This window comes from Halorubrum laminariae, from assembly GCF_024494655.1.
GTDB lineage: Archaea > Halobacteriota > Halobacteria > Halobacteriales > Haloferacaceae > Halorubrum > Halorubrum laminariae.
In genome coordinates, this window is the sequence record NZ_JANHDL010000017.1 from 1 (window position 1) to 42372 (window position 42372).

The window sequence follows — 42372 nt, forward strand, 5'->3', positions numbered from 1 at the left end:
TGAGCCGACGCATAATTCGAGTTGAGGAGTCGTCGTTGTACACAGACACGACTTCCTCATTCCTTCCGAAAGATGCCTCGATAAGCCGCCGCTGTCACGCGGTTTCTCGCTTAACTAAAGACGGATGGTTCGGGGCTTCCCGTCAGGAGTGTTTACCGAAGTCGTTGCAGAGGTTGCAGTCGAACGGTGGGAGATCGAACGTGACGGAGCGACACTTACAGTTCGGTGGTTCGCTGGAGAAGCGAGTGAGAGCAAGTCGGAGTTTTCGTTTCACTACAGTGATAGTGAGACCGACTTTGGCTGGCACCACGAGCCGAACCCGCACGTCGACGGATGGGGGCACTTTCAGGAGCGAAGTGAGACTGGTGAGGAGGACTACTCCTACGAGACGTTCACTTTTCCGTCTGAGAATCCGTCGCGACTTGTCTGGGAGATCATGAGCCACCTTTCGACACGACTTGGGTCCAAAAAATTGTGAACTTAATTAACGCGAGCGGAATTCACTCGATGTCGACGCCCCAAGCTTCGTTGTCGCTGGTCACATCGGTCGGCTCCGTACCGGCGTAGCCGTCGAAGTCAGCGAACGTACCCGCTTGCTGTTGAATGACACGCACGCGGATACTCCCGTCGTCTTCTAGGTGCCACCGGAGATGATCTCCATCTTCGATATCGAGTCCACGCCGAATCTGGGCAGGGATGCTTGCTTGGTTCCCAGATACCTTGCTCTCAGCGTCAATCCTATCGCTGCTCATGTCTCTCAGTAGAAAACCGTGCGTAAAAATCTCGTGTGCCGTCACACTACCCACAGAACAGAGTGGTGTGCTATGGGTGGTTTGAGCACTCCGCCGACGGACAGCCGCCGTTGTGAAGGTAGATCAGCAAGTTGGTCTCGGTCTGGCAATCCAGACACAGCGCCGTGGCATCAACCTCAATCCTCGGTGCAGGTCCCTCGACATCGCCTCGTTGGATCAATTGGGTAGCTGTCCCCCGAGAGACCTTCACTACGCGAGCGTGGAGTTTGCGGAGGTCGTCGATGCGTTGGGACTTGGTCTTGACAGAGTCCGGCTTCTCAACTTCCCGGATCTCTCTCAGGTACGTATGCACGGATTGGTAAGAGACGAGATCGTGCTTGACCTCGCTCAGATCGACATCACGATCGCCGAACTCTGTCTCTGTGAAGCGTGCGTCATCTGTCTGGAGTTTTTCGGCAATCGATTCGACGACTTCACGATCAAGGATGATGCCGGCGTTCCGGAGGGCAATATCGACAATCTGGAAGTTGAAGTACGCTGCGAGTTCGCGAACCGATTTATCTGGACCGTCTCCGATCCAGTAGGCGACCAGTTCGTCTCCAATCTCTTCGACGCCGTATTTCTGTGCAATACGTTCGATCTTCTGCTGTTGTGGTGTCTCACTCATGGATGTGTACGAGTACGGCCACCGCGAGCGCTCGTACACACACCCATTGGAGCCCATCTGTTCTATCTGTCCTGCGCACAAACCCATCAATATACATATGTATGAGGCGATGGTCGATGTCAAGATCGCTGCGGACCGCGTTTGTGATGCTTGATTGGTGGGCCCTTTTCGCCCGCGTGAAAAATGAATAAACACGATCAGGACATTGATGACCTTGAGCAGTCGCCCACACCCTCACTGCTTTCCCGGGCAGTGATCGCAGACGCCGGCTTCGAGCTGTCTCTCGAGCCAGCAACGGGCCCTGCACGCAAACTTCGCGTGCGGCCACATACAGAAAATCGGAGTTGGTGGCTTGTCGAACATACCCAGAATACAGACGGGTGCTGGCGCGTCGCTGGTGTTGAACCGCTCGCAAATGCCGGCCTCACCGCCCTTGCAGCAACTCACGAAGATACCAATGAGTGACACGTTATCCCGTGATCAGTTTCAGCTCCCATCAGATGAAAACATCTACCAGCTGCTCTCTGGTGCCCGCCGCCGCCAAACGATCTGGTGTCTCGCAATTGCCGATACGTGGGAGATGCCACTGCGGCAAATGGCTTTACACGTGGCTGCGCACAACCAAAACGAATCTACGGCTGAACTTCCACGAAGCGAGGTCACGGAGATGTACCACAGTCTGAAACGCGATCACATCGGACATCTAGTGTCACTTGACGTACTTACCATTCAAGAGGACAACATCATCAGTCCCGGTCCGGCCTTCTTCGACATCCTTCCGGTTCTCATCCGTACTCAAACGTGGGAGTGGAAATATAATCGCTAGCTGGACTACCACCCACTCTTGACAACAGTGGAGCAACTGAGCGTAGAGGGAATATCCAGCCGTGCCATCGAATGGTGGACTGTGACAGGTAGTGGTGGATTCATCCACGCCCTAAAGCGGGAGGCTTTCTCCTCGATTCTCCGTAAGTTGCTCAATGGCTTCCACTATGCGTTGCTTTTGCACTCCGGCGATGGACACCCACCATTCTTGAGGTAGCGCAACAGGTCTGTTGTGGTGTTACAGGCTGGGCACATCGCGGTGACATCGATGTTGATGTTCGGTGCAGGGCTATCGACATCGTCCCGCGCAATGAGCGTGGACACTGTCTGGGAATCGACGACTTCCACGCGACCCCGAAGCTTCCTGACATCGTTGATTATCTGCGCTGTATTTCGGACTTCCTCCGTGTACTCCTCATTCCGGATGTCACAGAGGTAGTTATGGACGGACTGGTAGGTCACCAGATCGTCTCCAACCGCCCTTAGGTCAACGTCACGGTTCATGAATGCCGATGCTGTGATCGAGCTTGGATCATCTGCAAGCTGTTCAGCGACCGACTTGACGACATCACGATCAAGGATGACACCGGCCTCGCGAAGTGCGGCATCTGTGACTTGCAAATTGAAGTATGCTGCGAGCTCTCGGATGGATTTGTCCGACTGCTTCGATCCCCAATTGTCGACTAACTCGTTTTCAATTCCATCAAGATTGTATTTCTGTGCAACGCGTTCGATTTTATGTTGCGATGTTTGACTACTCATGAATCGTGCGAGCGATGTCGTGAGCGGCTCGCTCGCACAGATATTCTTTGGGCCCTTTGTGCCCTATCTGTCCTGCGCACAATTCTGTCATAGTACAAATATGAATCAGTTTGATGAGGAAGGATGCAGCGACTAGAGTCAAACTCGTACAAGCCTCTGTGAAACGTCACAATCTCTCCCTCGGGGGGATTCACACCAGCTACTGTCGGCGATTTCAACACCGAGCTCGTTTGTCGTGAACCGTGAATTTCCAGAGAATTAATTAACCAACAAGATTGGCAATAACGACTTCTTGTTGGTTAATACTGGACCGATTCTTGTTCCAAACTGTCCCGTCGCGACAGACAGTCGTCCCGACAATGAATGTCCAGTATGTAGTTACGGAGAATCAAGGAGAAAGCCTCGCGGTTCAGCGCGGGGATGAATCCGACAATTCTCTACAGCAACCACGATCTTCTGGTCGGGTGTTTTATGTGAGTGTTTGTCGTACCAATAGTTATCCGAGGCGGTCTATCCGCCCACTTAATCGGACAATATCGGGATTCCCGACCACACACAGAAAGCACCCTTTCTGTTGTAGTGTTCGGGTACAGTAAGAAGTACCTCTGAATCCCATGCCGAGATAGGAGTAACAGCTGACTGGCACAGCCAGTAGCCGTCACCGGGACAGCTACAAACCGTAAACACCCCAACCCAGCGGTGCGGGGCCGTGGGAATCTTCGCCCTTCAGGGCGGAGAGGATGTCAAGAGTTTCATCACGCTGGTGGGCTACCAGACGAACCTCATGGTGTATGGCTCCGGTGGGTATGCGTTCACCGACTTACTGCGGGTGGACGACCCGCTCCAACTACTCCCCGCCGTCGCCGCAACGGCGGGTATCGCCGTCATCTGGGGCGTCTAAGTGAGACATGTGACTGCATACGCGCCTCAAGCGCGGGAGTAGTCCATGAGCGTAAGACGACTCACATCGATGAAACGGGTGAATGGCGTCTAGACGGAGCAGCACGGAACACACAAGCCGAAAAGTATTCCCGGAGTGGCGCTGGTAGGTGTTTTAGGGACAGTTGGTCCCTGACAGAGGTGGCAGACATCCCCTGCCTGCATGCGACCACCTCTGTGCTCCCTTTCCATCCTTCAGCTCGTGGTGTCGACTGTCAACGTAATTCTGGCTCAATGACTGCGATCTGCGCTACTTCCCCTTACGGAGAGAGGATGTCACAATATCGACGCTAGTTCACGTCGGGTACTCACTGACAGACGCTTGTGGGTGTGACTGTCCCAGAAACGGCAGTACAGTCAGAAACGGTGGCTGCACTCTGTGTTTTAATCGTCACATCACCCTCAATGGTTGCATCGTCGAGTATGATATCCACTTCACTCTGCGTCTCAACCGTCACATCTCCAGTGAGTGTTGCCCCACGCATGTCGATGGTCACATTACTTTGAGTGTCGATAGTGAGATCGCCGTCGAGTTCTGAATTCTCGACAGAAACACTCACCGCACTCTGCGTGTCAATATTCACATCCGATCCCACAATAGAACTCTCGGAAACGTCCAGATCGACTTGGCTGTTGTTCGCCACCTGAATGCCTCTGGAGTTGCTATCAGTTAGGGTGATTGCAACTTGACCACCAGCGTCAACAACAGCAATCTCACCATCGATCGTGGCTCCTCCTCCTGCTGAAATATTCACCTGACCAGAGGAATCGACGGTAAGGGGGCCGACTGTTGAGTTTTGATCTGTATTGAAGTCTACTTGACCAGAGGCCGTTATCGATATTGGGCCGCTGACTGACGCACCAGCCACCCTATTAAACTTGACTTGCCCCTTAGAATCCACGCTGATTGCCCCCGTCGTTGCCGACAATTCATTGAACCCCACTTGATTTGAGGCCTTGATGGAGATGTCTCCAACTGAAGATTCGTTGACTTCGTTAAATTTGACCTGTCCTTTCGCATCGATAGTCAACGGTCCCGTTGTGGAATCGACCAACTCCGCAACTGTCACTTGATCTGTTGAAGTGACCGACACTGCACCGTCAAGCTCTGCGCCTGTTGCTGATAGTGTGACCTGCCCTGCGTCGCTGATGCACACGCCATTGGAGATCGTACTACTCACTTCACAATCAACTGCTGAGGATGAACTTAGTGTGACCCCATTTTCAATGGCTGTGTTATTCTTCACAGACAGGTCAATTTGACTTGGTGTGTCGATTTTGAGATACTCACGGATCAGTGCATTGCCGCGGAGCCTGACTCTAGCTTGGCTCTTCGAGCGGAATTCAACGGCACCGCCGATCGTCGTGTTTCCAGCAAGTGTCTCGTTAATCTGGCCAGATCGATCGATGACGACACTACAGTCGCTCTGTCTCTTCGGTAGTGAATTGATGACACAGCCAGATGGCAACTGTCGTTCGGCACAGACACCCGCTGTCTGACACTCAACCTGAACCGATCGGGTGAGTGCAACATCTTGGTTTGGCCCTGATGCTGTTACGGTGATATCAACTGTACCGCTGCTATCACAGGCGAGTGTGGCCGTTACATCACCCGTTTCACCGACACTAAGCCGCTCTGGTGCGTCAACACTGCCCGGTTGTACCGGTCCAGATGAGCTGGCAATCTGTGCAGACAGTGATGTTAGGGGCTCGTCAAACTGGTTTGTGAGTTGTACCAACGTAACGGTGTCTCCATCAGCACCCCGCACGGAACCAGTCGCCACGCCTAAAAATGCACGTTCATCACGCACAGAAGAGACCGCAAACTCACGACTCGCATCAACCACATCAAATGCGCCCGTACCCTGAAGCCCTGCAGCACTGAGTCCCCCAGCAGCGAGCACACCGAGAATGGTCCGGCGACTCACGATACTGCCTGAGTTGCCACGCGTCCGGTCCCGATTACGTTTGCGTCCCATGTAGCTCACCCTGCGTCTGATATGAGTTACCCCCCGTTATCCCACTCATGCGCAGTAGGGGATCTGGATCAGATAGACGTTAATACGAGTACATGTAGCTCTGGTCATGGCTTGTATGTTGTGCTACTCTGTAGCAAGTCCAGCCGCCTTGAGTGCTGCCTCCCAACTCCCAAAGTTCGCGATGTAGGTTCCGGGACTGTATGGCCCCTGTTGTTGCATCTCTGTTGTTGTCGGGCGCCCATCAACGCTGTCTGCGAGGCGTTGAAGCTCTAAACACAGCGTTGCATGGCCAATCTGTTGCCCGTTCGTTCGTGGCTCAAAGCCGGCTGCTTCGAGCGCAGCGTTCCACGACTCAAATGTGTTCAGATAGGTGCTTTGTGAGACAGCCCCATACTCGGTCATGTCGTTTGTGGTCGGCTTTCGCCCACATTGCTCGGCGACACGCTTGATCTCGGCGATAAGCTCTGATCGCGTATATGCATCGCGAGCAGGGCGTGGGTCATACCCCGCTGCCTCAATCGCTGCATTCCACGATTCAAACCGACGAACATACACCCAGATGCTGTATTCGCCTTCGGCGTTCATGTCTTGATATGATGGGGGTTTGTCCAACTCTGCGTTGAGACGGTGGATCTCATCCAGCAACTCTTGTGTTGAGGGTGTATCGCCGGTCATGAAGGGCTCTTAACCGAATCTGTATCAGCAGACGAATTGGTTCTTATTACTCTATTCAGGGATGGCTTAGCTCTGGGTAGTCTCAGCCGTTATCTCAAGTGTGTACTCTGTGGTTCCGCCCGGAAGTTCATATAATTCATTCAACAAATTAATCACCATCCCAAACGTGAATGACTCGCCGGGGGCAAGCGTTCCATCACTAATTCCCGTCGAACCCAAAATATCGGTTCCGTTACTCGGAGTTCCAGAATTCTCATCCGTGTCACTCACTGTGAAACCAAAGGTTGATTCCACCTCACCTGCGGTTAAACTACTGACACTCCCATTTTGATATTGGCTGTCATTTATGTTACCCGTGTCTAGGTTGGTCACTGCCATAGAGAGTGTGAGGCTATTCACATTTTGGGTTCCATTATTCGTCACAGTCACTAGATTCTCGAACGTGGTTTTGGCGCGCTGATTGAGTCCGGTACCTGCATCATCAGCATCCTCATCGTCACCGCCATCGAGATTGATTACAATTGTCCCGTCAGTCTGCTGGACGTATTCGTTCTGATTTACCTGATCTTCATCGCCTATATTCGAGGGACTATCATCAGTATCATCAGTGCGGTCAGCCGCTTGCAGCGATAAAAATGCAGATGCGTCACCACTGGTTGCGACATTCACGGTCCGCTCTGCTGACACAGATGTGAATGCACCCGTCCCAAGGAGTGCACCGCCACCAGCAACTAAGCCACCAAGTCCGATCAGGACGCTACGTCGGTTTGCCATAACGGTTCCACATCATACCCCTGTCTACTTTGTATTGGGGTGGTTTCAGTTGTTCAAGCAGAGCCAGAACAAGGAGATGGCACTGCTTGAAACCGATAGAACGCGGGTAGGATCCCCGTGGATTTGTCTGAATGCGGGTGATGGCATCGAACCACACAACCTTGCTGGGCATGAAGCTGGCCCCGTGTTCACCGAAAGGCCTCACTAGCAAACCTGACACCGACACACCGTGCTGCGTCGCCATGCGCGTGATCAACGGATCATTGGTGCCCACCATGAGTCACGTACATCGTTTCGTGGTCGATACCCCCGAGGTCTGTGCGGGTGGATCTGTGGCCGACTACGTGTCGGTGTGTGAACAGCTGGCTTGGTGGATACGTATTCTCGCTTGCCACACGATTGATTGTGCAGTCGGTTCCAGATTCGCCGGAACTGGACGGTGCTGGTCTGTCTCGCCGTCGAGTGCTGTCGCTATCCGTCCCTGAGCCTGCCACCAATTCGCTGTGTCGCCGTGACAACACCGGCTACGGACGCTGGTCGGAGATCTGTTTCGGGTGGGAGTCTTCGGGTGTCGATACGTCTCCAGTTGGGCGGTGGCGTGTCCCCTGTTCGATGGCCACATCGCGGGTGGCATCCACGCCGTGGGGTGCGTGGACGCGTCGTCAACGATCCACCGTCGGTGGCCGTTCTCTTGGACGGCACAGACTCGATCGAGTGCCTGAACAGCACTGAGTCTGCGGTCGTAGCTACTCGCAGAGATACCGGCTTGCTCGATCAACTCGGAGCGCCCAAGCGGCCCGCCAGCCGTGAGGAGTGTGGCGTACAATTTGGTTGCTGTCGGCACGAGATCAGGCCGAAAGCGCGTGGGTGAGAGGGTCGCCGCCGCCTGTTCGACGACGGCCGGCGTCGGTGTTCGAGACATGGGTATCGCTCGGAGGAGGCTATCCACGACATCGTATGGACACGCCCGCCGTGAGGACTCTGACGGCCCGAACGAGCGCAGACACAGCCGCACAAGCTGCTGTCGGTCCTTCGGTGTCCACTGGACATCGTGAGCCACCGCAATCTCGTCGATCACCTCCCGAATGGCGGGATATGTCGTCCCGTCGATGACGGGGATCTCGAGAGTCGGTGCGGCTTCGGTACCATCCGCGATTGCCTCACGGACAGCTGTGAGTTCGTTTGTAAGTGCTGTGGTGATGTCGTCGTGGAGCGCTGTGGCTGTCGGCCCAGCAAGCACCCACGACATGGTGAGATCGAACTGTGCCTCTTCCTCGACGTCGTAGGGGAGCCGACGGCGCAACTTTTCCGGTCGGTCTTCGAACAACATCCGATACCCAGAGTGGATCCCGTACACAGACTGTTTGGGAACCGTCTTGGCGAGGAACTGACAGAGGTCCCGAAGCTGTGTGGGGTTCCGTGTGAGGGTGTCGGTATCCGGAAGTCTGATCGTGGTTGTGAGGTCGATACCTGCCGCGTCGTACAGGTGGGTGGCTGACGCGAGGAGCCCGTGGAGATCTTCAAAGAGCGCGGCTCGAGCGGCTGTATCGGTGGAGTGTACGAGTTCTGCGAGCCGGCGCAGATGGGTATCACGAACAGCTTCGACGCGCTGACGCCACGCCTCGTAGGTCGTGTCGTCATCACTCAACCAGCCGACTTGATGACCTCGACGAAGCGTCCGACCCGGATCATGGTCGGTGACACCGTCGTGGATCGCGGCGAATTCGTGGCCGACTTGCGACGGGGTCAGGATCTTACTCAGCGCTTTCTCGCTGAGTAAGGTAGCCGCGAGACGTCCCAATGTGGCGAGGGGGCCGCCCCACTGCCCGATGACGAGTACCTCATCGTCGTGGTGGCTCAGGTACGTGACACGGCCGTCGTCGAACGGCTCGGAGCGATCATCAACGAGTGTGACCCCATCGTCCCGGGCTGCGGCGGCAAACCGCTGGTGGATCGCCTGTGTCTCGTTGGAGCCGTCGGGTGGCTGTAGCCATTGGACGTAGTCGGCATCGGCTTCTGGATCACCGGTCGCTGCGACCCACGCATCGATGTGGGTGGGTGTGTCCCCCCCATGACCCCCCCGGTGGGGAGACACTGTACTTGTGAACTCGTGAGGGGCCTCGGTAAGACCCGTATCGAGCTGGCACTGATTCGGATGCACAAGCTCGTCGTCTGCGTCGAGAAACTGGGTGACTGCCGTTTCGCCACGGTCGGAGAGTCGAACCGTGTTGTACTGCCCGCGACGATCGACGGTGACGAGGCCACGGTTTTCAAGATCGAGGACGTACCGACTGACGGTCCCCGCCTCGATGTCGATTGCGTGATCGTGTGCGAGATCCCGGTAGCGTCGGCCATGCGTGGCGGTGAGGTTGCCGAGGAGACGCCGTTTCCCCGGCGTTGCGGCGAGCCCATCGAGTGCCGTCCACGCCGGGTGTGCGTCTGTGGGCGCTTGGTGATCGCGACGACGGCGGCCACCACGGTGGGACCGATCCCGGTCACCAGTAAGATCGAGGTGGATCGCACTCCACCGGGGATAGCGACGCGTCAGCTCCCGCTGGAGCGCCGGCGACGCGACGACGCGCACGTCGAAGCCGTCGCCGAGGACGGCGATCGCCGCGAGCGCGCGGACACCGGTCCGGCGATCAGTGAGGTCCGTCCATGCCTCCCCATCGAGCAGCAGGGTGAGCGGCTGCGGGTCGTCATCGAGGTCACGATGGAGCGCAACTGGCCCCTTCGCGAGCGCGCCAAGGTCGCCGTTGACCGGGCCACGGCCGGTGCCCACGGACTCGACGGTGTCAGTGAGGTCGGCGTAGCGCTGTCGGTGGTACGCCGACAGCGCGTCGGGGTCGTCGTCGACGTACGTGAGCGCAAGCGCCGCGATCGCACGTGTGTAAGCGACCGCCTCGGCGGTGTCGTCACTCCACGTGTCCGTGGTGGTGGTCCACTCCGGACATATCCCGGAGAGGATCGCCGAGCTTGCCCGAAACGGGTCGTCACGGGTCGCGTGCTGGCGGACAGTCTGCTGGCTCCGTGGCCGGAGGGCTGTGAGCAGCTCCGGTATCCACTCGGTCAGTCGTGGTGAGACCGCTGAACAGACGATCCCGTCGGTGGACGCGTCCGAGTCGTTGGTGATGAGTCGAACCCCTCGCTCAGGGGCTGCAGATTGCCGTGTCGTCACCAGCGATCACCGCAGTGTGTGGTCCGTCCTTGGCGGTGAGACACGGCTGTTGCGGCGAGTCGCCATCACTCGTGGCCTCCGTCTGGTCGCCCGCCATCAGAACGGGCGTGGCCCCAAAGCGCCGTCAGAAACGGTGTTGGCTCCTGCTGTCTCGTGTGTTCGGGCTCCCGATCGGTAGGTGCGTCCGGATGGACGTGTGGGTCAGCTGTCGTCGTCGGGCTAGTGGCGACGACAGTCGGACCGAGAAGGACGTACGACGTCGATTGCATTTGGGTGTCTGCACACGTCCCGATGTGTCCCGTGACGACGTGTTCGCGAACGCCACGCGTGAAGACGGTCGGATGCGTGTGGCGATCGTCTTCACACATGAGGTAGCCAATCTCGTAGGCAGGGTCACCTGCTGCCCGGTAGGCGTACACGGTGACGTCGTCGCCCTCGTGAAAGGACCGACCACAGACTTGGCACGCGAGGTACGTCGTATCGAGTACACTACGCGTGAGTTGCTGCAGGTTGGTAGCCAGCCTATTGCTGTTGATTCCCATCAGTTGTGTCCTCCCTCTGTTGGGATGACATGGACACCCCCCTGCCACGCATGTCGCGCGGCGAGGGTGCGATCCATCGACTCGGTAGGGAGATACTCGACGGTGTGTGGCCCCTCAGTATATGTGATGACAGTATGACCGGCGAGACTACGGTATTGATCGTCGTCGCTACTGGTGCCGATCAAAAACGCGGCGGAGCGGGATGTTGACGGCAGCACCGAACCCGTTAGCCACGTTGTGAAATGGTTGTTACCCTCATTGCGACCGTTCAACTCGGCAGCCGTCTCGCAGGGCTTAAGCCCCGTAGTTGCGAGCATTCGCATGGTTCTGTGGATGGACACAGAACCCGACCCGGTCGGGTGTTGGCGCACCGCGGCCGGGGTTCCTACAGTGTCTCACTAGCCAAGCAGATGTCACTCGGGTTCCGTATTACCACTTTTTAGCGCCAGTAACATATAGGTTACTATTATATATGTTATAAAAATCGAGGAATATATATGTGCTAACCATCCTTGATTTAGGCGATGGTAGCGAATATGAGCGTTATGAGGCATTCGGGCAAATGGATGACATCGCTTGACGATCGGATTTTAGAGTTTCTTCATGAGACCAAACCAACAACCCCGACAAAGATGACTAACGAAGCATCACTGCCATATTCCCGACAGCATGTCGATCGGCGGTGTAAAAAATTAGATGAAGAAGGGCTTGTAGAAGGGTTGGGGAACGGTGTTTATCGGATTACTGATGATGGTGAAGCCTATCTCGAAGGTCGGTTAAATACAGAGACATGGGAATACATTGACAAGAAAGGCAACGATACCAACGGCAACTGAATTTATTCGAGATGCTTGAGGCCACGTTTTCCGATATTTTGGCGTTTTCAAGACGCCTCTAGAGTGTTTGCGGCGGAAATGTGGTGTGTATCAATCAGACTCGACTCTGTTGGAAGAATCTCTGTGAGTCACACACCCCCATTTCGAAATGAAATCGGAAATGAGGCCATAGAAAGATAACCCCCACACCGCCTTCGATATGAAATTGGTTCTGCCTCAGAGGCTCTGTTGAAATCGTCAGAAGGTGATACATTTTGATCCGGTTGCAGTCAATACAGGTAATTACTCTAGCACCCGTTCGCTCTCGGCCTTCGGCCGTTCCAGTTCTTCCGTTTCGATGAGTTGATCGAGATGTCGCTCAAATGCTTCGTCGTCGATTTCGCCCTCCGCATATCGCCGTCGAAGCGTTTCGATCGGTGTCTCGTTTGCGTCGTCCACCTGCCGATCGTCCCACGGACCGGATGCTGGAGCCGCGTTCGCCTGCCGGACGACCCCTCGTGTCAATTGGCCCGAAATTCCGAGCGTCACCGTACTGAGCAAGAGAAACAAGAGACCTGCCGCAACGTTTCCACCCAGTCCGATGAGTCCGAGCACGAATGCCGGGACGCCGACCAGACAGCCGACGATAGCAATCGCGGTTCGACCAGCAGGGCTCTGGGGGGCATAGCGGTGGACCAATTCGTACATGGTCGCTCTATGACTATTTTGCAACTTAAAAACCGCGGAATTGGAGACTGAAATCCCTCCAAGAGATGGATATCTGCCCGATTAGCGAGACGGAACAGTAGCCGGTTCGCAGTTCTCAATAACCGGCTGTTTCAGGTGAGAATCTGTCTGGAGAATAGGATTTCAACAGAGTCAGAATTACCCATACTAATTACTAGATTGGTGGGTAACTTTTGTTTATTCTACGAGTGCTGTAGATTATGACCAACTTCGATATTCACATTCCAAACGACGATACTGTGTCACCCGCTGATATTCAGCCCGGGGCTGACCTCCGTGGTGCAGACCTTTCAAATGCCGACCTTGATCATGCAAACCTATCAGGGGCGTACCTTACTGGTGCCAACCTGTCTGAGGCCGATCTCCCCTATGCCGACTTGTCAGAGGCATATCTCGATGGTGCGAATCTGTCCGGTGCGAACTTGCTCCATGCTGACTTATCAGACGCAAATGTGTTTAATTCTGACCTGTCCAGAGTAAACATCGGCAGTGGTGACTTGTCGGGAGCCGATATTCGTCGTACAGATTTACGGGGAGCGAATCTCGCAGAGACTACGCTTGCCGGGGCAGTGCTTTCCCGAGAGACCGATATTAGCCCTCCAGACGAAAGAATCAAGCGGGAGTTTGAAGATGCCAATCGAATATCTGAACAAGAATGGCAAGATGTGATCGCACGAGCAAACAGAGAACTACGAACTTGCTATAGTGAAAATGGGCTACTTGGACGCGCACGAAAAGCCCGAGTTCGGGAACGGCTTGCCCGCCGAAGAGAGGCAAAAGCAGAAAACACGTGGCGGGGAAATGTAGCGTGGGCTGGCAATCTGTTGTCAGGTGTTTTCACTGGGTACGGGGTCCAGCTAATGCCAGTCGTTGGATGGATGGGGCTACTGTACCTGCTGTCAGCTGGTATCTACTGGTATTCGGGTGGAATGGCGCTGGATAGGAGTCTGTACTACAGTGTGGTGACGTTTACAACAGCGCCCCCAAAGGCACCACCCTCCGGTCTTTCAAGTGTTGTCGCAGGATTCCAGACGCTTGCAGGGACAGTAGCCATCGTGTTTCTAGGGTATGTCCTTGGTTCTCGTGAACAAGTCTGAACGAGTGGTGTATAAAACACGACAGACGAGATCTGTCTACGGTTGAGCAGCTCAACAAAGCTAGAAAATCAGACGGGAGTGAAAAAATTAACCAACACAATTGCTACAGAGGATCTATTGTTGGTTAAGAGCGCACACATTCGGTAGAGCTACAGAAAATATCCGGTCGCTGTTCATAGCGAGCGAGGATGTCACCAACTAAGTGGTAAGAATGGTTTGAGAATATATATGACTCTGCGCACCGACGGAAGGGGAGTTTCCCTACCGTCGCTCGACTCGACATTTTCTCACAATGAGGTGTCGATGACGCTTACTCGATGTGGCCTTCTCGTCGATCGAGCAGAGACGCTCGCTCGGCTGTACGCCCACCATCGGGATTGGACAGTCGTTGAAGAGAAATGGATCGACGAGCGAGTCGACCAACGGAGTACGCGCGGCAGTTCGAAAGGGATCTACCGCGCCCTCAGCTCCCGGTTCAAGACGGCTGGTAGTGAACTCCCGTCGATCGTCCAACTACCTTCTGTGCTTGACCAGTGTGAAACAGTGCGCGACAAAGCACAGGTACTGTATTTCTACTTGCTCGAAGATGACTCGCTCGTACAGTACACCATCCATCGGTACGTCGATCGGCTTCCGGAATCTGGTGTCGCCGGGCTGGACTTCGAGCAAGAGACGATTGAACGACTCCTGAACGAGTTTCATTATGGCGACGGGAGTGAGTTTGGCTATGCAGAGTCGACAACACGTCGCTGGGGAGAAGGGATCCGATCAGTAATGCGAGAGATCGGTGTGCTCGACTCACAACAGACCCAGCAGGGACAAATTCCCAATCTTGGATCGACACCATTACTCGTGGCGTCAGGATACTCGTGGGAAACTCATGGCGATGACTGGCTCTCTCAACCGACTGGCTGGCTCTACCTCTTCCAGCCGGACCAGTACTGGGACTCCTTGGCCGAACGTCTGAGCGACGATTCAAACTGGGAAGCGAGCGGCATTCACGGTGAACTGAGACTCCAGCCGATTGATGACACATACAGTTGGGCTGACCCGTGGGAGGGCGAAATATGACGGACGAAGACTGGTTCGCCGCCGATGTCGGGAGCGATTTCGAGGAGTCTGTCCGTATCGACCGGGAAGACGACGGTAGTGATCACCGACTGGAATCGATCGACACCTACCACGTGACCGACGAGTCTGAGGAGTTCCTGTCCGACTTCTTCTCACGACTGCTCGGTCGTTCCGAGGACATGCGGTCGGGCGCGAACTACTGGCTCTACGGATACTACGGGAGCGGAAAAAGCCACCTCCTCAGCGTGCTCCGCGGGCTGTTGGATAGTGACTGGCTGCGGTCGCGAGACGATGTCTGGGGACAGCTCACCGACGGCCGTGAACTGGATACGCTTCAGTCCACGTGGTCATCGATCCACAATGAATACGAAGTCATCCCAATCTCGGTGAACCTCCTGAAGCATCAGGGCCAGAAGAAACTGAGCTTCAGCGAGATCGTCCTCCGCGGTGCTCACACATCGGAACGGCTTACGGGCGTTGAGGGTGGGCTCTCGCCGCAACTTGATGTCGCATTCTTCGAGGACTGGTACCGGACGACCGGCGCGTGGGATGACCGAATTACCAACATCCAAACGGCACTCCGGAGTACGGTCGCCACTCCCGAAAAGTACGACTGGGACGACGTTCAGCAGTATAATGCTCTTGCAGACGCTGTGCTTCCCACACTATTCGAAGAAGAAACCGGCACGGCGGACGGTCTAGATGATCTGATGCCGTCGGATCTCGACCCACAAGCGATGGTCGAGCGTCTCGAACAGTTGCGGAGCGACCGCGAAGATGAACTTGGCCGCCCAATCAAACTCGTACTGTTGCTCGACGAGGTCAGCCTCTTCATCGGAACAGATTTCGACCGACTCACCGAGTTGCAGACGCTCGCAGAGAGCGTCGACGAGACGGGCGACGGCGACATCCAACTGGTGGCAACTGCACAAGCTAAAATCGAAGACGTCCAGCCACAGTTCGCAGCTCGCGGGGCTGACTTCAGTATCGTCAAGGATCGATTCCCACACCGGTTTGGCCTTCCAAGCCGCCACGTCGGCGAAATATCGAGACAACGCCTACTCAAAAAGTCGGGATCAGGGAGAGAGAACACCGAAGACGTCCTCGAGCGAACCAGCAACGAACCTCAGACACTACTGGTGTACTCGGGTATCGAGCAGAATACCGAACCGCCACTCGACGACATCGACCACGAGCGCCTTGTCGAGTTCTATCCGTTCCTCCCGTATCAGCCACCGCTGTTCCTCGAGATCCTCTCAAACCTCCGGCAGGAAGCGCATGACCCGGCGAAGTCGATTTTCTCGGGAACTGCACGGGCAATTCTGGCCCTCGTCCATGGACTGCTTGAAGAGTGGATCGCAGCCTGTAACAGGACGCACGTCATTTCGCTGGTCGACTTCTACGACCTCATCGAACCGGAACTCGATGACATCACGCCACAGGATGTGGGAGTTATCGAGGAGATTGAGGAACGGCACGAGGCAGGCGAACTAGAGAAGCTCGATGTTGACGTTGCAAAGGCCGTGTTGCTCCTCCAGCACATCCCGGATACGATTCCGATGTCCGAGCGGAATCTCGCAGTCGCCGTATTAAGCGACCTTGACGGCCCGACGCAGTTCCAGATGGAGAACCGCGTCGAGGACTCACTCCAACGGCTTCGAAAATTCATCCGCCCGACGCACGACGAAACAGGGGCGAAGTACGCGTTCACCCATCCCGAAGAACGTGAGATCATCGAGGCCTCTGAACAGAACTTCGAGAGCCCGGATTGGCAGTCCATTATTGAGGCTGTGGACGGGTATCTCTGGGCGGACATCGTTCGTGACCTCTCGCTCCCAACCTCGGCCGAGTACCCGGATACCGATGAACAGTATCCTGTTCGCTACGAATTCCGTATCGACGGAGTCGAACTCGAGACGACGGTCGACGCTGCGGACGCTCTTGATGTCGAAGTCGCCGTCGGTGGGATTTCTCCCACGACAACTGGTGTCGACTCCGACGGCGACCCGCTCGAATGGATGATCGGGCAGGACGGACTCGATGATCTCCGAGAGAGTCTCATCGAGTGGTGGTCGCTCAGGGATGCTGTCGGAGACAACACACTTCCACAGTCTGTTGAGCGTGATCTTTCCGATCGCGCAGCACGCGTGCAGAGCAAACTCGTCGAGGCGCTCAAAAGCGGGACGTTCGACGTCACGGATCGCGGCGATCAGATCGGGGGCATGGTCTCAGGAGTCGAAGAGTACCTCGACGTCAACTACCCCGACGACTTCCACCCCGTAATGCTGCAAGTTGGCGACGAGCACTTACAGGAACTCCGAGGACTCTCTGCACAGGATCCGCTCCCGACGTGGGGCCAGCAGATCGATGTCGCAACCGAAGATCCGGAAACGCACGGGGGGTCGATCCAGAACAATGTGCGCGCCTTCACGGGCCAACAGTTGACACAACGCGGCGGGAACCTCGCGATGGCGACAATCCTCGACGGCATCGTCGAGAGAAAACCGATCTACGAGGACGCTCGCCCCGCGCTGTGTGCAATTATCTGGGGCCTCTGCCGGAAAGGAGACTTCCTGCCCGTCGACGAGACAGGAGACTCGCTTGAACTCGACGCCGTCATCGACCTGACCAAGCTGACGACGACGCGTCTGACGATTGCGAAAGGCGACGGCGTCGGAACGATTCTTCGCGAAGGCGGGTTTATGGACTCGACAGAGACGATTCCGGACGGTATCGTCAGACTCCAGTCTGCGAACGACACACTCGCGGGGCGATTCGGGAGTCTCGTGGAAGACGTCACCTTGGTCGCCGAAAGTGACATTCAATCACGCGCCGTCCATGGCCTGCTTGAGTCGTTTGGTGAGGCGCTCGAGGCTGCCCAGCAGAACGCGATCGAGCGGCGTGAGGAAGTCAAATCACGTGACACCGAGTGGAAAGACATCGTCGAGGCAACCAACGCCGCCCGAGAGTGGTACGACGAAGCCAAAGAAGTGTGGAGTTTGCGCCTCGCCGCGCTCACACGAATAGACTCACAGCTGACGCTCGCCCAGCAGTCGTACGGCTGGCTGACCGAGGAGTGCGAAACAGCCAGCCAGACGCTTCGCGAGAGCATCACCTCCTATGAGGGAGACTGGTGGACACATGATGGGTGGGATCGGTTTAACGACGCTCAAACAACCACACCGGCGCTCGATACCGCGATCGATGCCGCATGGGACTCGTTCCACACAGAAACAGAGATCGATGCGGTCATCGACGAGGTACAGGACCATCCATGGATTCGTCCCGCGAGCGAGTTCGGGTCGAACGTTCGACCAGCCTTTGAGAGCACCTACATCACACCGCTTCGTCGGGCTGTCTCGTGGTATGACGGCGTCTCGAACGCAGTGTCGACAGTAACCAGCGGAACGACCAACACCGAGGCTGACGAGTATATTCGCGCAACGAACACACTACTCGACAGCGAACCGCTCGCTGTGGATGCTGGTCACGTCAATGAATTACGAGAGACATTCGACGAGCTCCAGACACTGGTTGGGGACCACTCGCCCACAGATATCACGGCGATTGGGATGCTCCCGTCAGATCGCGAATCACTGGACGCAGAACTGGACCGACTCAGTGATCGTCATGACCTCAGTATCGAGCGAACTGAGACGGGGGTGATCATCCGATGACGACAGACCGTCCCTTCCATGACTTCACAGAGCGGCTCGCACAATTTGCCGACGGGCGACGCGGCATCAGAAACCCGTTCGTGATCGTTCCCGTCAAGCCGGAATACGAGCGACGGATCGCCGAACGGCTCACTGAGTGGGCAACGAACCCGCATCGAACAGAGGAGTTCCCTGATGACGGAACCGTCCAAGTCCTCCAATTGGACGAGTTGTTCGTTGAGTCCGGCGTCTTCGAACTCGCGGTCGATCTCGGCACGAATAGCCACCCAGCGACCATCACCGAAACGATGCAAGACCGATTAGCCGAGGAACTCGTTGCGGTGATGGTCGAGCAAATCGATGCGCCAGCTCAGCAGCGTCACGTTGTGCTTCTCACGAACCTTGGGAGCCTCTACCCGTTCACGCGAGCATCGGAACTCCTCGACGAACTCGACCGCCGTAACGTTCAGTCGACGATCGGGATCCCGTTCCCCGGCGACATCGTCGGTGGGAAACTGAGCTTCTTCGGCGAGGAATCGCGCAACTACTATCCAGCCCACCAGATCGACGGCCGGGTTGAAGGGGTGCACCTCCAATGAGCGACGCATACATTCACGACATCTTCCAGCAGTCACCGACCCGCGAACTCGAGGAAGTCCAGAAGGTCAATGCCAGAGCGCAGGCCGAAAACGATGTCCGTGAGTTCTACGAGACCGACAGCGCTCGCGACGTACTCACCACGCTCGGGACCCTCGTCGATAAGTATCCACAGGAAGAGCCACGCTTCCTCTATATTGCCGCGACCTTCGGGTCGGGGAAGACGCACCTCCTGAAGCTCATTGGATTCGCTGCTGACATCGATTCAGAGTTTGCTGACCTCGGCGAAGAGTTAGCGAACAGATGGCCGGGCTTCCAGTCGTTCCGGCAAAGCGTTGCCAAGTCTCACGTTGACCGGCTGAAGCCCGTCTTCTTGAATCTCCTCAACCGGGACGCCTCACAAGAACCGCCACTCCCATACCTCATTTACGAGGCAATCGGTCGCGAACTCGGGTATCCCACCGACCCGAATTGGCTGCTCGAGTGGGCGTGGCAACTCGATATGAATCACGGTGACTGTTGGGAACAGCTACAGACCATCGAGCACGACGGGCAGACGTTCGAGGAGGTGTACGACGAACGAGCATCGCTACGAAGTTGGCTCTACGACGCCGTTCCGACACTCGATGACTCACCGTTCCCATCTCGGGAGAAGGTCAAGCAGTCGATCGACGACGCCATTGAGGAGGTCGACCCCGACGAGTTCGACCCGGACGAACTTGTCGACCGTGTCGAAGCAGCGCAAGAGTCGCTGAGCACGCCTGAGACCGAGACGGAATTGCTGATCGGGCTCGACGAGGTGGCGCTGTTCATTGGCGATGGCCGGCATCGCTACAGAGAGTTCCAAGAGACGATGGAAGCGCTGACGGAGTTGGGCGTCGGGCCCAACCCGCCAGTCATCGGGACTGGACAGTATCCGATCGAGCGCATCCACGGCGAGTTCGACGATACCGCAGTCACGGAGCAGCCGTGGTACGGCGCTCAAGAACCGCTCGAGGGTGCTGACACCGAGATCATCGTCCGGAAGCGGTGGCTACAGAAGGAGACCGAGGGTGGACAGGCCGTCGAATCCGCGCTCCGGGAAATGCCCGACCTGACGCTCGATGCATACACCGACATTGCCGGCGCTGACCCGGACGCAATCGAGTCGTACCCGTTTCGCAAGTACGATCTCGGGCTGCTCAGGACGGTGATTCAACAACTGATGCCACGGGGACGCGTGACTGAAGAGGAGTACGTACAGGGTCGGGCGTTGCTCATCCTCGTCCGTTCACTGTTCACGCGGTTCGAGTGGGGTGACAAGCAGGTCGGAGCGCTCGTCACGTGGGACGAGTTGTACGACCTGTTGGTCGAAGAGACGACCTACATCCCGCTATGGGTGCAGGAGATGGTCGAGAACAAGCTCATTCCCTCGGCCGGTGGCGACGAGGATGCGTTCTCGGTTCGCGTTGCGAAGGCGCTGTACCTGCTGAATCAGGTGCGTTCCGAAGTGCCGTCGACGCCGGCGAACCTCGCCCGACTGATGGTCAAGTCGACGTCCGAGTCGTTCGACTCCGTCCGAAGCGACGTCGAATCGGCACTCTCCGATCTTCTCGAGGATCGGAAGGTGCTAACGGAGACGAACGACCGCGGTGACGAGGAGTACCTGCTGGTCTCCGAAGAGCAGGAGGACATTCTGACGCGGGCGAAGACCCGCGCACAGCAGATTCCGTCGCATCGACTTTCGGCCAAGTTGGAGAACTCCCTTCGAGAGGGAAGCGACCTCCTGCTCTCTGAGGGCAGTCGACACGAGGTGGATCTCGAGAGTGAGCGAAAAGTCCCACTCCGGTTCGGCTACTCCGTCCTCGATCCTATCGAGCAAGCACCGACGCCGGAGTTTGACGCCGTGCGTGTTCGTCTGGTTGCGGGCCGCGACGAGGATATTAGTGATCAGGTTGACGCATGGCAGTCGACGAACAAAGGCCGAGACGGGGGCGAGCACGTCCTCGTCGCCGTCGAGCTACAGGGATCGACGATCGGCCGCTTGCGAGACGTGATGGGCATGCAGGAGGTGCTGTCAGAAGAGACGGAAACGTATCCGGACTTGGAGTCCGACCACCGTGACGAACAGCGGGCGCTCGAGTCGGCAATTCGCGAGCAACTTGAGGAAGCGGATGTCTACGTCCGAACTGGTGGGACAAACGGGCGATACGGGGATGTGTTCGAGCAGATCGTGGAAACGCAAGTCCAGTCCGTGTTCAGTGGGACGCGTTTCGTCCTAACCAACGGAATCACCGAAGTCGAGGACACCAAGCAGATGGCGAGGTTCTTCCGGGGTGTCGACGACTGGCCGCTCTCGAACGAGGACGCAGTCACGCTGGGTGTGGATACCGACCGGGCAGAGCTAACCGACGGCTGGTGTCAAGAATTCCTCGATGAGTACGAAGACATCCAGTCGCTCCGTGCCGAAGACCTGCTTGCCCAGACCGTCCAGCGCGGGGGCACGTATCGCGGGACACCGCAGGAATCGATCTCGGCACTCTTGATTACGCTCGCAACGGCTAACAAAATCACGCTTCGCCGTGACGACGAGTACATTACCGAACCGGACGAGGTTGGACGAGCGGTCAGAAACAAGACGAACCTGACCGACGTACAGATCCGTTTCGAGTCGATCGTAGATCCCAATCCAGAGCAGATTCGGGAAACCGTCGAGACGCTGATCGACAAAGAGACAGAGGGAACCGATCCCGATGCGTGGCTCTCTGAGTTAGCAGAGTGGATAGATGAGAACAGCGTGTTGGTGAAACGCGTTTTCCGAGGCGTCAGCAGAGAGTTCGGCGAAGGCGCTTCGCTAGACGAGCTCGAAACGGCTCTCCAGCCCGGACTCGGTGGCGAATCTATCGAAACAAATGATTTCACATCCGACCAGATCGAACAACAGTCCGAACGTTTCGCTCGGGCGAGAGGACTCTTCCGGTCGGTCGAGGATGGTGACTCCCTCTGGGAGCAGTTCAGCCGGCGAACGACGGAGATGCAGCGGCTCTACCCCGGCGCGGACATCACGGGAGAGATGCAAACGATCGTCGGCGGGGGCGAAGTGCCAGATGCCGACCGACTTCGAGCAACGATTGACGAAGCCGACGATCATAGACGAACCGTCGTCCGCGAGCAGTACGAACGCATCACGGGAGAGTCGCCGCCGGACGAAGAGCCCGAGAGCGTGGTTTCCAGTCTTGCGACGTGGCTCTACGCTCACGATGGGAGCAGCAAGGAAACTGCCGACCGCGTCGCAGTCGAGTTCGACGGTGTAATCATCGATGATCTCTACGAACTCTTCGAGACGGCGTGGAACGGTGACTCGTTCTCGGAGGAAGACCTCGTCGACTCGACGGTCGTTCAGCAAGCCAAGCGGTACGAACGGGCACGGCAGCTCCTCGAAGCATCCAATAACGAGGCCTCACTCTGGTCGCAGCTTCGAGAGGCATCGGAACGGCTGGAGAAAGAATACCCGAACCACCCAGTTACGACCGATGTGAGCGAGATGCGCAGTCGGTCGCAGCCGCCGAGTGTCGAGGATGTTGAACAGTTCCTTGACGAGGCGGAGAACCCATTCGAGGTCGACAAGCGACTCGAAGAACTCGCTAGTGAGCTACAGTCCGAGTATCCCAACCACGATCTCACGAAAGAAGTTGTTGGAGCAGTAGAGGGAACCACCCCACCGCGTGAAGAACGCGTAGGTGACCTAATCGAAGAGGCCGGGCAGTTGCTCGACGGTGTTGACGAGCAGTTGCGGCGGATTCGGGAGATCATGGATGAACTACCGGATAGCTCAGTGGTGATGATCGAGCCGGGCGACTGACGCTTTGGTGTTGCATAATGGCGAACTCATTCATATTCAGTTCGCAAATACGCAACATAGTATGGATTCACTTCGGGTTCAGCTCCCCGGAACAACCATCTTGTACTAACGGTCCACTGAAGCAGAGCTTCAGGCGTTAGGAGCACTTCATGAAAACCGGACGGTATCGTGACTTGGTGAGGAACTCACCCTCGCTGCAGAACGAGCAGGCCAATCTGGAGGCTGCTAGTGGATTAGATCAGCCCCTCTCTCATCATCCAGCTTCGTGATTGTCTCATCGTCGGCGAGGCCATTGGTGACGACTTCGGGACGCGCTGAGAGTGAATACCGATAGTGCCGGCCACCGCGTTGTCCGCGATTGATTTCTTCCATCTTCGCGACACCGTTGATGACAAGATCGTTCAAAAGGTCTCGAACCGTTCGTGCAGTGACCGCATCAGTATCAGCGAGGCGCACAGCATGTTCGTACCACGCGTAGAAGGCATCCATCTTCGCGGGGAGTTCACCTTCGGCATCCAGCGCTAGTAGAGTGTATGCGACAATTTTTCCCTGCGGTGATAGCGACGCGATCTCACTTACGATCGCGCCCTGTTGGATTTCTTCTTCGGCCCGACGGACATGATCCTCAGTTACTAAGTTGGTGTCGCTGCTGCGAGCCAGATCGCCCGCAGTATACAGCAGATTGAGAGCCGTTCGGGCGTATCCGGAACGCTTCGCAGCGAACGCCGCAGTGATTGGGACTACGTCATCGGTGAGTACGCCATCATGGAACGCGTCAGAAGCACGATCTTCAAGAATTGTTCGGAGCTCGTTCGCATCATACGGCGGGAAGTGGATTTCGTGCTCACAGAGCGTCGATTTGACGCGAGGATCGAGCGAATCGCGAAACGTCGAATCGTTCGTAATGCCGATCAGGCCAACTTTCGTCTCATCGGGATCGACGAATTTAGCCGAGTTGCGGTTGTTACAACGGCCGAGTTTGTAGAGGACGTTGTCACTCGTCCCAATATTGTCGATTTCGTCGAGTGCAATCAGGACGTGCGTGGAGTCAATCTCTCGGAGTTCCTCGAACAGCATGTCGTATACGTCGCCTTCGGGGTACCCTGTCGTCGAGATACTCGATCGTGGCGTCGGCTCGCGAAGAACATTCACGAGGTTAACAGCTACCTGATAGCTCGTGTTGAGGTCTCGACACTCCATCTGGACGGCCGCTACGTCGACACCGTCGATGCCCTCAGCATCCTCTTGGACACGATCGAGCACAAGGTGAGTACCGACGGTCTTCCCGACACCAGTCGGACCGTACACGAACACATTGCGCGGTCGTTTTCCACGAATCACCTCGGAAAACATCTGGAGGTAGCGATTCAACACGTCGTCGCGTTCCAGAATCCGATTTGGGTCGTAGTCGTCCCGAAGCACATCCTCATCAAGGAAGATTCCGTCTTCGGGTGTGAGGTGACCGAGATTACCCATATTGTCTTTACACACAGTTTGTATATAAAACCGGGGCTTCAACTGTTTCGAATGACCCCACACAGACACTCCACTGTTTCGAGTGTTCCGGAGAGAATTGGGGTGGGATATGTCCCAAGTGGAGTTTGGCGACCTTGTTATATGAAAACAATTATCAAGGAGGTATGAGAACAGTACCCATATACCTGCTTTTAGACAATTGTGGTAGGGTAGTAGAGAAGTTATTGGTGTTATTCTGTCCAACACTTCTTGGCTATCCCGCGAACACTTGAAACAGTGGAGTGTGGGTGGTTCCAGTCAATGTTTCATGTAGACTATACGGCCATCGGTCTCGGCGCGCTGAACCCGCACTCGTGGATCGCTTCGGGGGCAAGCCCCGTGTCATTCGCCTCGACTGCCTGAATAGTCTCATTCAGTGCGACCTGAACACTCGAAACGGTGGAGTGTGTGACCCCACGAGAGTGCCGTTCGTTCGGTCACCCGAGAGATTTGAACAGGTGGAGTCTGGAAAAATTCGATATCGATAGCCGTCGAAGCCTGCGAGACATTCGAAACGGTGGGGTGTCTGAGTCGACTAAGGAACCGGTTGTCGGCCCTACCAGACGGCTAAAAACACTCGAAACAATGGTGTGTGGGAGGCCACCCGTGGTTGAGACGTCGAACCAACAATTGTCAGTACGAGAGTCGATCTGTCGCTGCTCCACTGGATCGTCACCAGCCTCTCCGGTGATCTCGAAACGACTGCGGGAGACAAAGGTACAACGGTCACGATCCAGCTCCCGAAAGCACCGTGAATGAGTCAGAGTCACATACAGAAGATCTCAACAGGGCCACCCCACGATATCTGCGGGCCAGATCGGCATTCACAACGATATGATGGGCAATCTTCAAGACACCTCGACGGGTCCCACTGAAACATCACTGACTCTCGTATGGACGGACAATCTACTCAACCCCGCAAGGCCCAGCTCGATAAAGAAGAGCGCGAGCATCTTGAGGACGTCGTCACCGAGATGCGCGACCGCGTCGAGGCGAACGTCCGCTACCAGCTAGAGGACGAGTACAACTTCGACGAGAAACCGGACGACGACGCGTCTCTGAGCGAGGAGCAGGAAGATCTCGTGGAGGCTATCGAACTCGAAGCCGTCGACGGGAACGATTGGGATGACGGCTACGAGCAGTACATCACGGGCGTCGGCTACACTATCGTCAATAGGCTGGCCGCGCTCCGCTGTATGGAGGTTCGGGACTTTATCGACGACGAGGTCACAGCCTTCCGCGACGACGGCCTCACGCCTGCTGCCGACCGGCTGGTCACCGAGGAGTTCATGCTCGAGGAGGAGGCCGTCCTCGAAGCGTACCGGAACGCGTGCGACGATTTCGCTGAGGAGATCGACATTCTCTTCGACCGCTCAACGGCCTACAGCCAAATCGATCCCGACGACGACACGTTCGAAGACATCTGTGGAATGCTCGATGAGGTCGCCGACGAGGTATGGCGGGCCGACGACGTGCTGGGCTGGGTGTACGAGTACTACAACGTCAAGCTCCTCGACGACCTCCGGCGGAAGGGCGACCGAGAAGGGCTGGAGCCAGAAGACGTGCCGGCGGCGAACCAGTTCTACACGCCCCACTGGGTCGTCCGGATGCTCACCGACAACTCGCTCGGGAAGCTCTACCTCGAGGACACCGGTGAGTTGAGCGATACCGTCGAGACACAGGAGTTGCTCTCGCCGGATGAGCGCAAGAACCGGCCACTCTCCCCCAACGAGTCACCCGACATCGCGGACTTCTGCACCTATCTCGTGCCCTCCGAGGAGGAGGGCGAGCCGCCGGCGTTCGACGGCCCCCGAGACATCCGCGTCATCGACCCGGCATGTGGGAGCGGGCACTTCCTGCTGTACGCGTTCGACGTGCTGGAGCGCATCTACCGCGCCGAGACCGATCTCGACCACGCCGAGATTCCCCGAGAGATCCTGAAGAACAACCTCTACGGCGTCGACCTCGACATGCGGGCCTGCCAGCTCGCCGCGTTCAACCTCTATCTGAAGGGTCGGACGCGTGCCGAGGCCGAGGGTGCGAACGGCTTCGACATGCCGGAGGTCGGCATCGTCTGTGCCGATGCGAAGGTGGCCGACATCGAGGGCGTTGAAGAGGTGTTCGACGAGGTGGCTGACGGGAAGTCCGACGTGGAGGATGCCCTCCGCCGCATTCTCGACGCGTTCGAGGAAGTTCACGGCCTTGGGAGTCTACTCGACGTGCGCGGGACGCTCGGCGACTTGTTCGAGGACGACAGCGAGCAGTCCGGGGTTCAGATCACGCTCGGTGACGACCCACGCGAGGATCACACGCTCGGGCAGATTCTCCACAGTCTGCGAGATGCTGTCGACCAGCACCGGGAGGAGGACTCGTTCTTGGCACAGGACTTGCGGAGTTTCGTACGACTGCTGGACGTGCTGGCGCAGGACTACGATGTGGCGTTGATGAATCCGCCATATGGCTCTCAGGGTCGTATGCCTGATGTGGTCGAATCATATGTAGAACAACGATATGAGTACGGCCCTGAGTTCTATATTAACTTCTACGAGGTATGTGAAGAGTTAGTGCAGTCTGGCGGACGCGTTGGAATGTTAATCCCTAGGAGCTTCATGTTCAAGCGAAGCTATTCTGATTTCCGAACTGACTTTCTACAAAAGCAAGGAGCCTTTGACTATTTGGCTGAATTTGGACTCGGTGTACTTGATAATGCGACGGTAAGGACGGTTGGAACTGTCGTCCGGCCCGAAAGTAAACCAAATAAGCGCGGCTCATTCATTCGACTTCACGATCTTAAGTCGAATCAGAAAGAACCTGTATTTGTTGAGAGTGTACTTTCCTCATCTGCGGAAACCGACATAAAACGCCTATATGAGGTTGAACAGAGCAAGTTTGGCATCATACCGGGGAATCCAATAAGTTACTGGACACCAGAGGCCGTTCGAAATTTACATAAATCTAATCTGAAACTCGATCCTGATGCTGGTGGAACCGATGGAAAAGCGGCCTGTACTATTGCAACCGGGCTCCAAACGGGAGATAATGAGCGGTTTATTCGAAAACACTGGGAAGTTTCCAATATTGATTATTATAAGCCGCTGGCCAAAGGAAGTTCAGAGGCGTGGATTCTCCCATCAGTCACTTCTGCACTTAATTGGAGAAATGAAGGGGCCGAAATCTCCCGGGTAGATTCATCAGTAGTCCGGAACTCCCAACACTATGGTAAAGAGGCGTTAACGTGGAATCATATCAAGGCGACTGGGAGGAGATTTGGTTACTACCCTTCCGGTGGCATTTTTGATCAGACGGGATCTGTAGTGCTTCCCGGCGAAGAAATCGATCCATGGCTCCTACTTGGAGTTCTAAACTCAGACCTATACCATTCGATCTTCCTGTCATTAACTCCGGAGCGACATTGGAATCCGGGGGACGTGGGAAAGATCCCGTGGAATAGGAAATTACAGTCTCAAGATCAAATTACTGAAATTGTCAAATCACAGTATGAGGTGATGGTAAAGCGACAGTCAGATAGCCCAACTAGTCCGTACTATCTCGGCCCTGCCCTCCTTCCAGATCGGGATACTAGTGAATTCTTTTATCAGCATCCCCATTCAGCTGGCGCTGAATTCCTCGATAATATCAGCTTCGAGCCCCGGAGTAGTGACTCAAGCATATCTGGCTTGGCTGCAAAGATTGGAAAAGAAAAGAAAATATACGAAAAAGAATTACAAGAAAAAGCTGCGGCTATCGATCAGAAGGTCTTCGATGAGTTGGATATTGGGTCTCAAACGCAGGAAAATATTCGGAAAGAAATTTTCCTTCGAACAGCAGAAGACCCCGAAGACCGAGAAATCTCCGACCCGGAATCCGTCCCAGAAGTCCCCGACAACCTCGATGAGCAGGTCAAAGACCTCGTCCACCACTTCGCGATGGAAGCCGTCCGCGAGGAGTCGGACGGCATCATCCTGCTTGACGGCACGGACAATGGGGCCGACATGCTCGACCGAATCGTCGAGCGATTCGAAGACGTTTACGGCGAGTACGCCGAAGACCGCCTTGTCGAGGTCGACGACATCCTTGGGGCCGAGTCCGCCGCCGACGAGGCATACCCCAATCTCCGGTCGTTCATCGAGGACGACCTTTTCGTCTACCACGTCGACACGATGGAGAACACGCCCATCGTCTGGAAGCTCAGCACCGCGCGGCTCCTCGCCGACGCGAAGGGCGAGGGCTTCGCGTGCTTCGTCGACTACCACCAGATCGACGCCAGTCTCTTCGACCGCCTGAGCAACCAGTACCTCGAACCCCGGAAGGCCGAACTCCGCGAGCGCCGGTCGGCGGCCAACCAGCGCCGAAACGACGACACGCTCTCCTCGACCGAGCGTGCCGACGCCACCGACAAGTTCGAGTTCTGTTCGAGCGCCCTCGAACAGATCGCCGAGTTCGAGGAGGTGATGCAGGAACTCGGCTCCACGAGCGAGCGTAATTTCAACGATGACGACCGTGAACGCGTCGAGGAACTCGCTCCGAAAGTAGCCACCTTCCGCGATGAGACCGCCAAGCGACTGGAGACATTGGCCAAGCTTCACGACCGGAAGGGTGCAGACTGGTTCGAGGACAAGTTCACGCCGAAATTCTGGAATAATGTCGATGGAGAGCGTCAGGAGTGGTTGGACGCGCTCTCTGAACTGGAGTATGCGTGTGAACAATATGGGAAGCCCAGCAACGAACCCGTGGAAGCACATCTCGCCGACTTATTTGACTATTTCAGCCGGGATCTCAAGGGCTCGGATTACCACTCCAGTTCGGGCATCCTCTTCATGACCTACTACTTCGAGCGTGAGGGGAGCAAACTCCTCAATGATAATGGTGAGCCCTTCGATAATCTAACTGAGGACGAGAAGCTTCTCGCCTCGCTCGCGATGGGCATCGACGACGCGTCCGTCCTTGACGAAGGGTACCTCCAACAGATTGCGGACGACGAAGACGTTGACGACGTCGACGAGTTACCACCGCTAGCGGAGTTCAAGGCACTCGCCAAGGAAATCGACGACCGTTGCCAGTCAGTCTACAAGCAGATTCCTTCAGACTGGGACGATCGCGCCCTTTCCGAAGTCACGACCGCTGGCTACCAGCCCAATCACAAACACGGCGTCGCAATCAACATTACACCACTCGCGGAGAAGAGCGTCGTTCCCGAAATCGTCGAGGACAAGGTGATCTGAAAGATGAACCTGCGATCTATCATTCCTTCAGAGGTGGATGCTCGATGAAACTCGTCGACGTTGAAATTCAGAGCTACCGTTCTATCCGGGAACAGTCCGGGGAGAATTCAATCGAATTCGAAGGGTTGGATTGCATCGTAGGCAAAAACAATGCAGGGAAGACAAATATACTGTCTGCCGTCAAATATTTACTTGATAACTCCGAGAAATCACTTGACGATGAGCTCTACTGGCAGAAGAACCGAGATCAGACTGTCGATGTCAGGGGATTCTTTGATGTCGACGAGGACGATTTAGACCGAATCGACGACCCCGAAAAGCGGGAACCCGTTCGGGATTCACTCATCACTGTAAACGGGACAAAGGGTGTCCTAGGGATCTGCAAGCGGATTGAGGCGGAGGATGATTTCAGTACGAATACCAAACTGCTACAGTTTCTTCCCGAATCCGACCGACTCTCGGAATCACATCTAAAAGAATATCGAGAGGAGTATTGGGAGAAGCAAAAAGAGAGAGCCGGTTTTTCAAAAGCAGATTATAAGGAGGAAATGCGGGATGAATTCGAAGAGATTGCAGACCTGATACCCAACAAAAAACAGAGAAACAAGGGAATTTGGCTGGACAAGTACTGGGATTATATCGACTCTCGACCAGAGAAGCTCACGTTCAGAATTCAGCCAACGGAATTCAAAGATAGTACAAAATCTGTAATCCTGACCCAACTCCTCCCACGGCTAATCTCCATCCCAGCAATCAAAGAAGTCGAATCAGCGACCAAACGAGGAGGCGAATTCGGCGATCTCGTAGACCAAATCTCGTCAGAGGTACAGGATGAACTCGACAAGCAACTCCGAGAGAAACTCGATGGCTTTCAGCCCCGAACCCACCCCAGCATTCAACAAGTCGAGAGCCACATCAGCGACCACCTCAGTAGCACCTTTGAAGAGCAGTCGGTCAAGTTCGATTTTCCCGATCTCTCCACTGAATACCTATTCCGAAACGCCGATATTCAGATACAGGAGGAGCATATTGACTCGCTCTCGAAAGAGAATGTCGGAGAGGGAGTAAAGCGGACGCTGATATTCAGTCTACTTCGAACCCTCGCTGATCTTCGAGAAGAAAAGCTCACAATCGGGGAATCAGATGAGGTGGTGAAAAATGCCCGCCCTCTATTAATCCTGTATGAGGAAGCAGAACTGTTTCTCCACCCCTCTTTACAGAAGACGTTGTTGAGGACGTTCGATCAATTAGTTGGTGCTAACGCACAGATCCTATTTTCTACCCACTCTCCAGTGCTGATTCAACACAAGATACTGGATACGATCAATATCGCCCGTAAGAATCCGCAAGACGGAACCGAGATAACACAGTTCCATACTGTCCTTCGTGAGCAGGAGGAGGCAGACAAATCACGTCTTACCGATTTACAGAGTGTTTCGTCCTATGTGTTTGCCGACAAGGTGCTAGTCGTTGAGGGAGTTTCTGATCGGTTGGTACTGAAAAAGATCGCTAAGGCTCTCGATTCGAGATGGGACTTCGATCAACGAAGTATCCCGGTATTGAACGCAGGCGGGAAAGGCGACGTGTGCCGATTTAAACGATTCTTGGATGAGTTAGGAATCGAGACTTTCGTCGTATTTGACGTGGACGCCGCAAAACAAGAGTGTGAGTCAGTCGTCACCGATGAGTCTATTATAGAACAGATTGGACAATTCCAAGATGAGGTGGAAGCGGAGTTCACTGGCCCAAGCTATTCTGTTGGTGATCTGGACATTGAGACTCGAACCAAGCCTTGGGACGAAGCATTTGACGATTTAGAGTCTCTAATGGCCCGGCTTGAGGAAGACGAAGAAACAACTGACGACGATGCAAGGCTAATTGAGAAAATACTCTCGAAGTGCGAAAAGTCAGAACCACCGAATCACTTGTGGGCTTCAGATAGTGTCGAAGAGCAACGTGTCAGGGTGGTTGAGGAACTGTTGGATAAAAATATACTTCTACTTAGTGGAGACATAGAGGACTACTATCCATACGATGGAGGGGGGAAACGGGAATCTGCAATTCGATTTGACCCCAGTAGCCACTCCAAAGAGGAATTGAACCAGAGGTTCCAATCTCTGAATACCTACGATCAACCAGACTTGGAGGTCTTCTTTAGTAGCGTATTCCAGACTCAAACAACCTAACAACATGCAAGCCACCCAAACCCTCCCAGACGCCGCGAAAGACACCATCCGGAGCAAGTTCGATCAGGCCGAATCGTCGGACCCGATCGTCCTCTGGTGGGACGACGGCAACTACCTCGAGGACATCATCAAGCAGGCCTGTGACGAACTCGATGTCACCCTCAAAATCGCCGAGGAGACGCCACTGGAACTCCGTGCGAACCCCGTCGACGGCGAACAGGTCTGGTACGTCCCACACGTCAAACATCCCGACGATGTTGAGGGGGACTTCGACTGGTTCCGCGACGTCGAACACACGGGTGGTGAAGTGGAGATGGGTATCGAAGACCTCACCACCCACGCGTTCACGGACGAAGACCTCGGTGTGTGGGGGTTGAAAAGCGCGACGCAAGCGACTGATCCCGCACAGCGCGACGAAATCGCGCGGATCCTCCACAACCAACTCACCGGCGGCCGGCTCCCGACGCTCGAACAGCTCCGCACGCAGATCGTCACCGGCGGCCACACCGACCCGGTCGCGTTCGTGTTGGAGAACGGGTGGGGGAACATCGACGACGACCCCGACACGGTTGGCCAGTTGCAGACCCTGCTGACGAGGGAGGGCGTCGACGCGGTCGCCAGCAAGGACGACCCCGCAGAGATCGTCGCCGCGACACGGCGGTGGGCCGTCGCCGAGTGGCTGATCCACGCCGGCGTCGACGCCGACCGATTCCCACCGGAATTCCGCGCTGAGTCGGCTGGCGCTCACGATCGGCCCGAGATCAAGAAGCTGTTGAACACCACCGCCTCGGCGAGTCTCCTCGCCGATCGCTACCTCGGTGAGGCGGTGTGGCCCGACATCGTCGCCGAGGTCGACGACCCGTGGGAACTCGCGGACTGTGTCGTCGACGCCGCACTCGAACGTCGCCTCTGGGAGGCGTGGCACACGGCGTTTGACGCTGGCGACTACGAGACGTGTCTCGAGCGCGCCGAGGAGCGGCACGACGCCCTGTTGGGGGGCGAAACCCATCGGGGACAGTACCGCGGAGGCTACGGCCCGGACAGCCCGTGGACACGGGTGTGGGAACAAGCCACGGAGGTTGCCCGCCTCGGCCAGCAGTTTGCGACGTGGGACGACAACGCCACCGACGACGTCGTCTCACTGTTCGCCGACCCAGACGACGGCACGTGGCAGATCGATAATGCGGTGCTCAACCTCGTCGTCGCCGGCGACCCCGAGACGGACCTCCCTGACGATCATCCCGCAACGGCCGCGCTTGCGGATCTCCGCACCCAGCTCCAGTCGGAGTACGTCACGTACCTCGAGGACCTTGGTGACCTCGTCACCGATACTGTAGAGGCTGGCGCACCGTTCGTCGACGCGGATCACTCCTACCAGTTCTTCACGAAGGAGTCTGCCGGCCTCGAAAGCGGCCAGACAATCGCACTGTTCGTCATCGACGCCCTGCGTCTCGATCTTGCCCGCCGGCTTGCAGACGAGCTCCGTGAGCATGTCGCGACACTGCCAGCGGATGCGCCGGAGTTCGCCGTTGAGGAAGACGTCTGGCTCGGAACGCTCCCCTCGGAGACCGAGTTCGGGAAGGCCGCACTCACACCGGGCGAGATCAAGATGTTCGACGTCTCACTCGTCGATGGCGAGTTACAGCCGCGGCGGAACGCCCGTCGGGTGACGACCACCCGCCGCGAGTCGCTGTTGGGCGGCGACGGCTGGACGGTCACTCGTGAGGAAAATGATGGGTGGCAATCGACCCGTGTCGCCTACTTCAAAAACGACATCGACGACATCGGCGAAAAGGAACTCAGCGACCTCGAGACGATGCTGGCGCGGCGCGTCGACTCGCTCGCAGCGTTCATCGGCACGAAACTCGAACAGGGCGAGTGGGATCAGGCCTACGTGTTGACCGATCACGGGTTCGTCCTGCTCCCGGACGCTGCCTCGCCGGAGCGGATTTCACGGCCGCCTGAGGCCTCCGACTCTGGCCGGCGATGGATCGCAGGCGAGGATGTGGATGGGGACTCGCCCGGCGTGCTCCTTGACGCCAGCTCGCGGTTGGGGTATCTCGACGCCAACGTCAGCATTCTTGCGAGCCCGCTCAAGCGATTCAGAAAGCAGGGGCTCGGTGACGCGCGGTTCTACCACGGCGGCCTACTGCCACAGGAGTTCGTGCTCGACTTTATCAGTATCACGCAAGGGTGACATTGCGCGCGTCGGTCGCCAGAAGGGATCACTCCTCGTGGAGGTTCTCGGTGGCCTCGGCGACAATCTCGTCGATGATTTCTGCGAGCGGTTGATGCTCAGCGAACGCGGTGGCAAGCGTCTCGAAGTAGCTCTCTGGGAGCTCAGACTGGTCGACGTCGTACGTTTTTTGGGTGTAATCCTTCTTCTGTCCCTTGTTCGTGATTCCAGCATCGTTGAGGGGCGTTTCAAGCCGATCTTGCCACCGATCGGTGTTGTAGAGTCGGTAGAATTCGTCTCGTAGGTCGACCCTCGTTGGACTCCGAAGTATGAACGTGAGTTCGCCACGGCTGAATGATTCTTGCTTGCGAATGAGGTGGACGAAGTGTAGTCGGAACCCGGTCGGACCGTGAGTATCCGTGCGATCAATCGTGGGCTCGAGGTTGTCGTCGTCGAGATACCAACCGTCCTTGAACAGACAGCCCCACTTTCCATGGTCCGGACGGGTGTGCCACTCATCCGTCCATAGATCTTCATCTACGTGACTTTTGAACAGTTCCGGCCAGTCTTCGATCGCCCGCTCGCGAAGAGACTCCGCGGCATCGAGCAGCGTGTCAATGTCGTCTCGATACTCCCCGAGCAACTGGACTTTCTCCGTCTGGATTTCGGTGAAACCGTCGTCTTCCATAGTGGTTACCTGAGTTATCGTCGAGAGGAACTCCCGTAGTTGGCTAACACTGCGTTCCGGATAGCGGCCGTGTGAGCGCTCGAGTACCGTCTCAAAGCTCTCGACAATATGCCGCCAATACAGGTCATCGAACTCGTCCGCGTTGGAGTTCGGTGTGTGCTTTTTCGAGAGGAATACGTAGTGGTGACCATCCTCAGAGTACGTGTCTTTTCGTTCGTTTCCGATGTGTGTGTCATCGACGTATCGGGCCGTCTGTTGGTCACCCTCAGTGGAGTCGACCTTTGACTCTACACAGAGGAACCATTCCCCTTGAACGCGGAGCACTATGTCAGGACGATTGTTGTCCAGAGACGTGACTTCGGTCTCGACCTCAATATTCTCGAGATGGCGATGGTAGTACTCGAACGAAGGGTCAGCCTCCTGTTGGATCCTGTCCAAGAAGCTTGTCAGCAGGTCGGTTTCGAACCCGTGTGGCTGATCGGGGTCAAGAAAATACGCCAACAGCGTATTCCACGTCTGCTCCGATCTTGCAGATCCAAGAATTCGAAGTGTCGACTTCGGCGGCTCAGACACATCTGGCAATGCCTCGAGTGACGTTCGGAGTTCACGAAACCGCGTTTCCAGCTCCCCGACAGTCACCATTACATGATCGTCAGCATGGGTTGACATAACTAGCGGGGGAAGATGGCCCAACTGAGCAGCATATTTTTTGCCACGGGCTGGTCTGACTCTTCTTAACCAACATACTTTCCTCGCACGTCATCTGTTGGTTAAATTCTACTGAGGCACCAGCTATTCAGTCGATATTTTGTCTGTTCTCTGGTGTAGTTCAAGAATTCGATTAGGACTCTCTAGAATTCATTCCTATCTCTACACTATTTTGTAGAGGGGTAACACTTTTTGATAGAGGCATAGTAGAACAAGTATGAGCGAGGACCAAACCGATCCCATAGATGGCCTAAAAGAGAATGCCCTTTCGTCGTACGGCGACAATCGGCTGGATGCTATCAAGACTCTCGCAACATTTGGTGAAGAAGCGATTCCAGCACTTGTCGAAATAACGAATCAATCCTCCAACGAAGAACCCCAGCAACTCGCACGCGCTAAGATACGGGAAATAAATCAATCAAATCAAGCACATCTCAAGACGGCTAACCATGTTGACGGGAAGGATGAGGAGAATTCAGATGATCAGATAGCAAACGACCATGATTCAGAAGAGGAATCGGAGGCATCTGAGGGAAATTTATGACGCGACAACTTGACTCAAATACAGATCATCTCGGCTTTATACGTCAGATCGACGATTATGAAACACAACAAGATTACGTTCATCTTCTTTTTCGCATTGCACAGGTTGAAATTTCCGAGGAACCGGACGATGGGTGGCGAGCATCGTGGCCGTTCCCCCCATCGAACCACAGTCGGCCGTGGATTCCCGCCAAGACGGGATACCTAAACAAGTTAGAATCAGAGGGGATTGTTCAGCGAGAAACAGTGTCAAACTCAACGTCCGTCTATCGCCTGAACATACCAATAGAAGAGCTCGCCGAGGAGTTGGGGTCCTATACCGATCATCTAGATGAAACCGACCCAACACGCGATCTCGAATTATGAACCCTCTACATTTCGCACGGAGATTCACTCTACTACTGGGGAATGCGACAGAGCCACGAACATTCAAAATGCCGCCAACCATTGCAGCCACTATCAATTGATGACGAACCCTCCACAGCTGTCCCCCGGCCAGCGGGTGCTTCTCAATGACACTCCCGCCGAGGTAATCCGGACGCAGGCTGTCGGTGATATCGAATATCTGCGAGCCTATATCGAAGGAGAGGGAGCCAAAACCGTCTGTCTGGATGACGTTAAGATCCAGCCGTCTGAGAGCGGGATTGAGACGCTTTCTGATTTCCAACTCGATTCGCTCCATCCTGACCACGAGGCAGTCTCGGCGCAGTGGTTCGACCTCCACACACAAGCGACGAAACTCAAACTCGCTCATGAACAGGGGCAACTCCTGAGCATCTCGAACTCGCTCGTTCGACTGGAGCCCTACCAGCTCGATGCCGTCAACTGGGTGATGCAAAAACTCCGGCAGCGTGCGCTCATCGGCGACGACGTCGGCCTCGGGAAAACAATCGAGGCGGGGCTCATCCTCAAAGAACTCGCCGCTCGGAATCGCGCTGACCGCATCCTGTTCGTCGTCCCGGCCCACCTGCAGAAGAAGTGGATCCGGGATATGGATCGGTTCTTCGACGTCGATCTCACCGTCGCCGACCGGGCGTGGGTCGACGGAGAGCGTCGACGGCTCGGCGAGGAAGCCAACATCTGGGATCAAGACCAGCAACAACTCGTCACCAGCATGGCGTTCCTACGACGAGACGAGTTCCAGCCTGCACTACAGGACGCGTTCTGGGACGTCGTCGTCGTCGACGAGGCACACAAAGCCGCGAAGCGAGGCGACTCGCCGAGCAAGACGGCACAGATGGTTGATACCATCACCGGAAACTCCGACTCGCTGTTGCTCCTCAGCGCAACCCCACACGACGGGAAAGGCGAGGCGTTCCGCTCGCTGGTCGAGTATATCGACCCGTTCCTTGTCGCCGAGAACCGCGACCTCTCGCAAGAAACGGTTGATCGCGTCATGATTCGTCGCGGGAAGACCGACATCTACGACGAGGATGGTGACCGGGTCTTTCCAGACCGCGAGGTCAACTCGGTCTCGGTCTCGATGACACACGACGAGCGGCAGTTCTACCGTGCAGTCACCGACTACGTCAAAAACGTCTACAACCGCTCAGAGAAGCTGAACGAACCCGCGGTCGGGTTCGCGATGGCGCTCATGCAAAAACGGCTTGTGAGCAGCGTCGGCGCGATTCACGCGACGCTCCGTCGACGGCTTGACGATCTCCTCGATGAAGAAGCGGAGACTGATGGCCTGTCTGAGGAAGCCCGAGCCTATCTCGATGGCGAGGATTTGGACGAGGACGACAAAGAGCACGCGGAAGATGAGATCGCCGGGCTGACTGTCACCAGCACTGACGACCAACTCCACGAAGAGATCGATACACTCCGTGACCTCGTCTCGCTAGCGGAGGATCTACCGGTCGACTCCAAGGCACAGAAGGTCAGGCGATTTATCTCCCAATTGCTCGAAGAGCAGCCGAACGAGAAGCTCCTACTGTTCACAGAGTATCGGGACACGCTCGACTATATCCTTGAGTACGTGGAGGACGAGCCGTGGGCCAACGAGATTCTCGTGATTCACGGCGATGTCGACAAGGAAGAACGGGCGCGGATTGAAGACGAATTCAACCACGGCCAGTCGCGACTGCTGTTCGCGACCGATGCGGCGAGTGAAGGGATCGACCTCCAGCATAGCTGCCACATCATGGCCAACTACGAGCTGCCGTGGAATCCGAACCGGCTCGAGCAGCGGATTGGTCGTATCCATCGCTACGGACAGGAAGAAGAGGTCACAGTCTGGAACTTCCTCTTTGACGACACCCGTGAAAGTGAAATCTTCGAGATGCTCCAAACCAAGGTCGAAGAGATTCGCTCACAGCTCGGAAATACGGCAGACGTACTCGGCATCCTCGACGACATCGACGTGGACTCGCTCATCATGGAGTCGATCGAGAACGACGAGCCGCCGAGTGCGACCAAAGCGGAGCTCGAAGAGTTGATCGAAGAGCGACAGCGGACCCTCGAGGAGTGGTACGAACGAAGTCTCGTCGATACGAGCACGTTCGATGCCGAGAGTCGCCGGCAGATTCAGCAGGTCGTCGACGAGTCAGCGGATGTGTACGGGAGCGAAGGCGACATTCGCGAGTTCTTCGAGCGAGCCGTCGAGGCCTTTGGCGGCGACTTCGAGAAGCGTGGCACCAATCTCTATGAAGCCGCGTTGCCGGACGGAATCGCCTCGCCCGACCACGATGCGACGTTCGGTCCGTTCACCTTCGACCGCGACTTCGCGATGGATCACGAGGATATCACCTATCTCGCTCCCGATACGGATGTCCTGCAACGGCTCATGGCACGCGTGTTGGAGGATGAGCGCGGTGAAGTCGGACTCAAACTCTTGCCGTTCGTCGACACGCCGGGAATCACCTACAACTATCGCGTGGCGTTTGAGGACGGCACCGGGGACGTGATTCGGGAAGAAACCATCCCCGTCTTCGTGGATGCGGCACAAAAAGACGCACAGCAGGCACTCGGTGAACGCGTTGTCGAGGGTGACTCAATAGCGGCAAAGCCCGACGTCGACGACCTCCGGACAATTCTCGACGCGCAAGCCGACCTGCGGGCGGCTGCCGATCGGTACGTGAGCGCGCGGGTCACCGAGATCAAAAATCAACTTCAAGAGAAACGTCACGACGAGACCGCTCGCGAGCTGGAGAATCTCGAAGAATATGCACAGTCAGAGCGAGACCGGATCGAGTCGTTCATCAACGAGTACGAACGCAAAGCCGACGCCGGCTCGGACATGGACATCGCGATCCGTGGCCAACAGGAGCGTCTTGAACAGCTTGAGGACAGGATCGAAACGCGTCGCAACGAACTCCGGCGTCGAGAGCAGATTATCTCACTCGCACCCGAGGTGGAGAATTACTGTCTCACGCTTCCGTTGTAGATGACCCGCTAGCAACAAAGCCACTGCATATTATTAGAGTATTACTCAGCTTTGAACGTTAGCGTCGGCTGTTGAGTGAACGAAGAGGTGATCGATCTCTTCCATGAGGTCATCGACGCCACGATCATCGTTGTCTCGAACCCACGAGAGCAGGTTGTAAACGGCTTCCTTCAGGGAATGTTCGAGGTTCGCTCGAAGCGATGACGCTTTCGAGCGAACCGTCCCCAAGGCGCTCGATTCGGGATCAAGACGAACGAGACTGTAGGCAGCCATGAGAAGGTGCCAGTGCCGACTGGCACCTTCGTCAGTCTGCATCTCGCAGTCTCCCAAGCCGAGATCCTGCTTCGAGTCCTCGAAGAACGTCTCGATGCGCCACCGCATCCCGTAGGAGCGGATCACGTGTTCGGTCGGTGCGTCGATCTTGTTCGTGGCGAGGTATTTGACCGGGTTCTCTTCGTCTTCGTCAGTTTCTTTCTCGGCGATGACCAGCTTCACGTCTCCCAGTTGGGAGACGGGAAGCTTCTTTGTCCAGATGTGGTAGGTCTCGTCCTCAACATCACGCTCGACGGTGTCGATGCGCTCTGCCAGCGCATCGACGCTGATCTCTTCGCCGGCGTAGGTTACCTGTCGGTTGCTCCGGAGCGGGCCGATCCAGTCGTTGCCGTAGGATTCGATGTGTTCGACGAGGGCAGAATCGTGAGCGAACCACGAGTCGAAGAGGTAGGTGTCCGCCGGGACACCTACCTCGTCTTCGAGTTCGGTGACGATCTCACGGGCGAGATCGTACTTGGTGTCGTGGTTTTGGTCATCTTCGTCCTGTTTTTCGTAGAGGCGGAAAGTGAGTGGGTACGCAGTTTTGTCGTCGGCGTAGAAGGCGTAGATGAGGTCTTGGCCCCAGACAGTGTCACCTTCGGCGTGATCATAGAAGTGTCCGACGCCGGGGACTTCGTCCCCGGCTTTCTCGGTGATCGTGTCGTCGAGGATGATGTACCCATCCTTCGACCAACGTGTTTCGCCGTGTTTTTGGAGTTTTTCGAGGCGTTCGTGGTTAAATTGCTGTTCGTCCCAGTCGTACTCGGTGAGGAACTTGTTGAGAGCGCGTTTGTCTCCAGCTGGAAGGACTTCGCGTGCGATGCCTGCCACGGTCTTGTTGCTGGCCGCAACAAGACCTGTGGCGTAGGTTTTCGCGTGCTGACGTTGTGCGGGTGACAGCGACTCGAACTCGTCGAATACACGCGTGCACGACAAGAAGTCCGTAATCGGCATCATCCGTGTTCGCTACCGCCTACGTCACGATCCTACTTCAACGTTCAAAGCTGAGGTATTAGTTAAATACGAATAGGCGATGGGTTGCTCACGTTCGAGATGGGTGGAGGTGCGCGATGAATCTTGCCGACACTGAAAGACCGCTATCCGTGTTAGCGCGGGCAAAAGTTCCGCTCGCGGCTGTTTTGCGGATAATCACCGTTGAGTTTCCTCTTTTGGGTGGTCAGCGCATGACGCACGTCAGACAAATACCCCTGTAGGGTCGGGGTTTTAAGACGACTCACGCCGGACCAACAAAATGCGCGCTAACGGAAAATAACCGCACCGCAGAACCAGACGCGGCCCGAGCGACCCAATCTCTGGCAGGAGCCGGTCGCCCGGGTTCCCGTATCTGGTTCTCTAGACGCTCAGCACATAAGCCTACCGCCATAGGAGCGGTAGGTCTGTGCAGTTCGTGGACGGCCTTCGTGGAGGTCGGTGCTCAACCACGCTGAGGAGATAATGTCTATGCCAGCAAACACGAATCAGACGCCGACGGACGCACCGACCACCGTCGACGATCGGGTCGACGAGCTTGAAGACCAGCTCGACGGCGCTTTCGCTCGCATTAACGAGCTGGAGAAGATCACCGAGGACCAGCGCGAGACGATCGACGAACAGGCAGCCCGTATCGATGAACTAGAGAACGAATTCGAGACTCACATCAAACCCCGGATGGACGGGATGTCAGTACAGCTCTCGTCCGTGCGCAAGCTGCTCGCGACGGACGGCGTGACTGGTGCCGACAGATACGAGGAGTTCGTCGAGGCCAACGGCGGCATCCTCGACCAATTCATCGAGCCTAACACCCGGGTGTTAGGCAACATCCAAGACCAGATCTCTGAGGAGCGTGACAAGCGCGGCCAAGAGATCGCGATGGTTCGTCGGCGCATCGGCGCTGTTGCCGACGAAGCCGGTGTCAAGATAGATAACGCTGACCTGATGGGCGACGATAAGATTCGCCGTGCCATGCGGGACGGCGCTGACGCGGTCGAGAGTTCCGTGTACGCCAGTCACGAGCGTGCAGTCGACCTGCTGCGGAACATCAACGATGTCGGCACACGCACCGGAGACAAGATGGGCGAGCGGTTCACAGTCGACACGCCGTCTGCGAAGGAGTTCTTTCGGACGCGCAACGACGAGAAGCTGAAGTCGAGCCAGATCAAGCGCATCTTCGAGAAGATCGACGAGTGGGGCGCGGACTCCCCACGGCAGGTGAACACGGACTTCGGCGGGTCGAAGAACAAGCTCGTTATCTACTTGGAGATGGAGAAAACTCGCTGATGATGTGTCACAAATATTATTTAACACCTGTTGTGAGGCAAGACACCGGTAGGGAGTGTGAGCCGATAGCCGTTATAGGCCTCTCACAGATTAATTCCACGGGGAAGCCCCCGCCTCTACAATGACCACGCTTGTAGTTTAACAAAAGTACAGTTGTACAAGGGTGTTAACTAGCCACGGGTACGTTAGCGAAAGCGGGAGCGAGCGGGAGCGTTGCTACCGTTCTCGTGGATCATTTGCCTCACAACAGGTGTTAGGTAGTTTGTGTGGACACGACGGCGTGGCCGATACCTCAGGACTTGATCCTTAGAATGAATAGCCCGTTGCACGGTTTCAAAATCAGTTCAGACGTATCCGGCATCTATCACTAACGGAGCGAAATAGTCACTTTCACTAGACTAAAAGCCGGATTGGAAGTATGACACCAACACAATCCGACACTG

General features: G+C 56.1%; 26 protein-coding genes. 14 read left to right on the forward strand and 12 right to left on the reverse strand.

Features of this window, described 5'->3' with window-relative positions; all coding sequences use genetic code 11:
* Positions 1–500: 500 nt before the first annotated feature.
* Together NO887_RS16830 and rdfA (NO887_RS16835) are read right to left on the reverse strand one after the other, a co-directional pair.
* Entirely contained in the window at positions 501–752 is a 252-nt protein-coding gene (locus NO887_RS16830; protein WP_256419338.1) for an AbrB/MazE/SpoVT family DNA-binding domain-containing protein, read from the reverse strand.
* Positions 753–822: 70 nt separating this feature from the next.
* Positions 823–1542, reverse strand: coding sequence for a rod-determining factor RdfA (gene rdfA / locus NO887_RS16835; RefSeq protein ID WP_256419339.1), 720 nt, complete (start codon positions 1540–1542; stop codon positions 823–825).
* 334 nt (positions 1543–1876) lie between these two features.
* Between rdfA (NO887_RS16835) and NO887_RS16840 the strand changes: the two genes are divergently transcribed.
* Entirely contained in the window at positions 1877–2245 is a 369-nt protein-coding gene (locus NO887_RS16840) for a DUF7344 domain-containing protein (protein ID WP_256419340.1), read from the forward strand.
* 164 nt (positions 2246–2409) lie between these two features.
* On the opposite strand, the gene rdfA (NO887_RS16845) is transcribed toward NO887_RS16840, so the two are convergent.
* A complete protein-coding gene (gene rdfA / locus NO887_RS16845) occupies positions 2410–3006 on the reverse strand; it encodes a rod-determining factor RdfA (protein ID WP_256419341.1) in 597 nt (198 codons plus the stop codon).
* Positions 3007–3715: 709 nt separating this feature from the next.
* Between rdfA (NO887_RS16845) and NO887_RS16850 the strand changes: the two genes are divergently transcribed.
* Positions 3716–3907: a hypothetical protein gene (locus NO887_RS16850; protein ID WP_256419363.1), complete on the forward strand. Its 192-nt coding sequence runs from the start codon at positions 3716–3718 to the stop codon at positions 3905–3907.
* Between the two features lie 346 nt (positions 3908–4253).
* Here the strand turns inward: NO887_RS16850 and NO887_RS16855 are convergent, their stop codons facing one another.
* The 5 genes from NO887_RS16855 to NO887_RS16875 form a co-directional block, all read right to left on the reverse strand.
* Positions 4254–5924, reverse strand: coding sequence for a hypothetical protein (locus NO887_RS16855; protein ID WP_256419342.1), 1671 nt, complete (start codon positions 5922–5924; stop codon positions 4254–4256).
* 123 nt (positions 5925–6047) lie between these two features.
* The gene (locus NO887_RS16860; protein WP_256419343.1) at positions 6048–6599 is read right to left on the reverse strand and encodes a homing endonuclease associated repeat-containing protein; all 552 of its coding nucleotides are present in this window, start codon (positions 6597–6599) and stop codon (positions 6048–6050) included.
* Between the two features lie 66 nt (positions 6600–6665).
* Positions 6666–7373 (reverse strand): hypothetical protein, encoded by a 708-nt coding sequence (locus tag NO887_RS16865; protein WP_256419344.1) that lies wholly within the window; start codon positions 7371–7373, stop codon positions 6666–6668.
* Between the two features lie 340 nt (positions 7374–7713).
* The gene (locus NO887_RS16870; RefSeq protein WP_256419345.1) at positions 7714–10551 is read right to left on the reverse strand and encodes a helix-turn-helix transcriptional regulator; all 2838 of its coding nucleotides are present in this window, start codon (positions 10549–10551) and stop codon (positions 7714–7716) included.
* Between the two features lie 65 nt (positions 10552–10616).
* Complete coding sequence (locus NO887_RS16875) at positions 10617–11093, reverse strand: DUF8112 family protein (protein ID WP_256419346.1); 477 nt, start codon at positions 11091–11093, stop codon at positions 10617–10619.
* Between the two features lie 524 nt (positions 11094–11617).
* Between NO887_RS16875 and NO887_RS16880 the strand changes: the two genes are divergently transcribed.
* On the forward strand, positions 11618–11929 hold the full coding sequence (locus tag NO887_RS16880) for a MarR family transcriptional regulator (protein WP_321169363.1): 312 nt from the start codon (positions 11618–11620) through the stop codon (positions 11927–11929).
* A 282-nt stretch (positions 11930–12211) separates the two neighbouring features.
* On the opposite strand, the gene NO887_RS16885 is transcribed toward NO887_RS16880, so the two are convergent.
* A complete protein-coding gene (locus tag NO887_RS16885) occupies positions 12212–12616 on the reverse strand; it encodes an SHOCT domain-containing protein (RefSeq protein ID WP_256419347.1) in 405 nt (134 codons plus the stop codon).
* Positions 12617–12855: 239 nt separating this feature from the next.
* Between NO887_RS16885 and NO887_RS16890 the strand changes: the two genes are divergently transcribed.
* From NO887_RS16890 to NO887_RS16910, 5 genes are all read left to right on the forward strand, one after another.
* Positions 12856–13752 (forward strand): pentapeptide repeat-containing protein, encoded by an 897-nt coding sequence (locus NO887_RS16890; protein ID WP_256419348.1) that lies wholly within the window; start codon positions 12856–12858, stop codon positions 13750–13752.
* Positions 13753–14055: 303 nt separating this feature from the next.
* The gene (locus NO887_RS16895; protein ID WP_256419349.1) at positions 14056–14823 is read left to right on the forward strand and encodes a BrxA family protein; all 768 of its coding nucleotides are present in this window, start codon (positions 14056–14058) and stop codon (positions 14821–14823) included.
* Positions 14820–18500 (forward strand): hypothetical protein, encoded by a 3681-nt coding sequence (locus NO887_RS16900; RefSeq protein ID WP_256419350.1) that lies wholly within the window; start codon positions 14820–14822, stop codon positions 18498–18500. Before NO887_RS16895 ends, NO887_RS16900 begins: the two co-directional genes overlap by 4 nt.
* On the forward strand, positions 18497–19078 hold the full coding sequence (locus NO887_RS16905; RefSeq protein ID WP_256419351.1) for a BREX protein BrxB domain-containing protein: 582 nt from the start codon (positions 18497–18499) through the stop codon (positions 19076–19078). Before NO887_RS16900 ends, NO887_RS16905 begins: the two co-directional genes overlap by 4 nt.
* Positions 19075–22917, forward strand: coding sequence for a hypothetical protein (locus NO887_RS16910; RefSeq protein ID WP_256419352.1), 3843 nt, complete (start codon positions 19075–19077; stop codon positions 22915–22917). The genes NO887_RS16905 and NO887_RS16910 overlap by 4 nt, the downstream gene beginning before the upstream one ends.
* Before the next feature lie 225 nt (positions 22918–23142).
* On the opposite strand, the gene NO887_RS16915 is transcribed toward NO887_RS16910, so the two are convergent.
* Positions 23143–24393 (reverse strand): Cdc6/Cdc18 family protein, encoded by a 1251-nt coding sequence (locus tag NO887_RS16915; protein WP_256419353.1) that lies wholly within the window; start codon positions 24391–24393, stop codon positions 23143–23145.
* Positions 24394–25325: 932 nt separating this feature from the next.
* Here NO887_RS16915 and pglX point away from each other — a divergent pair.
* From pglX to pglZ, 3 genes are read left to right on the forward strand one after another with little or no spacing between them, the layout of a single operon-like run.
* Positions 25326–29654, forward strand: a complete 4329-nt coding sequence (gene pglX / locus NO887_RS16920; protein ID WP_256419354.1) for a BREX-5 system adenine-specific DNA-methyltransferase PglX — start codon at positions 25326–25328, stop codon at positions 29652–29654.
* 44 nt (positions 29655–29698) lie between these two features.
* The gene (locus NO887_RS16925; protein ID WP_256419355.1) at positions 29699–31840 is read left to right on the forward strand and encodes an AAA family ATPase; all 2142 of its coding nucleotides are present in this window, start codon (positions 29699–29701) and stop codon (positions 31838–31840) included.
* Between the two features lie 4 nt (positions 31841–31844).
* On the forward strand, positions 31845–34037 hold the full coding sequence (gene pglZ / locus NO887_RS16930) for a BREX-5 system phosphatase PglZ (protein WP_256419356.1): 2193 nt from the start codon (positions 31845–31847) through the stop codon (positions 34035–34037).
* Between the two features lie 28 nt (positions 34038–34065).
* On the opposite strand, the gene NO887_RS16935 is transcribed toward pglZ, so the two are convergent.
* The gene (locus NO887_RS16935; RefSeq protein ID WP_256419357.1) at positions 34066–35346 is read right to left on the reverse strand and encodes a PD-(D/E)XK nuclease family protein; all 1281 of its coding nucleotides are present in this window, start codon (positions 35344–35346) and stop codon (positions 34066–34068) included.
* Between the two features lie 283 nt (positions 35347–35629).
* Here NO887_RS16935 and NO887_RS16940 point away from each other — a divergent pair, with 283 nt between their 5' ends.
* Both NO887_RS16940 and NO887_RS16945 read left to right on the forward strand, forming a co-directional pair.
* Positions 35630–35956, forward strand: a complete 327-nt coding sequence (locus NO887_RS16940) for a hypothetical protein (RefSeq protein WP_256419358.1) — start codon at positions 35630–35632, stop codon at positions 35954–35956.
* 465 nt (positions 35957–36421) lie between these two features.
* Positions 36422–39340, forward strand: coding sequence for a helicase-related protein (locus NO887_RS16945; RefSeq protein WP_256419359.1), 2919 nt, complete (start codon positions 36422–36424; stop codon positions 39338–39340).
* A 45-nt stretch (positions 39341–39385) separates the two neighbouring features.
* On the opposite strand, the gene NO887_RS16950 is transcribed toward NO887_RS16945, so the two are convergent.
* The gene (locus NO887_RS16950) at positions 39386–40609 is read right to left on the reverse strand and encodes an IS701 family transposase (RefSeq protein ID WP_256419360.1); all 1224 of its coding nucleotides are present in this window, start codon (positions 40607–40609) and stop codon (positions 39386–39388) included.
* A gap of 504 nt (positions 40610–41113) precedes the next feature.
* Here NO887_RS16950 and NO887_RS16955 point away from each other — a divergent pair.
* Positions 41114–41929, forward strand: a complete 816-nt coding sequence (locus tag NO887_RS16955) for a hypothetical protein (protein ID WP_256419361.1) — start codon at positions 41114–41116, stop codon at positions 41927–41929.
* Positions 41930–42372 lie beyond the last annotated feature (443 nt).

Excerpts from the sequence above, each read along its gene's own strand:
- NO887_RS16865 (WP_256419344.1), bottom strand. The coding sequence starts at position 7,373 with ATGGCAAACCGACGTAGCGTCCTGATCGGACTTGGTGGCTTAGTTGCT.
- NO887_RS16940 (WP_256419358.1), top strand. The coding sequence starts at position 35,630 with ATGAGCGAGGACCAAACCGATCCCATAGATGGCCTAAAAGAGAATGCC.
- NO887_RS16895 (WP_256419349.1), top strand. The coding sequence starts at position 14,056 with ATGACGCTTACTCGATGTGGCCTTCTCGTCGATCGAGCAGAGACGCTC.
- NO887_RS16855 (WP_256419342.1), bottom strand. The coding sequence starts at position 5,924 with ATGGGACGCAAACGTAATCGGGACCGGACGCGTGGCAACTCAGGCAGT.
- NO887_RS16900 (WP_256419350.1), top strand. The coding sequence starts at position 14,820 with ATGACGGACGAAGACTGGTTCGCCGCCGATGTCGGGAGCGATTTCGAG.
- NO887_RS16875 (WP_256419346.1), bottom strand. The coding sequence starts at position 11,093 with ATGGGAATCAACAGCAATAGGCTGGCTACCAACCTGCAGCAACTCACG.
- NO887_RS16840 (WP_256419340.1), top strand. The coding sequence starts at position 1,877 with ATGAGTGACACGTTATCCCGTGATCAGTTTCAGCTCCCATCAGATGAA.
- NO887_RS16915 (WP_256419353.1), bottom strand. The coding sequence starts at position 24,393 with ATGGGTAATCTCGGTCACCTCACACCCGAAGACGGAATCTTCCTTGAT.
- NO887_RS16885 (WP_256419347.1), bottom strand. The coding sequence starts at position 12,616 with ATGTACGAATTGGTCCACCGCTATGCCCCCCAGAGCCCTGCTGGTCGA.
- rdfA (WP_256419341.1), bottom strand. The coding sequence starts at position 3,006 with ATGAGTAGTCAAACATCGCAACATAAAATCGAACGCGTTGCACAGAAA.
- NO887_RS16890 (WP_256419348.1), top strand. The coding sequence starts at position 12,856 with ATGACCAACTTCGATATTCACATTCCAAACGACGATACTGTGTCACCC.
- NO887_RS16910 (WP_256419352.1), top strand. The coding sequence starts at position 19,075 with ATGAGCGACGCATACATTCACGACATCTTCCAGCAGTCACCGACCCGC.
- NO887_RS16830 (WP_256419338.1), bottom strand. The coding sequence starts at position 752 with ATGAGCAGCGATAGGATTGACGCTGAGAGCAAGGTATCTGGGAACCAA.
- NO887_RS16925 (WP_256419355.1), top strand. The coding sequence starts at position 29,699 with ATGAAACTCGTCGACGTTGAAATTCAGAGCTACCGTTCTATCCGGGAA.
- NO887_RS16955 (WP_256419361.1), top strand. The coding sequence starts at position 41,114 with ATGCCAGCAAACACGAATCAGACGCCGACGGACGCACCGACCACCGTC.
- pglZ (WP_256419356.1), top strand. The coding sequence starts at position 31,845 with ATGCAAGCCACCCAAACCCTCCCAGACGCCGCGAAAGACACCATCCGG.
- NO887_RS16860 (WP_256419343.1), bottom strand. The coding sequence starts at position 6,599 with ATGACCGGCGATACACCCTCAACACAAGAGTTGCTGGATGAGATCCAC.
- NO887_RS16880 (WP_321169363.1), top strand. The coding sequence starts at position 11,618 with ATGGTAGCGAATATGAGCGTTATGAGGCATTCGGGCAAATGGATGACA.
- NO887_RS16950 (WP_256419360.1), bottom strand. The coding sequence starts at position 40,609 with ATGATGCCGATTACGGACTTCTTGTCGTGCACGCGTGTATTCGACGAG.
- NO887_RS16945 (WP_256419359.1), top strand. The coding sequence starts at position 36,422 with ATGACGAACCCTCCACAGCTGTCCCCCGGCCAGCGGGTGCTTCTCAAT.
- NO887_RS16935 (WP_256419357.1), bottom strand. The coding sequence starts at position 35,346 with ATGGTGACTGTCGGGGAGCTGGAAACGCGGTTTCGTGAACTCCGAACG.
- NO887_RS16905 (WP_256419351.1), top strand. The coding sequence starts at position 18,497 with ATGACGACAGACCGTCCCTTCCATGACTTCACAGAGCGGCTCGCACAA.
- pglX (WP_256419354.1), top strand. The coding sequence starts at position 25,326 with ATGGACGGACAATCTACTCAACCCCGCAAGGCCCAGCTCGATAAAGAA.